This window comes from Bacillus nakamurai, from assembly GCF_001584325.1.
GTDB classification, from domain to species: Bacteria; Bacillota; Bacilli; order Bacillales; family Bacillaceae; genus Bacillus; species Bacillus nakamurai.
The window spans coordinates 1-57,168 of record NZ_LSAZ01000018.1 but is presented as its reverse complement, the minus strand read 5'-3'; the positions used below and the strand labels follow the sequence as shown (position 1 = coordinate 57,168).

General features: G+C 46.5%; 49 protein-coding genes and 2 pseudogenes. 39 read left to right on the top strand and 12 right to left on the bottom strand.

Annotation, left to right across the window (positions count from 1 at the left end; translation table 11 throughout):
- Positions 1-492 precede the first annotated feature (492 nt).
- The 3 genes from AXI59_RS10185 to AXI59_RS10175 are packed head-to-tail and all read left to right on the top strand — an operon-like array spanning position 493 to position 2,997.
- Complete coding sequence (locus AXI59_RS10185; protein ID WP_061528101.1) at positions 493-1,449, top strand: metal ABC transporter substrate-binding protein; 957 nt, start codon at positions 493-495, stop codon at positions 1,447-1,449.
- Positions 1,450-1,504: 55 nt separating this feature from the next.
- On the top strand, positions 1,505-2,200 hold the full coding sequence (locus AXI59_RS10180) for a metal ABC transporter ATP-binding protein (protein WP_061519995.1): 696 nt from the start codon (positions 1,505-1,507) through the stop codon (positions 2,198-2,200).
- Positions 2,158-2,997: a metal ABC transporter permease gene (locus tag AXI59_RS10175; RefSeq protein ID WP_061528100.1), complete on the top strand. Its 840-nt coding sequence runs from the start codon at positions 2,158-2,160 to the stop codon at positions 2,995-2,997. Before AXI59_RS10180 ends, AXI59_RS10175 begins: the two co-directional genes overlap by 43 nt.
- 55 nt (positions 2,998-3,052) lie before the next feature.
- Here AXI59_RS10175 and AXI59_RS10170 read toward each other — a convergent pair whose 3' ends face one another.
- Positions 3,053-4,048 (bottom strand): LLM class flavin-dependent oxidoreductase, encoded by a 996-nt coding sequence (locus AXI59_RS10170; protein WP_061528099.1) that lies wholly within the window; start codon positions 4,046-4,048, stop codon positions 3,053-3,055.
- Between the two features lie 278 nt (positions 4,049-4,326).
- On the opposite strand from AXI59_RS10170, the gene AXI59_RS10160 reads away from it, so the two are divergent.
- From AXI59_RS10160 to AXI59_RS10115, 10 genes are all read left to right on the top strand, one after another.
- Positions 4,327-4,926 carry a TerD family protein gene (locus AXI59_RS10160; protein ID WP_061528098.1) on the top strand — a complete coding sequence of 200 codons (600 nt, stop codon included), beginning with the start codon at positions 4,327-4,329 and terminating at the stop codon, positions 4,924-4,926.
- Between the two features lie 22 nt (positions 4,927-4,948).
- Positions 4,949-5,530 (top strand): TerD family protein, encoded by a 582-nt coding sequence (locus tag AXI59_RS10155; protein WP_061519990.1) that lies wholly within the window; start codon positions 4,949-4,951, stop codon positions 5,528-5,530.
- A gap of 32 nt (positions 5,531-5,562) precedes the next feature.
- On the top strand, positions 5,563-6,141 hold the full coding sequence (locus AXI59_RS10150; RefSeq protein WP_061519989.1) for a TerD family protein: 579 nt from the start codon (positions 5,563-5,565) through the stop codon (positions 6,139-6,141).
- A gap of 38 nt (positions 6,142-6,179) precedes the next feature.
- A complete protein-coding gene (locus AXI59_RS10145; protein WP_061519988.1) occupies positions 6,180-6,953 on the top strand; it encodes a TerC family protein in 774 nt (257 codons plus the stop codon).
- A gap of 73 nt (positions 6,954-7,026) precedes the next feature.
- A complete protein-coding gene (locus AXI59_RS10140; protein WP_061519987.1) occupies positions 7,027-8,649 on the top strand; it encodes a YceG family protein in 1,623 nt (540 codons plus the stop codon).
- Between the two features lie 6 nt (positions 8,650-8,655).
- Positions 8,656-9,747 carry a toxic anion resistance protein gene (locus AXI59_RS10135; protein ID WP_061519986.1) on the top strand — a complete coding sequence of 364 codons (1,092 nt, stop codon included), beginning with the start codon at positions 8,656-8,658 and terminating at the stop codon, positions 9,745-9,747.
- A gap of 116 nt (positions 9,748-9,863) precedes the next feature.
- Positions 9,864-11,069, top strand: a complete 1,206-nt coding sequence (locus AXI59_RS10130; RefSeq protein WP_061528097.1) for an MFS transporter — start codon at positions 9,864-9,866, stop codon at positions 11,067-11,069.
- Positions 11,070-11,544: 475 nt separating this feature from the next.
- Entirely contained in the window at positions 11,545-12,801 is a 1,257-nt protein-coding gene (opuAA, locus tag AXI59_RS10125; RefSeq protein WP_061519984.1) for a glycine/proline betaine ABC transporter ATP-binding protein OpuAA, read from the top strand.
- Positions 12,802-13,650: a glycine/proline betaine ABC transporter permease subunit OpuAB gene (gene opuAB, locus AXI59_RS10120; RefSeq protein WP_061528096.1), complete on the top strand. Its 849-nt coding sequence runs from the start codon at positions 12,802-12,804 to the stop codon at positions 13,648-13,650. It begins immediately after the preceding gene.
- Entirely contained in the window at positions 13,650-14,531 is an 882-nt protein-coding gene (locus AXI59_RS10115) for a glycine betaine ABC transporter substrate-binding protein (protein WP_061528095.1), read from the top strand. Before opuAB ends, AXI59_RS10115 begins: the two co-directional genes overlap by 1 nt.
- 33 nt (positions 14,532-14,564) lie before the next feature.
- Here the strand turns inward: AXI59_RS10115 and AXI59_RS10110 are convergent, their stop codons facing one another.
- Positions 14,565-15,650: a M20 peptidase aminoacylase family protein gene (locus tag AXI59_RS10110; protein WP_420806846.1), complete on the bottom strand. Its 1,086-nt coding sequence runs from the start codon at positions 15,648-15,650 to the stop codon at positions 14,565-14,567.
- Between the two features lie 172 nt (positions 15,651-15,822).
- Here AXI59_RS10110 and AXI59_RS10105 point away from each other — a divergent pair, with 172 nt between their 5' ends.
- Both AXI59_RS10105 and AXI59_RS10100 read left to right on the top strand, forming a co-directional pair.
- A complete protein-coding gene (locus AXI59_RS10105; RefSeq protein ID WP_061528093.1) occupies positions 15,823-17,256 on the top strand; it encodes a YfcC family protein in 1,434 nt (477 codons plus the stop codon).
- A gap of 92 nt (positions 17,257-17,348) precedes the next feature.
- The gene (locus AXI59_RS10100) at positions 17,349-17,822 is read left to right on the top strand and encodes a DUF6773 family protein (protein WP_061528092.1); all 474 of its coding nucleotides are present in this window, start codon (positions 17,349-17,351) and stop codon (positions 17,820-17,822) included.
- Between the two features lie 36 nt (positions 17,823-17,858).
- Here the strand turns inward: AXI59_RS10100 and AXI59_RS20000 are convergent, their stop codons facing one another.
- Entirely contained in the window at positions 17,859-18,047 is a 189-nt protein-coding gene (locus AXI59_RS20000) for a hypothetical protein (RefSeq protein WP_061519979.1), read from the bottom strand.
- A gap of 198 nt (positions 18,048-18,245) precedes the next feature.
- Here AXI59_RS20000 and AXI59_RS10090 point away from each other — a divergent pair, with 198 nt between their 5' ends.
- Positions 18,246-19,199: an L-lactate dehydrogenase gene (locus tag AXI59_RS10090; protein WP_061519978.1), complete on the top strand. Its 954-nt coding sequence runs from the start codon at positions 18,246-18,248 to the stop codon at positions 19,197-19,199.
- A 40-nt stretch (positions 19,200-19,239) separates the two neighbouring features.
- Here the strand turns inward: AXI59_RS10090 and AXI59_RS10085 are convergent, their stop codons facing one another.
- Positions 19,240-20,772 carry an MDR family MFS transporter gene (locus tag AXI59_RS10085; protein ID WP_061519977.1) on the bottom strand — a complete coding sequence of 511 codons (1,533 nt, stop codon included), beginning with the start codon at positions 20,770-20,772 and terminating at the stop codon, positions 19,240-19,242.
- 114 nt (positions 20,773-20,886) lie between these two features.
- Here AXI59_RS10085 and AXI59_RS10080 point away from each other — a divergent pair, with 114 nt between their 5' ends.
- The 3 genes from AXI59_RS10080 to AXI59_RS10070 all read left to right on the top strand — a co-directional run bounded on the left by AXI59_RS10080 (position 20,887) and on the right by AXI59_RS10070 (position 22,864).
- Positions 20,887-21,348, top strand: a complete 462-nt coding sequence (locus AXI59_RS10080; protein ID WP_061519976.1) for a MarR family transcriptional regulator — start codon at positions 20,887-20,889, stop codon at positions 21,346-21,348.
- Between the two features lie 63 nt (positions 21,349-21,411).
- Complete coding sequence (locus tag AXI59_RS10075) at positions 21,412-22,041, top strand: LysE family translocator (RefSeq protein WP_061519975.1); 630 nt, start codon at positions 21,412-21,414, stop codon at positions 22,039-22,041.
- A gap of 67 nt (positions 22,042-22,108) precedes the next feature.
- A complete protein-coding gene (locus tag AXI59_RS10070; RefSeq protein ID WP_061528091.1) occupies positions 22,109-22,864 on the top strand; it encodes a YqcI/YcgG family protein in 756 nt (251 codons plus the stop codon).
- A 1-nt stretch (position 22,865) separates the two neighbouring features.
- Here AXI59_RS10070 and AXI59_RS10065 read toward each other — a convergent pair whose 3' ends face one another.
- Positions 22,866-24,197, bottom strand: a complete 1,332-nt coding sequence (locus tag AXI59_RS10065) for an amino acid permease (RefSeq protein ID WP_061528090.1) — start codon at positions 24,195-24,197, stop codon at positions 22,866-22,868.
- Between the two features lie 129 nt (positions 24,198-24,326).
- Here AXI59_RS10065 and AXI59_RS10060 point away from each other — a divergent pair, with 129 nt between their 5' ends.
- Both AXI59_RS10060 and nadE read left to right on the top strand, forming a co-directional pair.
- Positions 24,327-24,923: a DUF1989 domain-containing protein gene (locus AXI59_RS10060; RefSeq protein WP_061519972.1), complete on the top strand. Its 597-nt coding sequence runs from the start codon at positions 24,327-24,329 to the stop codon at positions 24,921-24,923.
- Between the two features lie 134 nt (positions 24,924-25,057).
- Positions 25,058-25,876 carry an ammonia-dependent NAD(+) synthetase gene (gene nadE / locus AXI59_RS10055; protein WP_061528089.1) on the top strand — a complete coding sequence of 273 codons (819 nt, stop codon included), beginning with the start codon at positions 25,058-25,060 and terminating at the stop codon, positions 25,874-25,876.
- Between the two features lie 89 nt (positions 25,877-25,965).
- Here the strand turns inward: nadE and AXI59_RS10050 are convergent, their stop codons facing one another.
- Both AXI59_RS10050 and AXI59_RS10045 read right to left on the bottom strand, forming a co-directional pair.
- Entirely contained in the window at positions 25,966-26,250 is a 285-nt protein-coding gene (locus AXI59_RS10050) for an antimicrobial peptide LCI (RefSeq protein ID WP_061528088.1), read from the bottom strand.
- 145 nt (positions 26,251-26,395) lie between these two features.
- Entirely contained in the window at positions 26,396-27,142 is a 747-nt protein-coding gene (locus tag AXI59_RS10045) for a sugar phosphate isomerase/epimerase family protein (RefSeq protein WP_061528087.1), read from the bottom strand.
- 528 nt (positions 27,143-27,670) lie between these two features.
- Between AXI59_RS10045 and AXI59_RS19325 the strand changes: the two are divergent.
- From AXI59_RS19325 to putR, 8 genes and pseudogenes are all read left to right on the top strand, one after another.
- A pseudogene (locus AXI59_RS19325) lies at positions 27,671-27,958 on the top strand (MFS transporter); the annotation flags it as partial.
- A 124-nt stretch (positions 27,959-28,082) separates the two neighbouring features.
- The gene (locus AXI59_RS10030) at positions 28,083-28,643 is read left to right on the top strand and encodes a shikimate kinase (RefSeq protein WP_061528084.1); all 561 of its coding nucleotides are present in this window, start codon (positions 28,083-28,085) and stop codon (positions 28,641-28,643) included.
- A 214-nt stretch (positions 28,644-28,857) separates the two neighbouring features.
- Complete coding sequence (gene cah, locus AXI59_RS10025; RefSeq protein WP_061528083.1) at positions 28,858-29,814, top strand: cephalosporin C deacetylase; 957 nt, start codon at positions 28,858-28,860, stop codon at positions 29,812-29,814.
- Positions 29,815-29,884: 70 nt separating this feature from the next.
- Positions 29,885-30,655, top strand: coding sequence for a nucleotidyltransferase domain-containing protein (locus AXI59_RS10020; protein WP_061528082.1), 771 nt, complete (start codon positions 29,885-29,887; stop codon positions 30,653-30,655).
- A 199-nt stretch (positions 30,656-30,854) separates the two neighbouring features.
- The gene (locus AXI59_RS10015; protein ID WP_156476258.1) at positions 30,855-31,766 is read left to right on the top strand and encodes a proline dehydrogenase family protein; all 912 of its coding nucleotides are present in this window, start codon (positions 30,855-30,857) and stop codon (positions 31,764-31,766) included.
- A gap of 16 nt (positions 31,767-31,782) precedes the next feature.
- Positions 31,783-33,330: an L-glutamate gamma-semialdehyde dehydrogenase gene (gene pruA, locus AXI59_RS10010; protein WP_061528081.1), complete on the top strand. Its 1,548-nt coding sequence runs from the start codon at positions 31,783-31,785 to the stop codon at positions 33,328-33,330.
- 91 nt (positions 33,331-33,421) lie between these two features.
- Positions 33,422-34,876, top strand: coding sequence for a sodium/proline symporter PutP (gene putP, locus AXI59_RS10005; protein WP_082791756.1), 1,455 nt, complete (start codon positions 33,422-33,424; stop codon positions 34,874-34,876).
- Positions 34,877-35,033: 157 nt separating this feature from the next.
- Positions 35,034-36,269: a proline utilization transcriptional regulator PutR gene (gene putR, locus AXI59_RS10000; protein ID WP_061519963.1), complete on the top strand. Its 1,236-nt coding sequence runs from the start codon at positions 35,034-35,036 to the stop codon at positions 36,267-36,269.
- A gap of 32 nt (positions 36,270-36,301) precedes the next feature.
- Here putR and AXI59_RS09995 read toward each other — a convergent pair whose 3' ends face one another.
- A complete protein-coding gene (locus tag AXI59_RS09995; RefSeq protein ID WP_061528080.1) occupies positions 36,302-37,159 on the bottom strand; it encodes a TIGR03943 family putative permease subunit in 858 nt (285 codons plus the stop codon).
- Between the two features lie 4 nt (positions 37,160-37,163).
- Positions 37,164-38,051 (bottom strand): permease, encoded by an 888-nt coding sequence (locus AXI59_RS09990; protein ID WP_156476257.1) that lies wholly within the window; start codon positions 38,049-38,051, stop codon positions 37,164-37,166.
- Between the two features lie 169 nt (positions 38,052-38,220).
- On the opposite strand from AXI59_RS09990, the gene AXI59_RS09985 reads away from it, so the two are divergent.
- The 8 genes from AXI59_RS09985 (at position 38,221) to AXI59_RS09950 (ending at position 45,783) form a co-directional block, all read left to right on the top strand.
- Positions 38,221-39,231, top strand: a complete 1,011-nt coding sequence (locus AXI59_RS09985) for an NAD(P)/FAD-dependent oxidoreductase (protein ID WP_061528078.1) — start codon at positions 38,221-38,223, stop codon at positions 39,229-39,231.
- 114 nt (positions 39,232-39,345) lie between these two features.
- Positions 39,346-40,275 (top strand): GTP cyclohydrolase FolE2, encoded by a 930-nt coding sequence (gene folE2 / locus AXI59_RS09980; RefSeq protein ID WP_061528077.1) that lies wholly within the window; start codon positions 39,346-39,348, stop codon positions 40,273-40,275.
- Positions 40,272-40,850, top strand: a complete 579-nt coding sequence (locus tag AXI59_RS09975) for a L,D-transpeptidase (protein WP_420806845.1) — start codon at positions 40,272-40,274, stop codon at positions 40,848-40,850. The genes folE2 and AXI59_RS09975 overlap by 4 nt, the downstream gene beginning before the upstream one ends.
- A gap of 114 nt (positions 40,851-40,964) precedes the next feature.
- Positions 40,965-42,167 carry a GTP-binding protein gene (locus tag AXI59_RS09970; protein ID WP_061528076.1) on the top strand — a complete coding sequence of 401 codons (1,203 nt, stop codon included), beginning with the start codon at positions 40,965-40,967 and terminating at the stop codon, positions 42,165-42,167.
- A 64-nt stretch (positions 42,168-42,231) separates the two neighbouring features.
- Positions 42,232-43,368, top strand: a complete 1,137-nt coding sequence (locus AXI59_RS09965) for a zinc-dependent alcohol dehydrogenase (RefSeq protein WP_061528075.1) — start codon at positions 42,232-42,234, stop codon at positions 43,366-43,368.
- 12 nt (positions 43,369-43,380) lie between these two features.
- Entirely contained in the window at positions 43,381-43,815 is a 435-nt protein-coding gene (locus tag AXI59_RS09960) for an RDD family protein (protein WP_061528074.1), read from the top strand.
- Between the two features lie 76 nt (positions 43,816-43,891).
- Positions 43,892-44,212: a YckD family protein gene (locus tag AXI59_RS09955; protein WP_061519955.1), complete on the top strand. Its 321-nt coding sequence runs from the start codon at positions 43,892-43,894 to the stop codon at positions 44,210-44,212.
- A 146-nt stretch (positions 44,213-44,358) separates the two neighbouring features.
- A complete protein-coding gene (locus AXI59_RS09950; RefSeq protein ID WP_061528073.1) occupies positions 44,359-45,783 on the top strand; it encodes a glycoside hydrolase family 1 protein in 1,425 nt (474 codons plus the stop codon).
- Positions 45,784-45,822: 39 nt separating this feature from the next.
- Here AXI59_RS09950 and AXI59_RS09945 read toward each other — a convergent pair whose 3' ends face one another.
- The 3 genes from AXI59_RS09945 to AXI59_RS09935 all read right to left on the bottom strand — a co-directional run bounded on the left by AXI59_RS09945 (position 45,823) and on the right by AXI59_RS09935 (position 48,581).
- Positions 45,823-46,221, bottom strand: a complete 399-nt coding sequence (locus tag AXI59_RS09945) for a competence protein ComJ (RefSeq protein WP_061519953.1) — start codon at positions 46,219-46,221, stop codon at positions 45,823-45,825.
- Positions 46,222-46,241: 20 nt separating this feature from the next.
- Positions 46,242-46,679, bottom strand: coding sequence for a NucA/NucB deoxyribonuclease domain-containing protein (locus AXI59_RS09940; RefSeq protein WP_061519952.1), 438 nt, complete (start codon positions 46,677-46,679; stop codon positions 46,242-46,244).
- Between the two features lie 207 nt (positions 46,680-46,886).
- A complete protein-coding gene (locus AXI59_RS09935; RefSeq protein WP_061528072.1) occupies positions 46,887-48,581 on the bottom strand; it encodes a methyl-accepting chemotaxis protein in 1,695 nt (564 codons plus the stop codon).
- Between the two features lie 85 nt (positions 48,582-48,666).
- Between AXI59_RS09935 and AXI59_RS09930 the strand changes: the two are divergent.
- Both AXI59_RS09930 and srfAA read left to right on the top strand, forming a co-directional pair.
- Positions 48,667-48,924, top strand: a pseudogene (locus AXI59_RS09930) (winged helix-turn-helix transcriptional regulator).
- Between the two features lie 598 nt (positions 48,925-49,522).
- Positions 49,523-57,168, top strand: a 7,646-nt coding sequence (gene srfAA, locus AXI59_RS09920; RefSeq protein WP_061528071.1) for a surfactin non-ribosomal peptide synthetase SrfAA, incomplete at its 3' end; no start/stop codon positions are given.

Genomic DNA, 57,168 nt, shown 5'->3' with positions numbered 1-57,168 from the left:
TTCGAAGGAGATGATCCTCTTCGACAAGTTGGTCGAGAAGAACAAATTCGGCTGCGTTTTGAGAAGAATTTCTTGTGTGAAACATGAGAAAGACACCGTCCTTTTGAAGTCTTTTCTCTATTATAAAATGGAGGAATGGATATTTTAAGGGAAAAATAAAGGCTGTCGAGATTTTCTCGACAGCCTGAGAGAAGGGAAACCTTCTCTTTTTTTGTTTGGAAAGGGGAACAAAGGAAATAGTCTTTAAAAAAAAGGAGGAACACGTGATGGCGAATGACTGCCTCATTTCTTTTGTAACGGGGCGCTTCCTTTTGCTTTGGCGATGCCGAATTTAAATAAATTGAAGTTCACCCGGCAAATCTTCCCTTTTCAAAAAAATATCTTGCAAAGCGTAATTACTTCGTTTTATTATTGTAAAGGAAAGAAAAACGAACGTCGAATTACACTTTAAAAATCGTCATCATTCTGATTTGCGGAATAGGGGGATACATCATGTTTAAAAAATGGAGCGGCTTTATGATCATTGCGGCATGCTTTTTAGTCGTTGCGGCTTGCGGCAACTCATCGTCTAAAGGGTCATCAGGGTCTTCAGATAAAAAAAGCGGCAAACTGCACGTCGTGACGACATTTTATCCAATGTACGAATTCACGAAACAAATCGTAAAAGACAAAGGCGATGTAGACATGCTCATTCCGTCTTCGGTCGAACCCCATGATTGGGAGCCGACCCCGAAGGATATCGCGAGCATTCAAAACGCCGATCTCTTTGTTTATAACAGCACGTATATGGAAACGTGGGTTCCGTCAGCGGAAAAAAGCATGGGCACCGATCACGCGGCGTTTGTAAAGGCGTCAAAAGGCATTGATTTAATAGAAGGATCGGATGAAGAGGAAGAGGGGCACGGCCACGACCATAGCCATAGCATGGACCCTCACGTATGGCTCAGTCCGGTTCTGGCACAAAAAGAAGTCAAAAACATTACGGCGCAAATCGTCAAACAAGATCCGAAGAACAAGGCATACTATGAGAAAAATAGTGAAGAATATATTGCAAAACTGAAAGATCTTGATAAACTATACCGTACAACACTAAATAAAGCGGCGAAAAAAGAATTGATCACACAGCACGCGGCATTCGGCTACCTTGCCAAGGAATACGGTTTAAAACAGGTTGCGATTGCAGGCCTGTCTCCTGAAGAAGAACCGAGCGCAGCCAAATTAGCCGAGCTTAAAACGTTTGCGAAAAAGCATGATGTGAAGATCATTTATTTTGAAGAAGTCGCCTCGCCTAAAGTTGCAAATACACTTGCCGGTGAAATTGGCGCGAAAACGGAAGTGCTCAATACACTGGAAGGTTTAAGCCAAAAAGAACGGGATAAAGGCATAGGTTACATCGACATTATGGAGAAAAACCTTGATGCACTGAAAGATTCGCTATTGGTTAAATAAACATAGTGTGCGCCGCAGGGCGCACACTATTTCTATGCGGGAAAGGAAGGTCAGCATGAATCTCGTCTCATTAAAGGATATCGTTTTTGGTTATTCTCATACACCTGTACTGGACGGCGTGTCGCTGGACATCGAAAGCGGCGAATTCGTCGGCATTACAGGCCCGAACGGCGCGTCAAAATCGACGCTGATGAAAGTGATGCTCGGCATGCTGAGACCGTGGGAAGGCACGGCCGTGATCAGCAAAAAAAATGAAGCGGGCAAACGCCTGACAATCGGCTATGTTCCCCAGCAGATTTCTTCATTTAACGCGGGATTCCCGAGTACGGTCCTCGAGCTTGTGCAGTCAGGCCGCTATACGAAAGGAAAATGGTTTAAGCGTTTGAATGAAACGGATCATCATGAAGTAGAAAATGCGCTGAAAATGGTGGAAATGTGGGAGCTTCGCCACCGGAAAATCGGAGATCTCTCAGGAGGGCAGAAACAAAAGATCTGCATTGCGAGAATGCTTGCGAGCAATCCTGATCTGCTGATGCTTGATGAACCGACAACTGCGGTGGATTACGAAAGCAGACAGGGCTTCTACGAATTTATGCACCATCAGGTGAAAAACCACAATCGCACCGTCGTGATGGTGACACATGAACAAAATGAAGTACAGCAATACTTGGATAAAGTAATAAGACTTGAGAGGGGGGAAAAAGGCGGATGGAAATGTTTGACTTGGAATTCATGCGACGAGCTTTTCTAGCCGGAAGCATGATCGGCATTATCGCGCCGATATTAGGCGTATATCTCGTATTGAGAAGACAGGCGCTGATGGCGGATACGCTGTCACACATTTCATTGTCGGGGGTTGCCATCGGTTTTTTTCTCAGTACAAATATTACGGCGGCAAGTATCGTCATCGTCACCATCGGGGCGATTGGTATTGAATACATGCGGCGGGCATACCGTACATATTCAGAAGTGTCTATCGCAATCTTAATGGCGGCCGGCCTGTCATTTGCGATGTTTCTGATCAGCCTGTCAAAAGGCGGGTCGGCGATGAGCATAGACCAGTACTTATTCGGCTCGCTTGTGACGGTCAGCCAGCAGCAAGTGTATATCATCGGCGGCATTACCCTGTTGATTTTGCTCTATTTCATTATTTTAAACAGGCCGCTGTATCTGCTCACCTTTGATGAAGCGACCGCTAAGACGTCCGGCATTAATACGAACCTGCTTTCGATGTCATTCAGCATCGTGACGGGGCTTGCGATCTCGGTTATTATCCCGATTATTGGCGTCTTGCTTGTTTCTGCGCTGCTCGTATTGCCGGCAGCCTTTGCCATTCGTATCGCCAAAGGCTTTAAATGGGTGTTTGCGGCAGCGATTATCATTTCTCTGTTCAGTGTGTTCACGGGGCTGACCTCTTCCTACCAGCTCGGAACGCCTCCGGGACCTTCAATCACATTGCTGTTAATCATTCTGCTCTTGCTCGGATTTATGCTTCAAGGGATTTGGAATGTGATAAAAAAAGAAAAAGAACGAAAAAATCGCCGTTAATGCGGTGCAGCAGTTTGTCTGTCTCTGGAAACTGCTGCGCCGTTTTAACGGTTTTTTATAGAAATAACTTGGCAAGCCGTTTATACGTTTCTTTTTTCGCTTCAATATCAAAAACGTTGCACAGCACCATGATGTCTTCTGTGCCATATCGTTCGGCAAGCTCAAGCAGACGGCGTTTTACTGTCGCCGGCGAGCCGATCACCATCCGCTTCCTGTTTTCTTCTATTTGCTTACGGTCAGCCTGCGAATACGGATATGCTTTGGCTTCTTCAATATCCGGCACGCGGCTGTCCGTCCCCTTCCCGACGCGAAGCAGCCACAAATCCTGGCTTAATGCAAGCTCCTCGGCTTCCTCATCCGTGGCTGCGCAGATGACAAAAACGGCAAACAGCAAAGCGGGAGCGGCGAAATGGGCGGAGGCTCGAAAGCTGTCCCGATAGACCTGGCAGGCTTTCTCTCCGCGTTCCGGATTGATGAAATGGCCGAATACATAGCCCGCCCCCTGCTGAGCCGCGCGTCTGGCGCTGTTTTCTCCGAGGCCGAGCACCCACAGCTCCGGCGCCGTTTCAATAAGCGGCGCTGTTTTAATTCCTGAATAAGCGTGATCTGCCGGGATCGAATCTGTCAGAAAGTAAGACAAATCCTGAAGCTGCCTGTTGAACTCAGTCATGCTTTTCTTGACCCCGTCAGTCAGGGCAAGCCGGGTTTTTGTCGTGCCGCCCGGTGAGCGTCCGACTCCGAGATCAATCCGGTTCGGATACAGCGCCTCTAGCTGCCGGAACGTTTCCGCAACTTTATATGGGCTGTACTGCGGCAGAAGAACTCCTCCTGAGCCGACGCGGATTGATTTCGTGCAAGCCGCAATATGAGCCATCATAATTTCCGGCGCAACACTCGCCAGCCCTCTTGTGCTGTGATGTTCAGCAAACCAGTACCGCTTATAGCCCAAGCCTTCACTAAGGCGGGCGAGGTCTGCCGAATGCCGGAGCGTATCAGCAGGCCCGTTTCCTTTGGATACAGGCGCCTGATCAAGTATGCTTAATTCAATCACTTGACTGCCCCTTTCTCAAATTGTATTGATACAAGGATAGGAAAAATCATTCGCTGCCGTCAATTTCTTTGTCTGCCGTTTATTTTTTCCAGAACCAAGGCAAATATGGGTCGGTTTTTTTCGCGGTTTTTCGTCAAAATTTCTTTTGTTTTATGAAACTTTGCTATAATAAAAGACGTATATATAATTAAACTCCGGGATGCTTGTCCCGGAAAATCGTAATAAATGCGTACACGTAACGTGCTTATAGGCACCCTTATAGAATAGGAGTGGATCATATGGCGATCTCTTTAGAAAAAGGACAGCGGATTGATTTAACAAAAGGAAAAGCCGGCCTGTCAAAACTGTTGGTGGGACTTGGCTGGGACCCGGTCTCATCAGGCGGCGGTTTCTTTGGAAAGCTGTTCGGCGGAGGCGGTGCTGATATCGACTGTGACGCTTCAGTACTTATGCTTGAACATGATAAAATGACAGACAGTAAAAACGTCATCTATTTCGGCAACCTGAAAAGCCGCTGCGGCGGTGTCGTACATACCGGTGATAACCTGACGGGAGACGGTGACGGCGATGATGAACAAATTCTCGTAGATTTGGCGAAAGTGCCTGCACACATTAATAAGCTTGTCTTTGTCGTCAATATTTACGACTGTGTCAGAAGAAAACAGGACTTCGGAATGATTCAAAACGCGTTCATCCGCGTCGTTGACCAGGCCAACAGCGAAGAACTGGTCACTTATAATTTAAGAGATAACTATTCCGGGAGAACGAGCCTGATCGCGGCTGAAATCTACCGCCAGGACGGCGAATGGAAATTCGCAGCTGTAGGCGAAGGCACAAACGATACAAAAATAGGCGATATCGTCAACCGATACGCATAAACCAAATAAGGAGAGTGTGAACATGGCAATTTCATTGGCAAAAGGACAAAAAGTAGATTTGACAAAAACAAACCCGGGCCTTTCTAAAGTCGTTGTCGGCCTTGGCTGGGATACGAATAAATACGACGGCGGACACGATTTTGATTTAGATTCAAGCGTTTTTCTTTTAAATGCGGCAGGAAAATGCGCGTCGCCTGATGATTTTATTTTCTATAATCAGCTTGAAGGCGGAAACGGCTCTGTCGCACATTCAGGCGACAACCTGACAGGACAGGGCGAGGGCGATGATGAAAGCGTGAAAGTCAACTTGAGCGCGGTGCCGGCCGGCATTGACAGAATCTCATTCGTCATCACGATTCATGAAGCGGAGACGCGCGGCCAAAACTTCGGACAAGTGTCCAACGCGTTTGTGCGTATTGTAAATGAAGAAACAAATGAGGAGCTGATCCGCTACGATCTTGCTGAAGATTTTTCAATTGAAACTGCTATTATCGCAGGTGAGCTTTACAGACATAACGGCGAGTGGAAATTTTCAGCGATCGGCTCAGGCTACCAAGGCGGACTGGCCCGTATTGCGACAGACTACGGCCTGCAAATCGGTTAAAAGATACAAAACACAGAAGGGAGAGATGCAGCATGGCTATTCAATTGGCGAAAGGACAGCGTGTTGATCTGACAAAAACGAATCCGGGACTTACAAAAGCGGTGATCGGCTTAGGCTGGGATACGAATAAGTACTCCGGAGGGCATGATTTTGACCTTGACGCGTCGGCCTTTTTGGTCGATGCCAATGACAACTGTGTAAACGATCTTGATTTTGTTTTCTACAATAATCTGGAGCACCCGAGCGGCGGCGTCATCCATACGGGTGACAACCGGACGGGGGAAGGTGAAGGAGACGACGAGCAGATTATCGTTGACTTCTCTAAAGTACCCGCAAACATTGAAAAAATCGGCATCACCGTTACGATTCATGACGCGGAAGCGCGAAGCCAAAATTTTGGACAAGTCTCTAACGCGTTCGTACGCGTCGTTGATGAGGCCAATCAAAATGAACTGCTTCGTTTTGATTTAGGGGAGGACTTTTCCATCGAAACGGCTGTTGTCGTTTGTGAGCTGTACCGCCACGGCGCCGAGTGGAAGTTTAACGCCATCGGCAGCGGATTTTCCGGCGGTCTTGCATCGCTTTGCCGGAATTACGGCTTGCAGGTGTAATAAAGAAATTACCGTTTTTCTAAATAGGAGGAAAAAACTTGGATTTTCTACATCATATTATGTCGACCTACGCTTCCTTTTTTGATTGGAAGATGTGGGGTGAGGTGCTGACTGACCCTGTATCGTGGGGCTTGATCGGTTCCTTGGTTCTTTTAGAAGGCCTGCTGTCGGCCGACAACGCGTTAGTGCTTGCGGTTATGGTAAGGCATCTGCCTGAAAAACAGCGGAAAAAAGCATTAACGTACGGATTGTTCGGGGCATATCTTTTCCGTTTCATCTTTATCGGGATCGGCATGCTGCTCATTAAGTTCTGGTGGATTAAAGTGCTTGGCGCGCTGTACCTGGCTTGGCTCGTCATTAAGCATTTCTGGATCGGAGAAGGGGACGACAATACGGAAGGCATGAAGAAGAATTCATGGATGGTCCGCACGTTCGGGATTTTCTGGGCCACTGTCATTTCAGTGGAATTAATGGATCTTGCTTTCTCTGTAGACAGCATTTTGGCCGCGTTTGCGGTATCGGAAAAAGTATGGGTGCTCTTGATCGGCGGTATGCTCGGCATTCTCATGATGCGTACAGTCGCAAAAGTATTCCTCGTCTTAATTGATAAGATTCCTGAGCTTGAGAACACGGCTTTTGTGTTAATCGGGATTATTGCCGTAAAAATGGCGGGGAGCGCCTTTGGTTATGAAATGCCGCACGCTTTGTTCTTCCTGATTATTATCGCTGCGTTTGTGGTGACTTTTATTATTCACTATTTCAACAAACAAAAGCAGGTTCAGGAGCAAACGGCTGCATCCAAAGAAGAATAAAACAAAAAAGGAGGGAGAGTTCATTTCCTTCCTTTTTTGTACCGGTAATGACAGAGCGGAAAGGAGGAAGATGATGAAGCAAGAAGAATTGGCGATCTATAAGGCCGAGCTGGAAAACGATGACTGGGAAAGCATCCTGTTTCAAACGCTGCCGGAGCGCCCCGCGTATGAACGGGAAAACGGACTCGCCTTTACACGGCTCGCCGGCCGGATTTTGGGCACCCCTTTTGATGAGACGGAGTATTACAATAAGCTTTACGAGCTGTCGGCTCATGAAAACATCCATATTTTAAGCGAAACGCTTGATAAAACGATCGCGCCGGAAACGTTTCAGGCGCTTCAAAACATCCATATGATCAATCAAAAAGAAAAAGGGCTTTCCGTATCCCGGTTTGTTGCGTTTCTTGACGGGGCCCGGCTGCTGGCGAAACATACCCATCCCCTTATGCACCGCCGCCTGAGAACTGCATTCATGACACTTTTAGAAACCTTTGCAAGCCGGCATGAAAAGGGCCTGAACGATCCCGATTTCCGCCGGGTGCTTTTAGATGTGTCAAAGTTTTCGCTGAACCACCTGAATCCTTGGCTCGAACAGGCCGATATAGAGCGTGAGATGCCGAAGGTGGTGTGGTATGGAGACGCGACGAAAAGCCAGCTCTATTTTCTCTATTATGTCATGCTGATCGGCTGTGATGTGCTTTTGTTTCATCCGGCGGCAGAGGATCAGTTCAGCATCATTGACCCTGATCATGAGCTCACCTTCACGATCAGGCTTCCCGCTGTAAACGGCCTCCAGCCTTTTCCGAAAGAAAAGCCGGACAGGACATCCACGGTTGCCTATCGGTCGACGAAAGAAATTGAGCATGTGCTGAATCATGAAGAATCCATGATGTATAAGCCGTGGCAGTTCAGAGAACACACTCCGCAGTCGGTGACATTAAAAACAACATATGATGAATTATTTCTCATCGCGAAGGAGCGGGCGTTCATCCGTCCCCAATTTAAGGCGGACAGAGATAAGGTAGTGATTCCGAACCTTTTTGCCAAAGTGATGGGTGTCTCAAAAGATACGAAAGAATACTGGAGCCGGCTTCATACCGTCGCGGATTATCAGGAAACTCACATGATCCGCCGGTTTCCGTTTACAGAAGAACTCAAATCCAATTATCAATATCATTACAGCCAGGTTCTGAATCAAGAAGGAGCCATTGACGCGGACAAGCTTAAAAACAGCAACATCTGGCAGTATAAGCATCTGCCGTCAGGCGTGCAGACCGCCATCGCCAATGTGATGTCTGACATGTGCAGAAATCCCGGGCTGAAGGCGCTGCCGCAGGAGCAGAAAAAGGATGTCAGCATTTATTTGTTCCGCCAAGCGGCAAACCTTCCCGCTTCATTGCTGCAATTGATCCAAACGTTTGATTACGCGCAGACCGTCCCGAAGCTGCTTCTGTATCATACGGAACACGGCGGTGAATTGACGCGTTCGGACGCGGCCGCTCTTTTGTTTTTAAATGAATTCGGCGTTGACATCATCCTGTATAATCCGCCCGGTCATCAAGACATTGAGCATTTTATAGAAGAGAGCCAATATGACATCCACTGGCTGGAGGACATGGTGTTTCAGCAGGAATATAAGGAGCCGTCACTTGTAAGGAAGCTGTTTAGAACCATTACGCAAAAGCAGGGAGAGTAAATAAACATGACGACAGATAACCAAAATCCGCTTGTTCTTGATAAAACGGAAGAGATTTCTGAACAAAAAGCTGACGATATCAGACTGCAGCTGCGCCAAGATCCAGAGGTGCAGCGCATAGCGCAGCAAATTGACGTGAAAAACCAAATGGAGCTGCTCGAGTACGGGAAAGAACCCGCTGTTGAAATCTCGAAGTTTTCCGACCGCATCTTAAATATGATGAAAACCACAAGCGTCACGGATTCTGGCACAATGCTGACGCAGCTTGGAAAAATCATGGACCGTTTTGACAAAAATGATTTCGACGAGCCGAAAGGATTTTTGGCTAAGATGTTCAAACGCGGAAACAGCATGATTGAAAAAATCTTTCAAAAATACCGCACCCTTGGCGGAGAAATTGAAAAGATCCACGTTGAAATTTCGAAATACAAAGATGAAATGGCAAAAACGAATCAGACGCTTGATGAGATGTATGAAAACAACATTAACTATTACATGGCGCTTGAAAAGTATGTCGTTGCCGGCCAAATGAAGCTTGAGGAAATGCAGGCGCTCATCCCTTCCTATGAAGAAAAAGCGGCGGGAGGCAACCAGCTTGCGCAAATGCAGCTCGATACGCTGCGCAACGGGCTTCAGGCGCTTGAAGAACGCGTATATGATTTAGACATGGCGCGGATGGTGGCGCTGCAAACCGCCCCGCAAATCCGTCTGCTTCAGCGCGGGAATACGAAGCTGATCGGGAAAATTAACTCCGCTTTCGTCATCACGATTCCGATCTTTAAAAACGGCATTATTCAAGCCGTCACCGTAAAACGCCAAAAGCTTGTGGCTGATTCAATGAGCGAGCTGGACCGCCGGACGAATGAAATGCTGAAACGCAATGCGGAAAATATCTCCAGCCAAAGCGTTGAGATTGCCCGGATGGCCGGCCGCCCGAGCATTGATATTGAAACGATTGAATCTTCATGGAATACAATCGTCAGCGGCATGCAGGAAACAAAACAAATTGAGGAAGAAAACAAACGCCTCAGAGAAGACGGCGCGAAACGGATTCTCCAGCTTCAGGATAATATTAAAAACGCCGTATTAAAGAATTAAACGGCACCCCGCTCGCCTTGCGCAAGCGGGTTTTTTTGCGTGAAAAAATATAATGACAATGTGTAAAGACAGGTGTAAACTTAGACGGTAATCATTTTCGATTTGAGGTGTTGAATATGAAAAAACAACCTCCTGTTTCTCCGCGCAAGCTTCTTGCGATTGCCGGAATGGGCTGGCTGTTTGACGCTATGGATGTCGGAATTTTATCGTTTATTATCGCGGCGCTTCACGCCGATTGGAATTTATCGCCGGAACAAATGAAATGGATCGGCAGCGTCAATTCCATCGGGATGGCGGCGGGCGCCTTTTTATTCGGAATACTGGCCGACAGGATCGGCCGGAAAAAAGTGTTCATGATCACGCTGTTATTGTTTTCTGTCGGGAGCGGCATTTCCGCATTTGCGACGGGGTTAACGGCCTTTCTCATCCTGCGCTTTCTGATCGGCATGGGCCTTGGCGGAGAGCTTCCGGTAGCTTCGACGCTTGTGTCGGAAGCGTCTGCTCCTGAGAAACGGGGAAGGATCATCGTGCTGCTTGAAAGCTTTTGGGCGGCCGGCTGGCTGCTTGCCGCTCTCATTTCTTACTTCGTAATCCCGGCGTTCGGCTGGCAGACCGCGCTTCTTATTACGGCGCTTGCGGCATTTTACGCGCTTTATTTGCGGAAAAGCCTCCCGGAATCGCCGGCGAATCAGCCATTATCGGCGCAAAAGAAAAGCGTGAGGGCACAAGTCAAAAGTGTCTGGGCGAAACAATATGTGCGGCCGACGGCGATGCTGTCTATCGTGTGGTTTTGCGTCGTGTTCTCTTATTACGGCATGTTTTTGTGGCTTCCGAGCGTCATGCTGATGAAAGGCTTCAGCATGATTGAAAGCTTCGAATATGTGCTGCTGATGACACTCGCCCAGCTTCCGGGGTATTTCTCAGCTGCGTGGCTGATTGAAAAAGCGGGGCGGAAAAGCATTTTAATTATTTATTTGCTGGGAACGGCAGGCAGCGCTTATTTCTTCGGCGCGGCGGACTCATTGGGAATGCTGCTGGCGGCCGGCATGCTGTTGTCCTTCTTTAACCTCGGCGCGTGGGGTGTGCTCTATGCCTACACACCTGAGCAATATCCGGCGCCGATCCGGGCGACCGGTTCGGGCACAACGGCGGCCGTCGGCAGAATCGGCGGCATCTTCGGTCCGCTTCTCGTCGGATCGCTTGCAGCCCGGAACGTCTCGTTTACTGCCATTTTCACCGTCTTTTGCGCGGCGATTCTGATCGCAGTCATCTGCATTCTCGTCCTTGGAAAAGAAACGAAACAGACAGAGCTTGCGGACTGAGCACCCTTTTTGGGTGCTTTTTTTATGTGGCTTCTCTTTCTTCTTCCCCATCAGAGATGCTGAGCATATTAATATGAAAGAATTTGTTGAATGAAGATGGTTCTATTTGGAAACAAAAGTCGCGAATGATGCCCGGCTTTTGTTGTTTGTCCTAATCTTTTCTAATACATTCCTTTTTTTCTGAGGCCCTTATAGGACAATATCGCGAAAAAATTCTTTTATTTGTAAAAAAAGGCTGGGGATTCAGTTGCCGGCACATTCGGAGAAAGCGTTCTCAAGACTGATAAAAGCTCAATTTTCCCCATAATTTATATTAATTAAGGAGGATTAGAGAGTATTTAGAAGCATGCCAGAGGAAAATAAGTCACAGGGATGTTTTTAAAGTAATGATACAAAATAGAAGGGATTATGCTGTTTGTTTGACTTGTTACAAACATGTTACGGTATTAAAGATTGCTTATTATGGAGGGAAAATATGAATTCGGATGAGAAACCAATTAAGATAAAAGTCGAAAATGTATCTAAGGTATTTGGGAAACAGACAAAAAAAGCCATTCAGATGCTGTCCAACGGAAAGAATAAAAAAGAGATCCTGAAAGCAACCGGATCAACCGTTGGTGTCAATCAAGCAAACTTTGATGTTTATGATGGGGAGATATTTGTCATCATGGGTCTATCGGGGAGCGGTAAATCAACTTTAGTGCGGCTGTTAAACCGGCTTATTGAACCGACTGCCGGGAATATCTATATTGATGGTGACATGATAACAAATATGTCAAAAGACCAGCTCCGGGAAGTGCGCCGGAAAAAAATCAGCATGGTCTTTCAAAAATTTGCGCTGTTTCCGCACAGAACGATTCTTGAAAATACGGAATACGGCCTGGAGCTTCAAGGCGTTGACAAAAAAGAGCGTGAGCAAAAAGCCCTTGACTCGCTTAAGCTTGTCGGCCTTGAAGGATTTGAACATCAATATCCGGATCAGCTCAGCGGAGGAATGCAGCAGCGTGTCGGCCTTGCACGTGCGCTGACGAACGATCCTGACATTCTTCTGATGGATGAAGCCTTCAGTGCGCTTGATCCGCTGATCCGTAAAGATATGCAGGATGAGCTGCTCGATCTTCATGACTCTGTCGGCAAAACGATCATCTTCATCACGCATGACCTCGATGAAGCATTGCGGATCGGTGACAGAATCGTGCTGATGAAAGACGGTAACATCGTTCAGATCGGGACACCGGAAGAAATTCTGATGAGCCCGTCCAATGAATATGTTGAAAAATTCGTTGAAGACGTTGATTTATCGAAAGTCCTGACAGCGGGCCATATCATGAAGCGCGCTGAAACCGTGCGGATTGACAAAGGGCCTCGCGTAGCGCTCCAGCTCATGAAGAACTTGGGTATTTCTTCTATTTACGCCGTTGATAAGCAAAAGCAGCTTCTCGGCGTCATTCATGCGGCGGATGCGAAAAAAGCGGTCGAATCCGATTTATCGCTGCAGGATATTTTAAACACAGAATTCACGACAGTGCACGAAAGCACATACTTGACGGAGATTTTCGACGTTGTGTCTGACGCGAACATTCCGATCGCCGTTACGGACGATAAAGAGCGCATGAAAGGCATTGTCGTAAAAGGTGCATTAATCGGCGCGCTTTCAGGCAATAACGATTATATCAATGTTGAAGATTCTGCTGAACAAGCACAGGATTCTTCTGTTCAGGGGGTGAAGTAAATGGACAGATTGCCTAGAATTCCTTTAGCAGATATCGTTGACCGGTTTGTTGACTGGCTTACCATGACGTTCGGAGGTTTCTTTGACGGAATCTCAAACGGCTTAGCCGCTTTTGTAAACGCGATTGTGAGCGGTTTGGGTTATATCCCGTCTATTTTATTAACTGTTATTTTTGCAGCTCTCGCTTGGTGGATCAGTACGAGAGGAATTGCACTCTTTACATTAATCGGATTCCTTGTCATTGATTATTTAGGGTACTGGTCACCGATGCTGCAAACATTGGCGCTTGTTGTGACCTCCGTTTTGATTTCAATTATTATCGGGGTTCCGATCGGGGTGTGGGCGTCTCAAAAAGAAACGGTCCGCCGAATTGTCACACCGATTTTAGACTTAATGCAGACCATGCCTGCTTTCGTATACCTATTGCCTGCGATTTTCTTCTTTAATATCGGGGTTGTGCCCGGAGTCGTAGCATCTGTTATTTTCGCGATGCCTCCGACAATCCGCATGACTGTGCTCGGTATTAAACAGGTTCCGGCTGATCTGATTGAAGCGACGGAAGCGTTCGGTTCAACGACGTCCCAGCGTTTGTTTAAAGTTCAGCTGCCGCTTGCTACAAAAACGATTCTTGCCGGAATTAACCAAAGCATCATGCTGGCGTTATCAATGGTTGTTATCGCGGCCATGGTCGGTGCGCCGGGGCTCGGTTCTGAAGTATACAGCGCCGTGACACAATTGAAAACCGGTGTCGGAGTAGAAGCGGGTATCGCGATCGTTATCGTCGCGATTACGCTTGACCGTATTACGCAAAACATTAAAGTGAAGAAAAAGAGCAGGGGGAATGCCTGATGCTTAAGAAAATCATCGGTGTCGGCGTTACCGCTGCCCTGGCTCTTTCCCTGGCTGCCTGCGGTTCGCAGACTGATGGTCAAGCAACGGCTGCGGCCCAGGTCAACAAGACCATTATCGGTATTGATCCGGGTTCAGGCATCATGGCTTTGACAGATGAAGCTGTGAAGGACTACGGATTAAAAGACTGGAATGTCATCTCAGCGTCAAGTGCCGCAATGACGGCGACATTAAAAAAATCATATGACCGGAAAAAACCGATCATCGTGACGGGCTGGACGCCGCACTGGATGTTCTCCAGATACAAGCTGAAATTCCTCGATGACCCGAAAAAAACGTACGGTACTGCCGAACAGATTCATACGATTACAAGAACGGGCTTCAGCAAGGAACAGCCGAACGCGGCAAAAGTTCTGAGCCAGTTTAATTGGACGCAGGACGATATGGGAGAAGTCATGATCGCCGTTGAAGAAGGCGAAAAACCGGCTAAAGCGGCCGCTGATTTTGTGAAAAAACATAAGGATCAAGTGGCTCAATGGACAAAAGGCGCTCATAAGGTGAAGGGCGATAAAATCAACCTTGCCTATGTGGCTTGGGACAGTGAGATCGCGAGTACGAATGTAGTCGGAAAAGTGTTTCAAGACCTTGGCTATGACGTGAAGCTGACCCAAGTTGAAGCAGGCCCGATGTGGACTGCGATCGCTACGGGCAGTGCGGATGCATCCCTATCTGCATGGCTTCCGAATACCCATAAAGCCTATGCAGCCAAATACAAAGGGAAATTTGATGATGTAGGAACAAGTTTGACAGGCGTGAAGATGGGCCTGGTCGTTCCTCAATATATGAAAAACGTCAATTCAATAGAAGATCTGAAGAAGTAAGAAAAAAGCAGCCCTGATGACGGGCTGCTTTTTTTATGTATCAAACGATGTAAGCACAGCGGCCGTTAAAATCTCAACGCCGGTATATATGGCGCTTCGATCAAACGTCATGTGCGGGTGATGAAGACCGGGCTGAAGCCCGCAGCCCAGGCCAAGCATAGTGGTTTTGAGATTTGGGACCTTGACGCCGTAGAAGTGGAAATCCTCGCCTCCGGTTGTCACGAGCGGTTCATCCAGATTTTCTTCACCGAGAATGTCACGGATCGCTGAGGCCATGACGGCTTCCGCTTGCTTGTTTCGTGAAGCCGCCGGGAGGCTGTGCTCTTTTTGCAGTTCAATTTTCGCCCCAAAAGCGGCGGCCGCGGCCTCGCAGGCTCTTTCTGTTTCTTCGGTCAGCTTTTCCATTGCGGCATTTGTCTGGGCGCGCAGGTCAAGGCTGAAGGATGCTTTTCCGGGAATGATGTTGGAGCTGTCCCCCCCGGCTTGGAGCTTTGTCATCTTGACGGAATGGGGGATAGCCGGATCAATATGAATGAAGCTGAGCTTTTGGACCAAAAGCGCTGCAATTTCAATACTATTAATGCCGAGATGCGGTCTCGCGCCGTGTGCTTCCTCTCCTATAATCAGCCCTTCGATATGCTGGCTGGAACCGTGCAGAATGGAAGGGGCGCAGCGGCCGTTCGCCGTTTCCTGTATGGGGCGCACGTGCACGCCGTATAAGAAATCAACGTCATCAAGCACGCCTTCTTCGATCATTTTCAGCGCGCCGCCGCCTTTTTCTTCGGCCGGCTGAAAAATAAAGCGGATTGTGCCCTTCGGAAGCTGCGGCTGTTTTTGCAAAAGCATCAGCGTGCCGAGCGCCATCGTCATATGTGAATCATGCCCGCAGGAATGGTTTGCCTGAAAGGTGCCGTCCACCTCCTGCCAAAGCGCGTCGATATCCGCCCGAACCGCCACGACGGGGGAGCCTTCTCCAATTTCGCCGACGACCCCTGTGCAATCAGAAAAAGTGCGAATCCGGCAGCCAGCCTTTTTCAATCTTTCTGCCAGAAACTCAGTTGTTTTATACTCCTTCCAGCTCACTTCAGGATGGGCGTGCAGATGATCGAAAATATCCATAATTGTCTGTTTCTCATTGTCTGTGAGTCTGTCCAAGCCATTTGTCCTCCTTCAAAAGCTGTTTCATTTCTTTATTTTTTTATATTGAAACAAGATATAGGTCTGTTTATAATATAGCACATATCTGTATTTTCTGAATAGTTTATAAATTTAAAACAGGATGGTGATACATATGACTGTGCCGAAGGCTGAACCTGTATTGAAAAAGAGAAAAACATTTACCATGCCGGATGCCTATGTTTTGCTGTTTATTGTCGCTTTGTTATGCGCGGTTGCGTCGTATGTCGTTCCGGCGGGGGAATTTGACAGGGTGACAAAGGCCGGCGTGACGTCCGCGGTGCTGGGAAGCTATCATTCGCTTGACCAATCTCCGGTCAGCCCGATCGGTTTTTTTACCGCTATTCAAGAAGGAATGACAAGCTCGGCGCCCATTATCTTTTTAATTCTGTTTACCGGAGGCACCATTGCGATTTTAGAAAAAACGGGGGCCATTAATGGCTTGATCAATAATGTCATCAGTACGTTCCGCACAAAACAGCTGTTATTTATCGCTATCGTCGGCGCCTTATTTTCAATTCTCGGCACGACAGGAATCGTTGTGAATTCGGTGATCGGCTTTATTCCAATCGGTCTGATTGTCGCCCGTTCGCTGAAATGGGACGCCATGGCCGGCGCGGCCGTCATTTATATCGGCTGCTATGCTGGATTTAATGCTACGATTTTATCTCCTTCGCCGCTTGGTTTGTCACAAAGTATTGCCGAGCTGCCGCTATTTTCAGGCATCGGATTGCGTGTGGCGATCTACATATGTTTTTTGCTTTCCTCTATTTTATATATTTATCGGTATACTGGAAAATTGAAGAAATCAAAGGATGCCAGTTTATTGGGAAGCAATTGGTTTCCGGCATCGGCCCCCGCTCCGCAGGCTTCTGAATCGGAGGACAAGCCTGTCCTGTTTACTGTTCGCCATAAGCTCATTTTGGCTGTTTCCGCCCTGTCGCTTGCCGGATTTTTATACGGCGCCCTTACATTCGGCTGGTCTGATTCGGAGATGGCCGCCGTGTTTATTTTTATGTCTATCGCTTCGGGGCTGATAGGGGGAATGGCGGCAAACGATATAGCAAAAACGTTTATCACGGGCTGTCAGGGCCTGGTATACGGGGCGCTGATCGTCGGAATGGCGAGAAGCATTTCCGTTATTTTGGAAAGCGGAAAACTGCTTGATACGGTTGTCAATGGGCTTGCGTCTCTTTTACACGGCTTCAGCCCGATGGCCGGCGCGATCGGAATGTATGTCGCCAGCGCCCTGCTTCATTTTCTCATTTCATCTGGGTCGGGAGAGGCTGTTGTGTTTATTCCGATATTGGCTCCGCTCGCTGATTTGATGGGAATTACTAGACAGGTCGCGGTTGAAGCGGTGATGCTAGGGGAAGGAGTTGTGAACTGTGTGAACCCGACATCGGGCGTCCTGATGGCGGTGCTGGCGGCAAGCGGCATTCCATACGTGAAGTGGCTCCGCTTCATGGTACCGCTCGCGCTGATTTGGTTTGTCATCGGCCTTGTGTTCATCTGCATAGGCGTTTTGATCAAATGGGGGCCTTATTAAAGAACATTTTGCTGAGGATATCAGTTTATCATTATGAACTGGCGAGATATAATGAGAGGTGTAAGCCATTCCTAAAAGTACGGGAGGAAGTCATGAATAATCAGCGTAACAGACTTTCAAGCGTGAATGGAAAGAGTGAGAGTGTGAAAGAGAAAGAACGAATTATCTGGTCAGAAGTCGGAATGCTTATAGGCACCCTGTCTTTGCTCGACATCATCGTACGCGGACTTGTGTTAGATTGTCCGTTTAGAGAATGGGCCGGAAGCTTGGCGGTTTTCTTCATTATCATCGTTTATTATTGCATCAGAGCAGCTGCATCGGGGATTTTGCTGCCGGTTATTCATTCTGAAGAAACATTTAAAAAACAAATCAGACGGCAAATGGGGGAAACGCTGGCCGTTTCCGTGATCATTACGCTGATTACTATGTATGACCAAGGAATCCCGCATCACTTTACAGGATGGCTGAAATTGATCGCTTTGTTTCTCGTATGCAGCATCTTTATTTTCCTGCTCCGTTATGTTGCAGTAAGGCTGATTTATAGAAGATCTCGCAAAAAAAGCTGAAAAAACCCTGCTTGCTTTCAAGCAGGGACTGGCTTTTTACCCCTGCACTTCGTAGGCGGCATCAAAATATGGCAGAGCACAAGCAAGCTGATGAAGATGAAAAAACAAAGTAATCAGCGGCCTTCCGGCATATAACGTGAGAGGCACGAAAAGAATGAGAAGGTACATGATCAGAAGATTAACCAGAAAAGCCGCCATCTGTTCACCAATATTTTCATCATACATCAGCCTTTATTCTCCCTTCGTATTGAAAAAGGACAACAGTCTGCATGTCATAGTCTTATTTCCTTATTTTCCTTCCAGCCGATTATCTTAAAAAATAAAACTTTTCTCTTGCAATATTTTGTGAAATACTGCACAATATAAATGTGAAATACTTCACAAACAAAACAAACACCACGAAACACTGGAGGATGAGCATACATGATGAACGAACGAGTGAACAAGGTAGCATTAATCGGAGCAGGTTTTGTTGGAAGCAGTTATGCGTTTGCGTTAATAAACCAAGGGATCACGGATGAACTCGTGATCATTGATGTAAATAAAGAAAAAGCCATGGGAGATGTGATGGATTTAAATCACGGGAAGGCATTTGCGCCTCATCCGGTTAAAACATCTTACGGCACATATGAAGATTGTAAGGATGCCGATATTGTGTGCATCTGTGCCGGGGCAAACCAGAAACCGGGCGAAACAAGGCTTGAACTGGTTGAAAAGAATCTGGCTATTTTTAAAGGCATTGTCAGTGAAGTGATGGCAAGCGGGTTTGACGGCATTTTCCTTGTCGCAACAAATCCGGTTGATATTCTGACATATGCGACTTGGAAATTCAGCGGCCTGCCGAAGGAACGTGTCATCGGCAGCGGCACAACACTGGATTCTGCAAGATTCCGGTATATGCTGAGTGAATACTTCGGCGCGGCGCCGAAAAACGTACATGCCCACATTATCGGCGAGCACGGTGATACAGAGCTTCCGGTTTGGAGCCATGCGAATGTCGGCGGAGTGCCCGTCCAGCAATTGTTAGAGAAAAATGAAGCGTACAAGCAGGAAGAGCTTGATCAAATTGTCGATGATGTGAAAAACGCGGCTTATCATATGATTGAGAAAAAAGGCGCGACGTATTACGGAGTGGCGATGAGCCTGGCCCGTATTACGAAAGCGATTTTGCGTAATGAAAACAGCATATTAACCGTCAGCACGTATATAGACGGCCAATACGGTGCTGATGACGTATATATCGGCGTCCCGGCTGTCGTGAATCGGAACGGCATTGCCGGCGTGACAGAGCTTGCGCTGAATGAAAAGGAACAAGCGCAATTCACTCACAGCGCAAATGTGCTGAAGGATATTCTTGCCCCGCATTTTGCTGAGTAAACGAAAAAGCAGCACATGACAAATGCCATGTACTGCTTTTTTAGTTCGCTTTTTTCGCCATTTCCTGAGAGGTTTTCACTCTCGCTTTTCCCATAAACAAAATGGTAATAGCTGCAATGACAATCGGTGCCAAAGCAAGCATAAAGACGTATGTGATGCTTTGGGACATCGCGTCAATAATCTTATCTAAGATTTGCGGCGGAATATGAGAGCGCGTGCCGGCTTGGAAAATCTCCTGGGGACTGCCTATATTTTGCATCGCGCCGCCCGCTCCTTTCATGCCGCTGAAGGCATCTGACAGCTTATTCGAAAACACATTCGTCTGAATGGTTCCGAAAATGGTAACGCCGAGAGTCATGCCGAATGATCTCAAAAAGGAGTTTGTTGAATTGGCGCTTCCGCGAAAACGCGGCTCAAGGTCGTTCATAGACGCTGCCGGAAGCAGTGAGAAGTTAAAGCCGACGCCGAATCCGGTAATCAGCATGAATACTGTCAGCATCGCCCGTGCGGTATCCGGTGTCATATTGGAAAGCAGCAGCATTCCGATAAAGAAAGCGACAACCGAAATCAGCATTAAATTTCGGAAACTCGCTTTCGTTTGAAAGATTCCGCCGATCATACTGCCGATGACCGAACCGATCATCATCGGCGTCAAAATAAAGCCCGCGCTTGTCGCAGAGCTTCCGTACACAGCTTGAACAAAAATCGGAATGAACACGGCTAAAATAATAAACGTGGCTCCGTAAAGGAAAGCCAAAATCTGCGCCGTGGCAAACAAACGGTTTTTAAACATCCAAAACGATATAATCGGTTCCTGCGCTTTTCTTTCTACAATAAAGAAGGCAATAAAGAAAACTGCAAATACGGCAAACAGGCCGATGATCTGAACGGAATTCCAGTCATACGTTTTGCCTCCGAGCTCAAGCGCAAACATAAGGCATACAATAGACACCACTAAAGTAATAGCGCCGGCCCAGTCAATTTTTTGCTTTTTGTGCTCAAGAGATTCCTTATAATAACGAAGAATGAAGAACAGGGATAAAATGCCGATCGGCACATTGATATAAAACACCCAGTGCCAGCTGATAGAGTCGGTGATGAGTGCTCCTAAAAGCGGTCCGAGAACACTGGACAGGCCGAAAACGGCGCCGAACATGCCCGACATTTTTCCGCGCTGCTCAGGCGGAAATAAATCAAAAATGATGGTAAAGGCGATTGGCATCAGCGCGCCCCCGCCGATTCCCTGAATGACACGGTAAATAATGAGCTGATCCATCGTTTGGGCGATTCCGCATAATGCAGACCCGATTAAGAAAAGAATAAGTCCGAATAAAAAGAAACGCTTTCGCCCATACATATCAGACAGCTTGCCGTAAATCGGCATACCGGCCATGACGGCAACCATATAAGACGCGGTGACCCATGCGAACTTATCAAAGCTTCCGAGATCAGCCACAATATTTCCCATCGCAGTGGCCACGATTGTATTATCCATAGCCGACATTAAAATGCCCAGCAGCAGCCCGAGGACGACAAACTTCGTCGAGGCGTCCTTTGCGGCTTTTGGTTCCATACTTTTTTCCTCCTATACTTACTTTTTATGATCAGATTTGCTATGATCATATTACTTTGGTCGTTAATTATCTTGATCGTCAAGATAAATTGATTTTATAGGGAGGACTGTCAGTTGTCAACAAGAAATGCCAGAAGTGAGAGGGAGGAAACTGCTATACAGCTTTTTCGAAAGATGGCTACCCGGACGATCCTGTTTCATCAGGCCGCCGCTCAATCTCTCGGTCTGTTTCCCACCGATTTAAAATCGGCTGATATTTTAAATGAATTAGGGCCGATGACCGCAGGGGAGCTCGGAAAGAAAACAGGACTCAGCACGGGTTCGGTTACGGCTCTTATCGACAGGCTTGAAAAAGCGGGATATGCGATGAGAAAAAAAGACCCCGAAGACAGAAGGCGGGTTATCATTGTGCCGTTAACAGCCGGGAAGACCCATGTGAAGCAGCTGTTCAGCTCCTTATCCCAGTCCACGATCAGCCTTTGCCGGCAATATAAAGATGAAGAGCTTGAACTGATATTTGATTTTTTAGGAAAAGCAACGGATATTATGGAGCAAGAGCTTGAGAAATTAAAATAATGTATCATAGCCCGGCCGATTCCCGAATAACTTGTACAAGTTGCATGAATGAGGGGGAAGCCAATGAACATTTTTTTAAGCTACATCGTTCTCGGGCTGTCATTGTCCGCACCTGTCGGACCGGTCAATGCAGCGCAAATTGACAAAGGCATCAAAAACGGCTTTTGGCATGCGTGGGTTTTCGGCCTCGGCGCCATGCTGGCGGATGCGCTGTATATGATCCTGATTTATTTCGGGCTGTCCCATTTTTTGACTGCTCCGCTGGTGAAAACATTTTTGTGGCTATTCGGTTTTTTTGTGTTGACCTATACGGGAATTGAGACGTTAAAAAATATAAGGGAAGCCATGAATGTACGGAGCGGGAGAGGAAAGCCGGCATTTTACAAAACGTTTGGATCAGGATTTTTTATTTCTCTTTCTAATCCGCTGAGCATTTTATTTTGGCTTGGCATTTACGGCAGCATCCTCGCCAAAACCGCCGAATCCTTCAACGCGAACCAGCTTCTGATCTACAGCTCCGGCATTCTTCTCGGCATTTTAATCTGGGATTTTTGCATGGCCATTGCAGCGAGTACATTCAGAAGTCTGCTTCATGAAAAAGCGCTGAGGGGGCTGACAGTTGCTGCGGGTTTATCACTCATTGCGTTTGGTTTATATTTCGGATGGCAGGGCATTCAATTGCTCATTTCGTAAAGAGAAAGACTGTCACCCATCGCCTATCTCCTTCATATCGTATCTTGACGATACTGGAGGTGGGTCGATGGCAAGCATACTATACACAAAAAGTTGCCTCGAGCAAAAATTATTGGATCTGACAAATTGGCAGAGAATCGCCTTTGAGCTCTTTTCTGAGAAAGTGGGGGCAGATATGTTTCCGTGCATACCCGGCCGTCAGGGCTTTTTGACAGATCAGCTCCGTATTTCCTTTGCGGGTGATCCCCGAAAGCAGACGACGGCTGAGGAGCTGGGGCTCTTATTGTCGGAATACGGAAAGATATCAAGGCATACCGGAAAATATGCGTCGTTGCTTGTGCTCTTTGATACGCCCGAAGATTTGGCGGAGCATTACTCAATTGAGGAATATGAGGAGCTGTTCTGGTCATTTTTAAACCGGCTGAGTGAGCACGACCCGAAAGATTGGCCTGAAGACTTTCCGAAAGATCCGGAACATTATAAGTGGGAATTTTGTTTTGACGGCGAGCCGTATTTTATCTTGTGTGCGACGCCTGCACATGAAGCGAGACAAAGCAGGAGCTTCCCGTTTTTTATGCTGGCGTTTCAGCCCAGATGGGTATTCGAGGAGCTGAATGATTCAACCGAGTTCGGACGGAACATGAGCCGGCTGATCAGAAAACGTTTAGAGGCATATGACGAAGCCCCGCTTCATCCTCATTTAGGATGGTACGGAGGACAAGACAATTTAGAATGGAAGCAATATTTCCTCCGTGATGATGAAAAGCAGGTGTCAAAATGCCCCTTTTCTTATTTGAAAGGATTATTTAAACAGACAAAATAACTTATGAATCGGCAGGGCGCTGTCCCTGCTTTTTTTGCACAATCCACGTGACAACGGCAATGATGGCGAGAAAACATAAGCTGACAAAGAAACCGGGCCTGCTTGATTTCTCAAACAGCGTGCCGGATACAGCCGCGATAATGAGCACCATAGCGGCAAAAATCTGCGTGTTCCCCATCATTGTCGGTTCGGTAAGCTTCTTGCTGGAGAAGAGAATAAACATCCACGTAAAAAGAAGCATCAGCCCCGCCGCAGTTGTCATGTGTTCATAAATATTTTTCGGCAGCACCAATGACAAAATGATCGAAACGATCAGCCCGGCAAACGTCAGTCCGAGCGCCGGCCAGCATACCTTTTTTCCTTCTTTTAATGTAAAGCATTTTGGCGCATCCCCGTCATCAGCCATTGTACATAGCAATGTCGTGACCGCAAACAGAGAAGCGACGAGCGTAGAAAAACCCGCAATAATAAAAATGCCGTTAAAAATATCAAGGACGACATCCAAATGAAAGCCTTTAAGAGATGTAATAAACGGGCTGTCCTGCTCGGTAAATTTGTGTAAAGGCACTAAAAGCAGCGCAAGTCCGATGGATATGACGTAAATGACCGCCAAAACGGCGAGCATCAGTTTACCCGACTTTGCCGCTTCTTCAGGCTTTTTCAAATGAACCGTCATGAGCCCCATGACTTCAATTCCCCCAAATGCATAAAATGCGTAAATCAGCCCCGTCCATAATCCCATTGCTCCGTAAGGAAACAAATGTTTTGATTGACTCGGAACGTGCATGTCCGGTTTGTGAGATGAAAAAATGCCGCACAGCGCTAAAACGGCGATGATGATAAACATAAAAATCGCCGCCGTCTTCACAACGGCGAGAACATGCTCTGTTTTTTCAAAAACGGACAGGCCCGTAAAAATAATCAACAGACCGAGAACCGCATAGATCGAGGCGAATACCCAAAGCGGCACATTCGGAAACCAATGTTTCGTAAACAGCGAGATGGCTGTCAGCTGGCTCCCGGTGATCAGCATTTCTGACGACCAGTATACCCATCCGTTGCTGAAACCGGCCCATGTGCCGAAAGCTTTTCTCGCATAAGCACAAAAAGACCCTTTCTCGGGCTGCTTTGCCGAAAGCTTTGCGAGCTGTTCAAAGACAAAGTACGTGCCGAGCCCGGCGATGAGAAACGAGATAAGCACGGAAAATCCGCTTTTGACAATGGCGATGCTGGAACCAAGAAAGAAGCCGGTTCCGATTGTGCAGCCGATGCCGATTAAGGACAGCTGCCACCAGGCCAGATTTCCCTTAGGCTGGTCCTGTGATTTACCCATGAAAGTTCAACCCCTTTATCAAAGATTAGAGTGCTGCCCAGAGACGGGGAATATACATCCAATAATTTGCTGAACGTTACATGAAACAAACGGCCGCCGCTCATAATAGAAGAAAAAAGGAGCAGGCTGATGACACAGCAATTTATCGTTCCGCCGAAAAAAGGACTTGGGCTGAAGGTGCATAAAGGGCAAATCATTAAAGTGGTTGATGTGGAAGGACAGCAGGTGGCTGACTTTACGGCGTACCATGCCAAGGATTTTTATGAGCACCTTGATCAGGGCGCGACGATTGATGCCAACCAGTCCATCAATGTAAAAGTCGGCGATCATATTTATTCGAATTTGTATAAGCCGATGCTGACGTTAATTGAAGATACGGTGGGCAAGCACGATCTTCTTCTTCCGGCATGCCGCCCGGATATGAACAGGCTCTTGTACGGAAAGCATAAAGACGAGCTGCAGGATACGTGTTATGACAATATGAGCGGGGCTCTTGAACAGTTTGGTGTGCCGCGGCCGCATATGCATTATCCGTTCGCGATCTTTATGAATACGGTGCTTGATGAAAAGGGGAATTTGTCTGTCGAGACGCCGCTGTCTGACGCCGGCGATTATGTGCGGCTTCGGGCGGAGATGGATCTCGTCGTTGCTTTTTCGTCATGCCCGATTGAAAAAGGCAAATGCAATGGAGAAAGCGTCACGGCGCTGCGGGTGGAAATCAGCTGATCCCGGCGTGTATGGTTCACTTAAAAACGGCACCTGTGCTATATTTAGTAGAGTCAAATTACATAGTGGCATGATTCATTTTCATCATGAGAGGGAAATGAATGAGAAAGAACAGTGCAGGAGGAGTGATTGGGATGAGCATGCAGCAGCATATTATGAACGATCTACATGTAAAGCCCTCAATTGATCCGAAACAAGAAATTGAGGACAGAGTGAATTTTCTTAAACAATATGTGAAAAAAACGGGTGCGAAAGGCTTTGTGTTAGGCATCAGCGGCGGCCAGGATTCAACGCTTGCGGGCCGTCTCGCTCAAATGGCCGTTGAAAGCATCAGAGAAGAAGGCGGAAACGCGGAATTCATCGCCGTCCGTCTGCCGCACGGCACACAGCAGGACGAGGATGACGCCCAAATGGCGCTCAAATTTATCAAACCTGACAAATCTTGGACATTTGACATTAAAACCACAGTCAGCGCATTTGCTGATCAATACAAAAAAGAAACCGGAGATCAGCTGTCTGACTTTAACAAAGGAAATGTAAAGGCCAGAACGAGAATGATCGCCCAATATGCTATCGGCGGACAAGAAGGTTTGCTCGTCATTGGAACCGATCATGCTGCGGAAGCGGTGACTGGTTTCTTTACGAAGTACGGAGACGGCGGTGCCGATGTATTGCCGCTGACAGGCTTAACCAAGCGTCAGGGGAGACGTTTATTAGAGGAGCTGGGTGCGCCGGAACGCCTGTACCTGAAATTACCGACAGCCGACCTGCTGGATGACAAACCGCAGCAAACGGACGAAACCGAACTCGGCATCACATACAATGACATCGATGACTATTTAGAAGGCAAAAAGGTCTCAGCCGAAGTATCTGAGGCGCTCGAGAAACGCTATATGAGCACGGAGCATAAACGACAGGTGCCGGCCTCTATGTTTGATGATTGGTGGAAATAGGCCTAAAAAACCTCCCTTTTTGAAAGGGAGGTTTTTGATTTTCCTCTGCAAGGCTTGCGGGCTTTTCCCGGCAGCCTGAAGAAGTTTAATTACTTATCTACACTTTCATAGATCCCTACCCAATAGCCTTTACTGCTATCATAATATTTGCTTTTGAAAATCCATGTTGTTCCATCTAACACGAAAGAGGCAGCGAAATTCCCATTAGGGCTTTGAACAAGTTTAATGGCGTTAATGCTGACATCGTCTTTGGATGAGATTGTGCTTTTTTCAACAGAAGCTGATTCTGTTGGCGAGGCGGCAAAGGCAGGAGCAGCAGACAAAAGTAAACCAAGAGACAAGGCAGAACCGGTTAATACTTTTTTCAATTTCATTTCGAACACTCCCTTTTCCAATTAATTTGTTACAATTCTAATATTTAGATTATAATCCAATAAATTCTTTCTTTTTGAAAAATTTTTTATAAAAAATGTGTTTTTCTACACATCGACATTCCTTCTGAAAAGGGGTGTTCTTTTGTTACTTATTAAAAAAATGCTCAATTTCTGTGAGTGATTCTTTAATGTGCGCCGCAGCCTGATCGCCGAAGTATTCAAGCGACACAAACCCTTCATATTGCCTGTTCATTAATTCTTTCAAAAAATGTTCCTGATCTAAATCCCCCTGACAGACAGGTGTCGGCTTACTTACATACCAATTGTCAAAATTCCAGTGATAGCTTTTTAAATGAACATGGCTGACGGTATGAAACAGCTTTTCTAAAGCCGCCAATTGGTCAATGTGATTGACGTGGAGATTGGAACCGTCAAAAATCGTGCGGAGCCGGGGGTGCCCGACATCCTCTAAAAACGCCAGCGCTGCTTCCGGCGTATCTGCATACGTATCGTAATGAATCTCAAGTCCGATATTGACCTCATAGTCATCCGCCAGCCAGGCTGCCTTCTGAAATTGGCCGACGGCGCTCTGCCACTTTTCCGGTGATGTCCGGTGCGAAGGAAGATTCCCCGCAAATACTCTGATCAGGGGGCTGTGCAGCTGTCTCGCGGCGTTTAATGCTTTGAGGACGTTTTGTTCAGACTGCCGCTCATCCTGAGAGACGAAATCAGTGTACAAGCTGACGGCCGGCACTTCTATTCCTTTTTCCTGAAGCTGCTTGTGAAGCCTGTCAAGGGGGCCGATTTGCTGTTCATATTGTTCAGCATGGCCGTACCACAAATCTATTCCGTCAAACGAATGCTCCTTTGCGAAGGAAATGACATCAAGAATATGCTGTTTTTTAAACCCTGCAGTGCAAAAAGCTCAGTTTCATCAATGATCCTCCCGTACATTCGAAGTAGTGTGTTTACTAATTCCCTAGTGAAGTCATAGGTAAACAGGTATAAAATTCTGATACAGTTTCTTCTGAAAAATCAATTGGCAAACAAATATCCTGCCTCTGAAATGAAAATTACATTCCATACAATAAATTTAATGTCCGTCAAACGAAATAATATCGATGGGGTATGCAGCGTTAAACATTACGAAGCAAATGGGGAATGATATGAAGGGTAAAAAACCGAAGTGCCTCAGAGCCTATTAGAGGCCGGCGCCTGGTGGAAAACGGGCATCAGTGAGATGAAGAAAAATTCCATGCGATTGAACAATTGATCGGCCGGGTCTTTTTCTCAAATGCTGTATTTATTGCCTGTGCCGCGAGCTGCTTGATAAAAACAAAGCGAAATTGTTTGAGTGTGATAGTCACCGGCCCTTCCATCGCGGCTGTATACCTGACAACATATTTTTGAGAGCGCATACAAAATTGTGACGATATTATCAATTGCTTCTTTTGCCCAGGGGATGTCCAACATTTCGTGGACGATGCTGAGTGAGGTGGCTCCGAGCGAAACCATCGGGCTGGCGGGTGGCGTATTTAACTTTTTCGCCAATATGGCCGGCATCCTCACGCCGCTCATCATCGGTTTTATCGTCGCTGCGACAAGCTCATATAACGGAGCGATTCTATTTGTCGGAGCCGTGGCCTTTATCGGGGCATTTTCTTATATTTTCATTGTCGGAAAGATTGAACGCATTACACTGAGATAAAAAAGAAAAACTCATCCCTTATGTAAAGGATGGGTTTTCTTCATTACATTATCTATATATTTCAATATTGAATTATCATATAATAAACATAACTTTTTCATTCCTTAGGAGGATTTCGCCGAAGATGAACGCAAAACGTGCCATTCCCGTAAGAGAAAGAAATATCGTACTAATTGGATTTATGGGTGTCGGAAAGACAACAATCGGCCAGTTGGTCGCTAAAAAATTATATAGAGACTTTATTGATATTGATTTGCAGATTGAAAAGAATTTTAAGATGACGATTCCCGAAATGTTTGAGAAAAAGGGCGAAGCCTTTTTCCGTCAAACAGAGAAAGAATACATTTTGGATATTTGCCGCAATACGAAATTCAAAATTGTTTCCCTTGGCGGCGGCTCCTTTAAGCAGGAGGAAATCAGGCAGTGCTGCCTGGAAAACTGTCTTGTGATCCATCTTGATTTATCATGGGAGAACTGGAAGCAGCGGGCTGACCTGCTGATTGAAAGCCGTCCCGTCCTGCATAACCGCTCGATGGATGAAATGGAACTGCTCTTTAATGAACGCCAAAGCATCTATGAGAAACATAACTCAAAAGTGGCAACTGATAATCTTGAACCCGAAGAAATTGCCGATTATATCGTTGAAACGTTAAAAATCGGCTGGGATCTGTATCAGCCGATGTAAAAAGGGCCGTGACGCTGTGAGCGCACGGCTTTTATTGTTTTGCCCCCTTAATGAAAACGGCTTTTAAACAACATGCACATGCTGACCGTCAGAGGGACGGACGGCCATTAAACAAACGTTTGATAAAATAAAAAAATTTTAGAAAACCGGAACTGATCCGTGATAATATAGAGTCAGAAAATTAAATCTTATAAAACAAAGGAGTTTACTCGGAATGCAATTATACGATATGCCGCTCGACCAACTGCAAACCTATAAACCAAATAAAACGGCTCCTCATGACTTTACGGATTTCTGGGCATCATCATTAGAAGAGCTTGCGAAGATAAAGGCGAATCCTGAATTAACGCCTGCAAGCTATCCTGCCGATGGCGTCAAAGTGTACCGCCTGATATACCAAAGCTTCGGCGGCGCAGCGATCGAGGGCTGGTATGCCGTTCCAGACCGCAAAGGGCCGCATCCCGCAATCGTTAAATATCACGGCTACAATGCGAGCTATGACGGAGATATTCATGACATCGTCAATTGGGCGCTTCACGGATATGCAGCGTTCGGCATGCTCGTCCGCGGCCAGCACAGCAGCGAAGACACAATCATCTCGCCGCACGGGCATGTACCCGGCTGGATGACGAAAGGAATTTTAAACAAAGATACATACTATTACCGCGGTGTTTACTTAGATGCCGTCCGCGCCCTTGAAGTCATCAGCGGTTTTGAAGAAGTGGACGAAACGAGAATCGGCGTAACCGGAGGCAGCCAGGGAGGCGGACTCTCAATAGCGGCAGCGGGATTATCAGACATTCCGAAGGCGCTGGCTGCGGACTATCCATACTTAAGCAACTTTGAGCGGGCGATTGATGCAGCTCTTGACCAGCCGTATCTTGAGATTAATTCCTTTTTCAGAAAAAACGGCAGCCCTGATACAGAAAAAGCTGCGATGAACACCCTTTCCTATTTTGACATCATCAATCTCGCAGACCGGGTGAAGGCGCCCGTTCTCATGTCCATCGGCCTGATCGACCGCGTAACGCCGCCGTCGACGGTATTTGCCGCATACAATCATTTAGAAACGGAAAAAGAGCTGAAGGTATACCGTTATTTCGGCCATGAATACATTCCTTCCTTCCACACGGAAAAGCTCGCATTTTTCAAAACGCATTTGAAAGGCTGACAGCCGGTGGAAAGCCCAAGTTTCATTTGGGCTTTTTTTAAGGAATGATTTACGGAAAGGAATGGATCAGATGAAACAAAGGATCATTGAAGAACTAAAACGCATTGAAACACATTATGGCGTCAAAGTGCTGTACGCCGTGGAATCAGGCAGCCGCGCGTGGGGGTTTCCATCAAGGGACAGCGACTACGATGTCCGGTTTCTCTATGTACCGAAAAAAGAATGGTATTTTTCCATTGAGACGCAGAGGGACGTCATCGAAGAGCCGATCCATGATTTGCTTGACATCAGCGGCTGGGAGCTGAGGAAAGCGCTGCGGCTGTTTAAAAAATCGAACCCGCCCCTATTGGAATGGCTCTCCTCAGATACAGTCTATTACGAAGCCTTTTCGGCTGCCGATCAGCTGCGGAAGCTGAAAAACAGGGCGTTTTCACCTGAAGCAAGCGTCTATCACTATCTCAATATGGCGAAACGGAATGTAAAGAATGAATTGCAGGGCAGTGAGGTGAAGATTAAAAAGTATTTTTATGTCCTCCGTCCGATTCTCGCCTGCCGATGGATTGAAAAGTTCTGCTCCGTTCCGCCGATGGCATTTTCTGTTTTGGCAGACGAGCTGCTGGCGGACGAAAAGCTGATGTCAGAAATCAATACGCTGCTGGCACGAAAAAAAAGCGGTGATGAACTGGCGGCAGAACAAAGAAATGCCGTCATTCATACGTTTATTGAAGAGGAGATTGAGCGCCTCAGCCAATATGCCAAAACGGTAAAAACAGCGAAAAAGGATATTACGCCGGAACTGAATCAGCTGCTTATGCAAACCGTTGAAGAGGCTTGGAGGTAAAAACGGGAATTGACGAATGCTGTCATTCCCGCCCGCCTTTTTTCGGCATCATTCGCTTGCTCTCTAAGAAGCTGATTGTGGGAAAACCACAAAAATAATCAGAATCTTTGTATTTTGAGAATATTGTGAGCGGAGGTTTTGTCCATTTACAATATACTCATACAAATACTTCTTAGATTGCGGGGTGTTAAGGTTGGAAGTGATTACAAGAGATTTTTTCTTATTTTTATCCAAGAGCAACTTTCTCAATAAAATGGCGAGAAACTGGGGAAGCCGCGTGGCAGCCGGCAAAATCATCGGAGGAATGGATTTTCGCAGTTCGGTCCCGACGATTCGACATTTGAACGGCAAAGGGCTGTCTGTTACTGTCGATCATTTAGGGGAATTTGTCAACAGCAGTGATGTTGCGAGAGAACGCACCGAGGAGTGCATGCAAACAATCGCTTTAATTGCTCACGAGCAGCTGAATTCCCAAGTGTCACTGAAAATGACATCTTTAGGTCTTGATATAGATCTCGATCTCGTCTATGAAAATATGACGAAAATCCTTCAGACGGCAGAACAGTATAAAGTCATGGTGACGATTGACATGGAGGATGAAACGAGATGCCAGAAAACGCTGGATATCTTTAAAGATTTCCGAAGCCGGTATGAATACGTAAGCACCGTGGTGCAGGCCTATTTATACAGAACGGAGAAGGATCTTGATGATCTCGATCCGCTGAATCCGTTTCTGCGCCTTGTCAAAGGAGCTTATAAAGAATCGGAGAAGGTTGCCTACCCTGAAAAAAGCGATGTAGATGAAAATTATAAAAAACTCATCCGCAAACAGCTGTTAAAGGGCCACTATACGGCTGTTGCAACGCATGACGACAAGATGCTTGATTTTACAAAGCAGCTGGCCAAAGAGCACGGTATTCCAAACGATCGGTTTGAGTTTCAAATGCTGTACGGCATGCGCTCGCAAACCCAGCTCAGCCTGATCGAGGAAGGATACAACATGAGAGTCTACCTGCCTTACGGAGATGATTGGTACGGTTACTTTATGAGACGACTCGCAGAACGCCCCTCAAACATCGCATTCGCTTTTAAAGGCATGACAAAGAAGTAAAAAGGGAGAGATGACAATGACTACACCTTACAAACACGAACCATTCACTAATTTCCAAGAACAATCTAACGTTGAAGAATTTAAGAAAGCGCTTGCAACGGTAAATGAATATTTAGGAAAAGAGTATCCGCTCGTGATCAACGGTGAAAAAGTAGAGACGGAAGCAAAAATCGTATCTATTAACCCAGCAAACAAAGAAGAAGTCGTCGGCAGAGTGTCCAAAGCGTCTCAGGAGCATGCGGAGCAGGCGATCGAAGCGGCCGCCAAAGCGTTTGAGGAATGGAGATACACTTCTCCTGAAGAAAGAGCAGCTGTTCTATTCCGTGCTGCGGCCAAAGTCCGCCGCAGAAAACACGAATTCTCCGCCCTTCTTGTGAAAGAAGCCGGAAAGCCTTGGAATGAAGCTGATGCTGATACCGCGGAAGCCATCGACTTTATGGAATACTATGCGCGCCAAATGGTTGAATTGGCAAAAGGAAAGCCGGTCAACAGCCGCGAAGGCGAGAAAAACCAATACGTCTACACACCGACCGGCGTAACGGTTGTCATTCCGCCATGGAACTTCTTATTTGCGATCATGGCGGGAACGACAGTGGCGCCGATCGTAACGGGAAACACGGTCGTTCTCAAGCCTGCAAGCGCGACGCCTGTCATCGCCGCAAAGTTCGTAGAAGTGCTTGAAGAATCGGGCCTTCCGAAAGGCGTTGTGAACTTTGTGCCGGGCAGCGGCGCCGAAGTGGGCGACTACCTTGTCGATCATCCGAAAACAAGCATCATCACGTTTACGGGATCACGTGAAGTCGGAACGAGAATCTTCGAACGTGCGGCGAAAGTACAGCCTAGACAGCAGCACTTAAAGCGCGTCATCGCTGAAATGGGCGGTAAAGACACTGTTGTCGTTGACGAGGATGCGGATATTGAATTGGCCGCTCAATCAATCTTTACATCAGCATTCGGATTTGCGGGCCAAAAATGTTCTGCGGGTTCACGTGCCGTTGTCCATGAAAAAGTGTATGATCAAGTATTAGAGCGCGTAATCGAAATCACGGAATCAAAAGTAACGGCAAGCCCTGACAGTGCTGATGTGTATATGGGACCTGTCATTGACCAAGGCTCTTATGATAAAATTATGAACTATATTGAAATCGGTAAAGAGGAAGGCCGTTTAGTGAGCGGCGGAACCGGCGATGATTCAAAAGGCTACTTCATCAAGCCGACAATCTTCGCGGATCTTGATCCGAAAGCGAGATTAATGCAGGAAGAAATCTTCGGGCCTGTCGTCGCTTTCTCGAAAGTCTCTGATTTTGACGAGGCGTTAGAGGTAGCCAACAATACCGAATACGGTCTGACAGGAGCGGTAATCACAAACAACCGCAAACATATTGAACGTGCGAAACAGGAGTTCCATGTGGGCAACCTGTACTTCAACCGCAACTGTACGGGAGCGATTGTCGGCTACCATCCGTTTGGCGGCTTCAAAATGTCCGGCACGGACTCAAAAGCAGGCGGACCGGATTACTTGGCCCTTCATATGCAGGCGAAAACAATCAGCGAAATGTTTTAAGCGGGACTGAATGGGCATCCTCCTCGCGGGGGTGTCCATTTTATCCATAAACACCAAAAACGGAGGAGGAAATGCCATAGCAAACACACAGTTGATCATTTCGGTTTGTATCTATATGGCGGGCATGCTGTTTATCGGGTATTACGCCTATAAACGGACGTCGAATCTGACGGATTACATGCTCGGAGGACGTTCTTTAGGACCTGCCGTCACAGCGCTCAGCGCGGGAGCGGCGGATATGAGCGGCTGGCTCTTAATGGGGCTGCCGGGAGCTATGTTCTCCACAGGTTTAAGCGGCGCTTGGATTGCAATCGGGCTTGTGCTCGGCGCTTGGGCGAATTGGCTTTATGTGGCTCCGCGGTTAAGGACGTATACCGAAAAAGCGGGAAATTCCATTACAATTCCGGGATTTCTTGAGAATCGTTTCGGGGATCATACGAAGCTTCTCAGACTGTTTTCGGGTCTTGTGATTCTCATCTTTTTCACATTTTATGTGTCATCCGGCATGGTATCCGGAGGCGTCTTATTCAACAGCATTTTAGGGATGAAATACCATACGGGCCTATGGGTGGTAACGGGCGTAGTTGTCGCGTACACTTTGTTTGGAGGCTTTCTGGCGGTAAGCTGGACGGACTTTGTCCAAGGCATTATTATGTTTGCGGCACTTATTCTCGTACCGATTGTGACGATTTTTCACACGGGCGGTCCGGGAGAAACAGTGACCGACATCCGTTCCGTCAATCCGGAGCTGTTTAATATATTCAAAGGAACAAGCGTATTAGGCATTATTTCTTTATTTGCGTGGGGGCTTGGCTACTTTGGACAGCCGCATATCATTGTGCGATTTATGGCGATCACGTCTGTTAAAGAAATCAAACGCGCCAGACGAATCGGAATGGGATGGATGATTCTGTCTGCAATCGGCGCGCTGCTTACGGGTCTTGCGGGAATCGCGTATTATCACCAGCACGGTATGAAGCTGAATGACCCGGAAACGATTTTTATTCAGCTCGGCAATATTCTGTTCCACCCAATCATTACGGGATTTCTCATTTCCGCGATTTTAGCGGCCATTATGAGTACGATTTCGTCCCAGCTGCTCGTCACATCCAGCTCTTTAGTAGAGGACTTGTATAAGTCGATGTTCAGACGTTCAGCATCTGATAAGGAACTGGTATTTCTGGGGCGTATGGCAGTGCTTGCGGTGTCAATCATCGCCTTAGTGCTCGCTTGGGAGAAAAACAATACGATACTCGGGCTTGTCAGCTATGCTTGGGCAGGTTTCGGCGCTTCATTCGGGCCGGTTGTACTGCTCAGTTTATTTTGGAAACGGATGACTAAATGGGGGGCACTCGCCGGCATGATTGCGGGAGCGATTACCGTAATCATTTGGGCGAATGCCGGTCTTTCGGACTTTCTGTATGAAATCATTCCGGGCTTTGCTGCAAGCCTCGCTGCTGTATTTGTCGTCAGCTTATTGACACAGGCTCCGTCAAAAGATGTCACAGATCAGTTTCATGAGTACCGTGATACACTTTCACAATAACAGCAAGTAACGAGAGGAAGAAGGGACAGCCCCTTTTTCCTCTTTTCACAATGGAGGCGGCCCGATTTTTTTGTTTTGGGAATATATGAATTTTTTTCTATACAAAAAGTCGCCGCACAGAGTATGATTAAAGAAAAAAAGCATAGGAGAAATAAGTATGGAAGAGCTTTTAGAGAGAGTTTTTTCATTTACGGACATTGATAAATTAATTGATTTCATCAGTTATGAATTGCAGAAGCCTGTGATTCTGGAAAGTGCGGATTTCTTTTTGCTTGCCTATAATTCTTATTATATTAACCATTTTGACTCCGCCAACCAGCAAACTATTTTTTCGAAAAAATGTCCGGTGCAGATTTTTGAAAGATTTCTGAAGGACGGGGTGATCGAAAAACTTAAAACGGTTCCTGAACCGTTCCGTGTCGACAAAATAGACAGTATCGGACTAAACCAAAGGGTAGTTGTAAGCGCTAAGCATAAAGGGGAAGTGATGGGCTACATCTGGATTCAGGAGCTTGACCGGAATCTGACGGATGAAGAGCTCGACTTTTTATACGAGACTTCTTTCCATGTCGGAAAAATTATTTATAAAACGAAACGGCTGAAACAGGAAAAGGAAGAAAAAACGGAGGATCTGGTCAAACGGGCAATCTTTCAGCAATTCTCCTCTGAAAAGGAGCTAAGACGGGAAGCGGAAATGATCAATACCGTACTGCCTTCGGTTTTTTCAGTTGTCGTTCTGCATGCCGCCAATGGGGATGGGGAAGCAGTCGAAGATTTAAAGGAAAATATCAGATCGTACTTGAATTTGCGTGATAAAGTCAGCCACGTATTAACGATCGAATCTAATATTGTCATTGTCGTTGCAAGCTTTTCGCAAAAAAGCTCCGACGCTTCGGCAGCGTCAGAATTCATTCACAAGCTGTTAACTCATTTTCATTTTCAGAAGATTCCCACCCCCATCTATATCGGAATCGGCAACGAGTATAACAGCATCCTGAAGCTCGGTAAAAGCTATATAGAAGCGCTTGAAGTGATAAAAGCCGCTGAGATTACCGGTAACCAGGAAAATATCCCGTACGAATACAGCAAACTCGGGATTTATCGCTATCTTGAAAGCATCGAAGAAAAAAACGCCTCCCTTGAGTATGTAAACAATGATTTGGCTTTATTAAAAGCAAAGGACCGAGAGAGCAGCACTGAACTGCTGAAAACATTGGAAATCTATCTCCTCAATAACTGCAAAACAAAACCAGCCGCAGAACAGCTTTTTATTCATCAAAATACACTGAATTACCGTATCAAACAGATTCTTGACATGACATCGATTAATTTAAGCGATTTCAGAACAAGGTGCCAGCTGTACCTTGATATCATGCTTATGAAAAAGCAATAAAAAAGAAACCAGTACTCGTACTGGTTTCAGCTTTAATATCCCCGGTATACGTAAGGGTCATCAGGTTTCTTAATGGTATGCCAGTCCGTCACTTTCACAATCGGCAGCGTCGATTTGAACGGCTGGTAGTACTCAGAGGATAGTGTCCCCTTCATATGAACCCATTCGTCATCCTTGATGTCCATGTCCTTCGGAAATTCCGCGAGCATCCCGTACACGCCGGAATCAGCGATACAGTGGATGATGCCGAACCTCAGTACAAAGAGCTGCCGCTTATTAATGGCGTTCCCTTTATATGCAAATCCGTTAAAGTCAATCGTGCGTCCGAGAAATTCACCCGGATAGTTATAGATGGTTTCCATTCCCTTTAAGAAATCCTCATCCTTCAGAGAAATCTCCTTCTGGCCGGAATACTTGTCATACAGCTTTTTCATGAGTTTGTCGTAACTGTCTTGCGTATAATACAAGCTCGAATCCGGCCGCAAATATTGTGTTTGCGAGTAATGGTCACCGGTTTCCATCGCTTTAAACGAAAAGCCCTTTGTCTTCACGATGGACGAGTCAAGCGTGGCGATCGGGAAGAATATCCCTGATATGAGCGGAAATAGAAACACGAGATAAATAAAATAGCGTTTATAAAAGGGTTTATTTTGCTCATGTCCGTGCTCGTGATCATGATCATGCCCGCAGCCGCAATCATGATCGTGTCCGTTTTTTTCAGGCGATTTGATAAACACATACGCTTGAACGGCGGTTAAAACGGCCAGCAGAAAAATCGCCGTAAAGGACAGATAGGAATATTTCATATTAATATATTTTGTCAGATTCCCTGAAGCATGCAGATGATAGAAGAAAAACGTAAAACCCATCAGCACTAAAAGACGAAACATCCGATCACCCCTTTACAAGCAGTGATCCCGCTAACACAATTACGGTGATATATGTAATCAGCAGGAAAACAAATCGTTTTTTAAAGGCAGCAAGCATCATTAACAGGTTTTTTACGTCAACCATCGCTCCGAAAACAAGAAAGGCGATTAAAGATCCTAAAGAAAATGTGCTGCTGAATGAAGATGCGATAAAGGCATCCACTTCTGAACAAAGAGACAAGACGAATGACAGCCCCATCATCACAAGCGAGGAAGATACATCATTTTGCCCGATAGAAAGCAATGTCGATGTTTTGACATACGTCTGCATGGCAGCGGCGATAAAGGCGCCGATGATTAAGTATTTTCCGACTGAAAAGAATTCTTCAATCGCATGGCGAAGCGTACCGCCCAGTTTTTGAAGCAGGGTCTGCCGATCGGTGTGATGGTGATGCCCCGTTTCGGCAGGCGCCAAAAGCTGATTGTCCTTATATTGATAAGATAAAATCACCCCGATGATCAGCGACACGGCCAGCGCCAGCCCGCCCCGGTAAAAGACAACGCTCCACTTATTCCCGAATGCAATGTATGTTGAAAACAGCACAATCGGATTAATAATCGGCGCGGTCAGCATAAACGCAACACCCGCATGCAAGGGGACGCCTTTGAGAAGCAGCCGTCTCGTAATCGGAATAATGCCGCATTCACAGGCGGGAAACAAAATCCCCGCAAGAGCGCCGGATAAAACAGCGAGAAAACGGTTTTTCGGTATGATTTTGGCAATCATTTCTTCTGACACAAACATTTGAATGATCCCCGACAAAATCACGCCGATTAAGATAAACGGGATTGCTTCTATTAATATACTGATAAAAATAGAGTTAAGCTGAAGAAAAGAAGATTGTGAACTCACAAAGTAACCCCCGCTATTCATAAAGCTGATAATGGAATAAGTCTATCATGAAATGGTTTCATTTTCTCCGGCTTTAAAGATTCTATTAAACTGTGATATACTGTGAATGATACTCATTATCAATTAGGTGATATACATAACATAAATAAAATGTACGGGAGGCGGGAAGATGGCTGACAAACAAGAGATATATGATGTTACGATTATCGGCGGAGGGCCGGTAGGCTTGTTTACGGCATTTTACTGCGGGCTGCGGGAATTAAAAACGAAAGTGGTTGAATTTTTACCGAAGCCGGGCGGCAAAGTGTCTATGTTCTTTCCTGAGAAAATCATTCGGGATATCGGCGGTATACCGGGAATTGCCGGCGCGCAGCTGATTGAGCAGCTGAAAGAGCAGGCTGCAACATTTGATCCTGATTTTGTCTTTAACCAACGAATAACTGGTTTCAAACGCTTGGACAACGGCGCAATTGAATTGACCGCTGCAACCGGAGAAACTCACTATACACGCACCGTCATTTTAGCCTGCGGCATGGGTACGCTTGAGGTAAATGAATTGAATCATCATGACGCAAGTGCATATGCGGGGAAAAATCTCCGCTACACAGCCGAGAAGCTCGCCGAATTTCAAGGAAAACATGTCGTGATTTCAGGCGGAGGCGATTCAGCAGTAGATTGGGCCAATGAACTGGAACCGCTCGCAGCCTCTGTCACGATTCTTCACAGAAGAGAAGAGTTTGGCGGACTGGAAAGCGCAGTAACCAAAATGAAGCAGTCCTCTGTACGCGTACTTACCCCGTATTCATTACAGCACATCAGCGGGAATGGGGATATCATCGAAAGCATAACGGCCGTCCATACAGAAACGGGAGCGCAAGAGGTCATAGAAATAGATGAATTAATTATCAATCACGGATTCACCATTGATCTCGGTCCCATCAAAGAATGGGGTCTGGACACGGAAGACGGCCGGATAAAGGCGGACAGACATATGCGGACGAACCTGCCCGGTGTGTTCGTCGCAGGCGATGCGGCCAGTTACGAAAGCAAACTCAAGCTCATCGCCGGAGGATTTACAGAAGGTCCGACAGCGGTAAACAGCGCCAAGGCTTATCTCGATCCTCACGCTGAAAAAATGGCGATGTACTCGACCCATCATAAGAAATTAGTGGTGCAGTAATGCTCAGCACGCCCTATACATAGTATAGGGCGTATTTTTTTTCTTGATTTTCACTCGAAAAATAGGCAAAATAAACAGTAATAATTACGATTTATATGAGAGGAGTTTTATCAGTTGAACCAACATATTCTGCTGCCCTCCAAGGCAGAACGGCACCGGCATTTTGGGTCTGTTGATCCGAAAAATGGGAAAAAGCCGATAGAAAAAGAGAAAATGAAGGATCTTCAAAATACGGAGAAAGAGTATTTCTTTGCAATCGAACAAGTAGGGGTCACCAACGTATCACATCCGGTTTCGATTACGTCCTACCTTGCGCCTTATGAACAGACTGCGTCCGGACAATTTACATTGACCGCTCATTTGCGGAGGCATCAAAAGGGCATCAACATGAGCCGGCTTACAGAACAGCTTCAGGATTATTATGAATCCGGATGGGTTCTTTCCTTAGAGTCTCTCAAGCCGTTTACGAGAGAGCTTGCAGAAAAGATGAATCAAACCTCCGCCATATCAGAAGTGAAATTTCCGTGGTATTTTGAAAGAAAAAGCCCGATGCTTCACAAAACCGGGCTGATGCACGCTGAAGCTGTGATTCATACCGAATATAAAGCGGGCCTGCCGTATAAACAGCGGGTCGGCATATCAGCAAAGGTGACGACGCTTTGCCCTTGTTCAAAGGAAATCAGCGAGTACAGCGCCCATAACCAAAGAGGTATCGTCACCATCATGGCGGATGTAGACCCGCAGGCACAGCTTCCTGACGATTTCAAAACCGATTTGCTGGAGGCCGCCGAGACAAACGCAAGCGCGAAACTCCACCCTGTCCTAAAACGGCCTGATGAAAAAGCGGTGACGGAAACAGCATACGAGAATCCGAGATTTGTTGAGGATCTGATACGTCTTATAGCCGCTGATTTGTACGAGCTTCCATGGGTGTCTGCCTTTGAAATCGAGTGCCGGAATGAGGAGTCCATTCATTTGCATGACGCCTATGCGAAGCTGAAGTACGCCAAGCAGAATGGAAAAACGGGAGGATCTGTTTCATGAAGAAATCACGGAGCATGTTATTATTGCTGTTTATATTACTGCTGCCGGTCAGTATTATGGCGGGCTGCGCACAGTCAGGCAGCGGGACCGCACAGGCAAGCGCTGAACCGAAATCGGCTCAAGTTGAAACAAAAGAAACAGACTGGACAAAGCCGAGCGGAGGGCCATACCCCGATATCAAAAAGAAATCAGTATGGATTGATGTCTCAACTGAAAAACAGCGGGCATACATAAAAGAGGGCAGCAAAACGCTTTATACCATGGTGATTTCCTCAGGACTTGACCGATCAGATGATGATTCAACGCCGAAGGGAACTTTTTATATACAGCACGAGCGCGGAAAGTGGTTCTTTTCTCTAGGATACAAGGAAGGCGCAGAATACTGGGTATCATGGAAAAACCACGGTGAATTTCTGTTCCACAGCGTGCCGATGAAAGAGAATAAAAAAGTAATAGAAAAAGAAGCAAAAAAGCTCGGCACAAAAGCATCCCACGGCTGCATCCGGCTTGCAATCCCTGATGCCAAGTGGATCTATGAAAACATCCCAGTCAAAACGAAGGTTGTAATCAGCTGAATGACATTATCAATTGACAATCAGAAAGAAAGAACGTAGGATTAAATCGTAATCTTTACGTTCTAATAAAATATAAATCGTAATAATTTTGATTTATGCAGGAGGGAACTTAAAATGAAAAAAATTCCGGTTACAGTATTGAGCGGCTATCTTGGCGCTGGAAAGACGACCATACTTAATCATATTTTGCAAAATCGCGACGGCTTAAATATCGCAGTCATCGTTAATGATATGAGCGAAGTGAATATAGACGCTGGCTTGGTAAAGCAGGGAGGCGGCTTATCCCGAACGGATGAAAAACTCGTAGAATTATCCAACGGCTGCATCTGCTGCACGCTGCGTGAGGATTTACTGATAGAAGTTGAAAAACTGGCAAAGGACGGACGATTTGATTATATCGTGATTGAATCCACGGGAATCAGCGAACCGATCCCTGTCGCCCAAACATTTTCTTACATAGATGAAGAAATGGGCATTGATCTTACGAAATTTTGTGAATTAGACACAATGGTAACAGTGGTTGATGCAAATCGTTTCTGGCATGATTTCCAATCCGGCGACAGCCTCTTGGACCGCAAAGAAGCAGCCGGGGAGGAGGATGAACGGGAGATTGCGGACTTATTGATTGACCAAATAGAGTTTTGCGATGTGCTCATTTTAAATAAATGCGATATGGTGGGCGAAAAAGAGCTTGACCAGCTTGAAACCGTTCTTCGTGCATTACAGCCCCGGGCAAAGCTGATTCGCTCCGTCCGAGGGGAGGTTGCAGCTGCCGACATTTTGAATACCGGTTTATTTCAGTTTGAGGAAGCGAGCTCATCCGCCGGATGGATCAAGGAGCTGCCGGCAGGCCATGCAGAACACACTCCGGAAACCGAAGAATACGGCATCACTTCGTTTGTGTATTCACGGCGGCTGCCGTTTCATACCGTGCGTTTTGACAACTGGATTCACCAATCGATGCCTGAAAACATAGTGCGGGCCAAGGGGATTGCCTGGTGCGCCACGCACAACAGCCTGGCGCTCCTTATGTCTCAGGCGGGCCCGGCGGTCTCTGTTGAACCTGTTTCCTACTGGGTTGCAGCTATGCCGAAACTTGAGCAGGAGCAGATCAAACAGCAAGAACCGCAGATCATGGAGGACTGGGACCCTCAATTCGGCGACCGCCATACCAATCTGGTCTTTATCGGAACTGATTTAGATCAAGAAGCCATCACAAAGGAATTGGATCAATGCCTGTTAACGGAATCTGAGTTCGATTCAGACTGGACGCAGCTCGAAGATCCGTTTCAATGGGAAATCCAGCGGGCGGAATAACATAGTGGCCGTGTTTAAATGAAAGTGAAGAGGGAAGGAGTGATAAAAAAAGGAGCTGAACGAAATGAAAGCACTGACATATCAAGGGAAAGAGCATATGGAAGTGAAAGAAGTAGCAGCGCCCGAAATTGAAGATGAAAGAGATGTCATCGTCCGCATCACCGCAACGGGGATCTGCGGATCAGACCTTCACTTGTATAAAAACGGAATACCTGCGGAACCGGGGTATATCGTCGGCCACGAGCCCATGGGAATTGTGGAAGAAACGGGAAGCCAGGTGCAAAAACTGAAAAAAGGCGACCGGGTCGTGATTCCTTTTAACATAGGCTGTGGGGAATGTTTTTATTGCAGGCACCAAATGGAAAGCCAATGTGATGAGTCAAACCCCAATCCCCACACTGATGCCGGCGGCTTATTCGGCTTTTCTGAGTTTAATGGGAATTTCCCCGGCGGTCAGGCTGAATATTTACGTGTGCCTTACGCCGATTTTTCTTCCTTTCTTGTACCGGCAGAAAGCGAGCTTGAAGATGAACAGGTGCTTTTTTTGTCAGATGTTATGCCGACAGCCTTTTGGAGTGTTCAGCACGGCGGGGTGAAAAAAGAAGATACGGTGATTATTCTTGGCTCAGGGCCGATTGGTTTAATGGCGCAAAAATTCGCCTGGAAAAAGGGAGCAAAGCGGGTGATCGCTGTCGATCAAGTCCCTCATCGTCTTGAACATGCAAAACGCACAAACGGAGTGGAGACATACAATTTCACAGAACACGATGAAATCGGAAAGCTGCTTCTTGAACAAACATCAGGCGGCGCCGATGTCGTTATTGATTGTGTCGGAATGGACGGCACGCCGCTTGCAAAAGAAAAAGCAGATCAAAAACCGAATCAGTTCGGAACCATCAGCCCGATTCTCACAGCGTCAGAAGCCGTAAAGACGTTTGGCACTGTTCAACTCACCGGAGCTTACATCTCTGAAGCAGACGGCTTTCCAATCGGCGATTTTTTCACACGCAACGTCTCTTTAAAAATGGGACAGGCACCCGTCATACACCTGATGCCGATGCTGTATCAAATGATTGAACAAAAAGAAATCGATCCGACAGATATCATTACACACAAAATGAGTCTTGCCGAAGCCCCTGCTGCATATGATATATTTGACAGAAAAGAAGATGGCAATATTAAAGTGATTTTGAAGCCATAGTGAGGGGAAACAATGAATATTTACAAACCGGCGGGATTTTGGATCAGACTAGGAGCTGTATTACTGGATTATTTAATTATTTCTTTGCCTTTGGCGATCATTTTTATGCTGATAACAGGAAAAGACCCGAATGACAGCACATTCATCAGTGTCATTTTGACCGTTTACTCTATTGTGCTGCCTGTATACTGGAATGGATATGTCATCGGCAAAAAGATTTGCGGAATCCGCATTGTCAAAAAAGACGGTTCTCAGGTGAGCTTTCTCACCATGATTTTAAGAGTGCTTGTCGGCGGCCTTATATACGGTGTTACATTTGGCATAGCCGCAATCGTGAGCGCATTCATGGTCGGAATAAGAGAAGATAAACGGTCAATTCACGATTTTGTGGCCGGAACGTACGTCACTTACGCAAGACCTGAAGATGGGATGGAAAAGAGCGAATAAATTTTTCGCTCTTTTTTTGTATAAAAAATGGATGAAAGCACAACATATGACAAACAGCTGAAGGAGGAAACAGTTAATGAAAAAAGCTGCATTACAATTGATTGCGGTTTTTATTGCCGCAATGGTTTTTTCAATACCTGCGCACGCCGCTGAAACGAAAATGCCTTCAACCATGTCACTTACAGAACAGCAGAAAAAAGAAATAGAGACGCTGGAAAAAGAAATATTGGAAAAACGCAAACATGTGATTTCCAAGTATGTAGAGTACGGTGTATTGCCGAAAGAAAAAGCTGAGCATATCAAACAGCATATGGACAGACACTTTAACATGATGAAACAAAACGGCTTTATACCGAAACCTCCCCCTCATAAGCTTGAAAAACGTCACCATTCTTGAGCATCCAATTTTTTTGTTGGATGTTTTTGTTTGTCTCTTGATTGATGAAACGCTGACAGGCCCCTTTCGAATATATGAGGATTGCTCTGAAACGCGTTTCATAACGTATGATATGGTTATCAAACGCATCGAGAGGGTGAAAACATATGATTCACGAAAAACCAGGCTCTTTCCCTGATACATTTTTATGGGGATCAGCTTCTGCGGCCTATCAAGTTGAGGGAGCATGGAATACAGACGGAAAAGGCCCTTCTGTATGGGATCTTTTCACAAAAATACCGGGTAAAACGTTTAAAGGTTCAAACGGAGATACAGCAGTCGGCCATTATGACCGTTATAAAGAAGATGTGGCATTAATGGCAGAAATGGGACTGAAAGCTTATCGGTTTTCTGTCAGCTGGCCGCGGATCTTTCCGAACGGAAGAGGAGAAATCAACGAGGCCGGAATAGCATTTTACGAGAACCTGATAGATGAATTGATTTCTAAAAATATTGAACCGGTCCTGACGCTTTATCATTGGGACTTGCCTCAGGTGCTTATGGATGAATACGGCGGATTTGAATCGAGAAACATAATCGACGATTTTAATGAATACTGCATTACCTTATACAAAAGATTTGCCGGCAAGGTGAAGTACTGGGTCACGTTAAACGAGCAGAATTACAATTTTCATAACGGGTTTATCACCGCAACGCATCCGCCGGGAGTAAAAGACAGAAAGCGGTTTTATGATGCGAATCATATTGCATTTTTAGCTAATGCCAAAGCCATTGAATCGTTTCGAAAATATGTGCCAGGCGGCAAAATCGGACCGAGCTTTGCTTATTCACCGGCTTATCCGTTTACCAGCCGCCCGGAGGATATAACTGCTTTTGAAAACGCCGAGGAATTTATGAATCATTGGTGGCTCGACATGTACTCTTGGGGAACATACCCTCAAATTCCTTTCCGTTATTTAGAGGAAAAAGGCTGGGCGCCGACAGTGGAACCTGGTGATATGGAGCTCTTGGCAAAAGGCAAGCCGGATTTTATCGGCGTTAATTATTATCAGACGATTACGTATGAAAGAAATTCACTTGACGGTGTATCAGAAGGAAAAATGAACACAACAGGTCAAAAAGGCACGAACCAGGATACTGGTATACCGGGTCTGTTTAAAACGAAGAAGAACCCGAATCTTGTAACAAGCAATTGGGATTGGACCATTGACCCGATCGGCCTGCGTCGCATAACGAGCCGTTATCAGCTGCCTGTTTTTATAACGGAAAACGGTTTAGGTGAATTTGATAAAATAGAAGAAGACGGCTCAATTCAGGATGATTACAGAATTGACTATTTACATTCGCATCTTGAACAGTGCAAACAGGCCATAAGCGATGGGGTTGATCTGATCGGTTACTGCAGCTGGTCATTTACCGATTTATTAAGCTGGCTGAACGGCTATCAAAAACGGTACGGCTTTGTATATATTAACCGAGATGAAGAAAATGAGAAGGATTTGAAGCGTATCAAGAAAAAAAGCTTTCATTGGTATCAGCATGTGATTGAAACAAACGGTGAAAGTTTATAAACAGTGCCCTGAGAGAAGAGTTCTTCTCTCAGGGATTTTTTATTTTGAGGCTGCATCAATAATATACGTATCTGCATGAAGGTCGGATGATTCAGCCGGAACTGAATAACAGGTAAGAATGTATTGCCCTTTTGGAAGGTCAAAGAAAATCCGTTTTGACATGATACTCTCAATCTCAATTCCTTCTTTTACGGCCTCAAATGGAACAGTCACTTTTTTCTCATAGGAATGGACCGGCTCGCTGCAGTTAAGCCGCAGCACAATAAACACTTTTGTATTTCTCTGGGCTTCAAACGAGACAGCCCCGTCTGCTTCCGCATATCCTTTTTCAATTGCTTCATCAGTCCAGTCAATAACAGGCGGTTCTGAATCTCTTTGGAAGATTGTAAATTGATGATAAGAAATGGTAAGTTCTTGCGGTTTCCATGATTTAATCAATGTGCTGTTCCTCCTGCCTTTTATTTAATCTTAAATAAAACCCTCGTTCCGTCGGGATCATTAGTAAGCTGGTGCCCCACCCAAGATCCGGCTCCCCGGTTGTCTGCGGGAGAAATATACTCCACGGAGGCGTTTGTTCCGCCTTGCTTACAAACCGCCATCGGCCATTCATCTCGATCATATCCCGTTTTGACCGGTATATCTTTAAGAGATTGCTCGCGCCGCTTATGTACTCCGTCTCTGTCAATGGTGCATATGCTGGAATACCCTTTTTTTATCGCGTCCTTAATATGCTTTGCTGTTTCCGGATATCGGTCGGACGGAAAATTGATGATTTTATCGTAATCATTTTGCTGAACGGCCTGCTCGTTATCTGAGAAAATATCACCTTTTATCAGGGCCGTGACTGCTCCGGCAATGATGATGAGAACAAACAGCAGTGCTTTCAATGCTTTCAAAAGAAAGAATCACCTCCGATCTTCAATTGCTGTATAGCTGGTCCAAGAATAAAGCAGAATCGGCCGGCTGTAAAGAAGTGAAAAAATATTTTTCGGCTGCAAATTCGTTTGATATCTGCTAATCTGGCCGGGGAAATCATTTTTTTCTATGTGAAAACCGATTCGAAAATGATTTTTTCCGCGGCTGTGTGCGGACAGTACCGATTGCTACCGAATGTTAAATTGACTTATTATAGCGTTAAGCTCACCCGCAAGATGAGATAGAGTATCTGATGCAGCCGTGATTTCTTCCATAGCTGCAAATTGTTCTTCGGCCAATGAAGCCGCTTGCTTCGTATTCGAATTAGATTCTTTAATGTCGGCTGTATTAGCCGTAAAGGAGGCCGTTATTTCCTGTGCGCTTGCCGAGATATTTTGTACAGAAGCTGAAAGACTGTTGACCCCAAAGCTGATCTCTTCCATGGCGTTTACGATGTCACTGAAAACGAGTCCGATGCGCTGCATCATATTGACTCCTTCCGCAGCTTCTGTTTTTACGGATTCAATAGAAAGCGAGGATTGTTTCATATCAGACTGTATTTCTGCAATTACTTCAGAAATTTGGCCGGTTGATTTTTGAGATTCCTCCGCAAGCTTCCTGACCTCTTCTGCGACAACCGCAAAGCCTTTTCCGTGCTCTCCGGCTCTGGCCGCCTCAATAGATGCATTTAGTGCAAGCAGGTTTGTTTGGTCCGCAATCTGCGTAATGGCCGAGACAATTTGGTCAATTTGTTTCGAGCGGCCATCAAGGAGCTGAAGCATTTCTTCGCTTTTTTGGATGGATTGATGAATTGTATTCATTTGCTGCTGAGCGTTTGCCATCTCTTTACCGCCCATTTTTGCTTTCTGCTCTGCATAATGCCCTTTGTCAGCGATATCTGATGCATATACTGACATTTGCTGAATGTCGCCCGCTGTTTGCTCCATTGCCTCCTCACTGCTTGAAATTCTAGTCATTTGCTGATCAGAACGGTTTGCGATTTGCTGAACGGCTTCCGTAATTTTTTCTGAAGCCTGGTTTGTTTCTTCTGCGCCTGCCGACAATTGCTCCGATGATGAGGCAAGCTGTTCCGCCGAGCGCTGGACGGTTTGAATGGTGCTGCTTAACTTCAATCTCATTTTATTGTAGGAGACACTCAGATCAGCCAATTCATCGCTGGATGAATCTGATATATCTTTTGTCATGTCGCCGTTTCCGGCGCTTTCAAACGCGAGATTTAAACGGTTCAGACGTTTATTGATTCTTCTGGTGAAAAGTGTGACCAAAACAGCAGACAATATAATAACTGCAGCTAAAACAGCAGAAACCTGCGTAAAGATAGATTTAGTGAGCGATGTTAATATACTTTGGCTTGCGCCTGTGTACAGCATTCCGATAATGGTGCCGTTTTTATCTTTTAAAGGCAGGTATGCCGTTTGATAGGAAGACCCTGCAACGTCAGCTTCGCCGTAAAATGTTTCTCCGTTTTTGAGTACGGTTTCGGTGACATCGGCAGCTGCGTCTGTACCAACAGCCCTTTGTCCGTCTTTCATGACGTTAGTTGCGACGCGGGTGCTGCCCTGAAAAATGGTAACGGTGTCGCCTGTTTCTTTACCAAGCAAATCAACGAGTTCTTCATTTTGATTAATTAACGTGTCCCCTTTGTAAAGCTTATCTTGCTTAATGACCCAATCGCCTTTGATTGTATCGTCTATATAGCGGCTGCTTAGTGAAAGGTCGCCCTTTGCTTTTTCGGTGGCCATTTTTTTCAGCCCGTCCGTCATATCCTTGAAAAAAACAATTCCTGCTGCTATTGCGAATAACAGTATGATGGAAAGAACCATACATAATATTTTGGTTCCCAGTTTCAATCTGATTTTCATCGTAATTCCCCTTGCTTTATTAATTTGCCATCTTATTTTATATCGGTTTTTTTTATAAAAAGTTGATGAGGAAGGGGATTGGAAGATGCTGATATGCGGCATCTAGGGAAAGAAGGCATGAAGCGGTTTAATGAAATAAAAGCTTTAATTCCGGATATAACATAAAAAATTCTTGTAAATCAGCTCAGGGAGCTGGAACATGATCTGATTGTTCACAGGGAAGTATATAGGTCGTCCCCCCGAAAAAGCGGAATATTCCTTAACGGTTCAAGGGGTGAGGTTTTTGCTGATTCTGGACGCCATGTATGAGCAGGGAAAAGCATATATGGAAATAAAAAAGTGATTAAGGAATCTTATTAAAGCGCTCTGTTTCATAGCAGGCTTTTTTGCGGTCTTTTGAGATCATATTGCGAACGGCTGTATGTGCTTTTTCGGTTCTTGCGCTATCATGCAGACAATCAGTAAAGTTTGTAAAGATTGTGAGTTGTGGAATAGCTGGAGATTCATCTGAAAAAAGTTATGTTTTAAAAATTTTTATTTTTTTGTAAATAATATTTTTGGAAATATGTTGCGGGATGCCGCAAAAAACCCTCTGTTTTTGTCGGAAATTTTTTCGGTGTGCCGCATGAAACTTTTCACCCATTTTTCGGTGATAAAAACAAATTTTTCATATAAAGTGAACTAAGTAGATATATAGAAATACATGAAGAAATAGGTAAACCTTTCATGCTTACAATCAATGGCTTTTGTCTTGATTTCTCATATTTTTTTACCGGAATGCGTACTGGCAGGCCTGCGGACGCGGCATTTTGGCGGACACTGGACCGGGATCTTTTTTGCGGAAGTGGTTCTTTTGGCTTGAGAATGCGTTAGAGACATAGTGGGAGGCTGTTTCTAAGGGAGAATTGACAACTGATTCATAAAAAGGGAGGCGCAAACATATGGAAATAACTTTTTATCCTTTAACAAATGCTCAAAAACGTATTTGGTATACAGAGAAATTCTATCCGAATACGAGTATTTCAAATCTCGCCGGTTTCGGAAAACTGATCTCGGAGGACGGGGTTCATGCGGCGCTTGTTGAGAGTGCCATTCAAGAATTTGTCCGGCGGCATGAGTCAATGAGAATCAAGCTTCGTCTTGATGAGGACGGGGAGCCTGTTCAATATGTGAGCGGATACCATCCCTTGTCTATTGAACATACGGATATCAGGCAAGCCGGTTTATCAGCGGACGAGCTGTCAAAGTGGGGGCGTGAGGAGGCAAACCGCCCTCTGCCGTTATATGATCAGGATTTATTCCGCTTTTCCTTGTATACGATTAGTGAAAACGAGGTCTGGTTCTATGCAAATGTTCATCATATTATTTCAGACGGGATTTCAATGACGATTTTAGGAAATACGATTACTGATATTTATTTAGAACTAACCGGCGGCATAGGTGAAGATAAAGGCGAATCACATTCCTTTATCGAGCATGTCCTGTCAGAGCAGGAGTATGTTGATTCCAAAAGGTTCAAGAAGGACCGTGATTTTTGGAACGGTCAGTTTGATACCATTCCGGAGCTTGTGTCCCTTAAAAGAAGCCGGGGTGACGCCGGCCTTGATGCGAAAAGGTTTACTCAAGAAATTCCTCACGATCTATACGCCCATATTCAGACATTTTGCGAAGACCATAAAGTCAGTGTCCTCTCGCTGTTCCAGTCAGCTCTTATCGCATACCTGTACAGAGTGACCGGGAGGGATGATGTCGTTACGGGCACGTTTATGGGAAACCGGACGAATGCGAAAGAGAAGCAGATGCTCGGGATGTTTGTTTCGACGGTGCCTGTGCGGACAAGCGTCGACGGAGGCCAAACGTTTTTGGAATTTGTAAAAGGGCGGATGAAGGACCTGATGAAAATTCTCCGTCATCAAAAGTATCCGTATAACTTGCTTGTGAACGATTTGCGCGAGTCGAAAAGCACGCTGAGCAAATTGTTTACCGTGTCTCTGGAGTACCAGGTGATGCAGTGGCAGAAAAAAGAGAATCTTTCATTTTTAACTGATCCTATCTTCAGCGGGAGCGGGACAAATGATATTTCGATTCATGTGAAGGAACGATGGGACACTGGAAAACTGACGATTGACTTTGACTATCGCAGTGACGTATTCACCGAAGAAGAGATTGCATCCGTTTCTGAACGCCTGATCACATTGCTTGAAGATGCGCTTCTCTCTCCTGATCGCGCGATTGATGAGCTTGCTCTTATTCCTGATTCGGAAAAAGAGCGTCTTCTGAAACGGGCCGGCGGCAATCCGGTGGCATACCGCAAGGAGATGTCGATACCGGCTCTTTTTCAAGAGAAAGCGGAGGCTCTTGCCGGCAAACCTGCGGTTGTATATGAAGGCCGCACATTGTCCTATAGTACATTACATGAACAGTCCGGCCGCATTGCGGGACGCCTTCTGCAGCATGGTATATCAGCCGATTCTCCAGTTGCGGTGCTGCTCGGCCGTTCGGAGCGGGTGATTACGGCGATTATGGGGATTTTGAAAGCCGGAGGCGCTTATGTCCCGATAGATCCCGACTTTCCGGCTGAGCGGATTCAGTACATTTTGGAAGACAGCGGAGCGAAAGCGGTTCTGACGGAAGCGGGTGTAAAAGCGCCGGTAACGGAAGCTGAGCTGATTGATTTTGATGAAGCGGTTCACTATGAGACGCCGTCTGTCGGCGTAAACTCAGAATCAGACCGATTGGCTTACATCATCTATACATCCGGTACGACGGGGCGGCCGAAAGGCGTCATGATTGAGCATCGCCAAGTTCACCATCTGGTTCAGTCTCTTCAGCAAGAGATTTATCAATGCGGTGAACAGACGTTAAGGATGGCGCTCTTGGCTCCGTTCCATTTTGATGCTTCGGTTAAACAGATTTTTGCATCGCTTCTCTTGGGGCAGACTCTTTATATCGTGCCGAAAACAATCGTAACAAACGGTTCGGCTCTGCTTGATTATTACCGAGAAAACCGGATTGAAGCCACTGACGGAACGCCTGCCCATCTGCAAATGATCGCCGCGGCCGGGGACGTCAGCGGAATTGAACTGCGCCACCTGCTTATCGGGGGAGAAGGCTTGTCTGCCGCCGTCGCCGATCAGCTGATGACGCTCTTTAAAGAAGCGGGCGCAGCACCGCGTCTGACAAATGTATACGGGCCGACGGAGACGTGTGTGGATGCGTCTGTGCACCCTGTCTTACCAAATGAAGGAATCGGCAATCAAGCTGCGTACGTTCCGATCGGAAAAGCGCTCGGAAATGCCAGGCTGTATGTACTGGATAAACATAAACAGCTTCAGCCCGACGGCACGGTCGGAGAGCTTTATATCGCCGGAGACGGCGTGGGGCGCGGTTATTTAAATATGCCGGAGGTGACCGCTGAGAAGTTTTCGCTTGACCCGTTCACAAGAAGCGGGAACATGTACCGCACCGGTGATATGGTGCGCTGGCTGCCTGATGGAGCGATGGAATACATCGGCCGGGAAGATGATCAGGTGAAAGTCCGCGGATACCGCATCGAGCTTGGAGAAATTGAAACGGTGCTCAGAAAAGCGCCGGGCGCGGCTGAAGCCGTCGTACTGGCAAGACCGGATCAGCAGGGGAATTTAGACGTATGCGCATATATCGTGCAGGAGAATGGAACAGAGTTTCAGCCTGCCGAGTACAGGGAGTATGTGTCAAAACACCTTCCTGACTACATGGTGCCGGCTTACTTTACAAATGTAGAAGAAATTCCGCTCACGCCGAGCGGGAAGGCAGACCGAAGCAAGCTGTTTGCGCTTGATGTGCAAGCCGTCAGCTCGTCAGTGTATACCGCGCCGAGAAATGAAACGGAGGAAACGCTCGCTGCCATCTGGCAGGAAGTCCTCGGGATGGACAAGGCGGGAATTTATGATCATTTCTTCGAATCAGGCGGACATTCGTTAAAAGCGATGACACTATTGACGAAAATTCATAAGCAAATGGGCGTTGAGATCCCGCTGCAGTACTTGTTCGAGCATCCGACAATCGCCGCGCTGGCTGATTATGCGGCCAGCCGCAAACAAGGAACAGCCTTCCGTACGATTGAGCCTGCCGAAAAACAAGCGCATTATCCGCTTTCGCTCGCCCAGCAGCGGACGTATATCGCCAGCCAGTTTGAGGATGCGGGCGTCGGCTATAACATGCCTGCTGCCGCTATTGTTGAAGGGCCATTAAATATTGAGAAGCTGGAACATGCCTTTTCTGTCTTAATCGGAAGGCATGAAGCGCTGAGAACGTCATTTCGATTAGAGGACGGCACGCCGCGGCAAGTGATTCATGAGCATGTTCCGTTTCACATTCAAATGATAGAGGCAGACGGCAGACCGAATGAACAGGTCATGAAGGATTTTGTGCGCCGTTTTGATTTGTCAAAAGCGCCGCTGTTCAGAATCGGTTTGAAAAAGTTCGACGAACGCCGCCATATGCTGATGTTTGATATGCATCACCTCATTTCTGACGGGGTGTCCATCGCCATCATGCTGAAGGAGCTGGCCGTCATTTACAGCGGGGTACAGCTTCCTGAATTGCGCATTCAATATAAGGATTATGCCGTATGGCAAACAGAACGAGCCGAAGAAGGCTACCAGAAGGAGCGGGCATATTGGAAGGATGTCTTTGCGGGTGAATTGCCTGTGCTTCAGCTGCTCCCTGACTATCCGAGACCGCAGGTGCAGAGCTTTGAGGGCGACCGTGTATCTGTCAAGCTGAGCAAAGCGCTTCAAGAACGGCTGCATAAGATAGCCGAGAAAAACGGAGCGACTCTTTATATGGTGCTCTTGTCTGCATACTATGCACTGCTTTCTAAATATTCTGGACAGGAAGATATTATCGTGGGCACGCCGTCAGCGGGGAGAAATCATTCTGACACCGAGGGGCTTGTCGGCATGTTTGTCAACACGCTTGCGCTGCGAAGCTCGGTCAAGCAGGATCAATCCTTTATCAGCCTGTTGGGGCATGTACGGCGGCAGGTGCTGAACGCATTTTCTCATCAGGATTACCCGTTTGAATGGCTGACCGAGGAGCTGAATGTTCCCCGGGATATGAGCAGGCATCCGATATTCGATACAATGTTCAGTCTGCAAAATGCAGCGGACGGCATTCCGGAAATCGGTGATCTTACGCTATCCGTTCATGAAACAAATTTCAACATCGCCAAATTTGATTTGACGATGCAGGCGCGGGAATCGGCGGACGGCATGATGCTCGATCTGGATTATTGCACGAAGCTTTATAAACAGTCGACCGCAGACCGTATGCTGGCGCATTATGTTTACCTGCTGGAAAGCGCAGCCGCTGCGCCGGAAGCGAAGATCAGCGACTATGATCTGCTTTCTGAACAGGAGGCAATGGATCAATTACAGCAATTCAATCCAAAACGAACGGCTTATCCGAAAGATAAAACAATCGTACAGATTTTTGAGGAGCAGGCTGAAAAGACGCCAAACCGTACAGCGCTTCAGTTTGAAAGAGAAGAGCTGACGTATCAGGAGCTGAACGAGCGGGCCAACAGGCTTGCACGGCATATTCTTTCTGTCGGAGGCGGCGGAAAAACGGCGGCTGTTTTATGTGAACGGTCAACGGACATGATTGTTTCGATCATGGCTGTATTAAAAGCGGGCTCCGCTTATGTGCCGATTGATCCCGAACATCCGGTTCAGCGGATTCAGCATTTCTTCCGTGACAGCGGGGCGAATGTGCTGCTGACGCAGGATAGCTTAAAGCCGATCGCGGAAAAGGCCGAGTTTCAAGGAGTGGTTGTGCTTGCTGACGATGAGGCGAGCTATGACAAGGAATCTCATAATCTCGCATTGCCGTTTGACTCAAAAACGATTGCCAATCTCACTTATACATCCGGTACGACGGGGACGCCGAAAGGGAACATTGTCACACATGCCAACATCTTGCGGACGGTGAAAGATACGAACTATTTGACCGTTTCTGAAGAAGACACGGTGCTCGGGCTTTCCAATTATGTGTTTGACGCTTTTATGTTTGATTTGTTCGGTTCTCTTTTAAACGGCGCAAAGCTTGTAATCGTTCCGAAAGAAACCGTGCTGGACATGTCCCGCTTATCTCATGTGATCAAACGGGAAAATGTCAGCATTCTCATGATTACGACGGCGCTGTTCCATCTGCTTGTGGATGTGGAAACTTCCTGCCTGTCAACACTCCGGAAAATCATGTTCGGAGGAGAACGGGCCTCGGTTGAGCATGTCAAAAAGGCGCTTTCAACAGTCGGCAAAGGCAAACTGCTTCATATGTACGGACCGTCAGAAAGCACGGTGTTTGCGACATATCATCCGGTGGATGTCATTGAAGAGGACACGCTTTCCATTCCGATCGGAAAACCGGTCAGCAACACGGAAGTCTTCATCCTGAATCCGGACGGACGCGTTCAGCCGGCAGGAGTCGCAGGTGAGATGTGCGTCAGCGGAGAGGGGCTTGTGCAAGGTTACTTCAACCGTCCTGAGCTGACGGAAGAAAAGTTTGTGCCTCATCCGTTCAAAGACGGTGAGCGCATGTATAAAACAGGAGACTTGGCCAGATGGCTTCCGAATGGCGATATCGAATTTATAGGCCGTATCGACCATCAAGTGAAAATTCGCGGACAGCGGATTGAACTTGGAGAAATCGAGCATCAGCTGCAAAGCCATGACCGTGTTCAAGAAAGTGTCGTTCTCGCGGTGGATCAAGGCGCGGGTGACAAGCTCCTTTGTGCTTATTTTGTCGGCCTTGGAGAAATTTCTTCCCAGGAGCTGAGGGAGCATACGGCGAAGGATTTGCCGGCGTATATGATTCCGGCCGTCTTTATCCAAATGGATGAGCTGCCGCTTACAGGAAACGGAAAAATCGACCGCCGGGCACTGCCGCTTCCTGACGTGACCGCAGCGAACGCCGTGTCATATAAGGCTCCGCGCAATGAAACAGAACAGAAACTGGCTGATATCTGGGCTGAGGTGCTGCAAACGGAGCAGGTTGGCATCAATGACCAGTTCTTTGAAATCGGAGGCCATTCTTTAGCAGGAATGAAGCTTCTCGCTTTGATTCATCAGGCGTTCGGCGTACAGCTTACATTAAAGGAGCTTTTCACTTCGCCGACGGTGGCCGGATTGGCACAGCTTATTGCCGGCGCTGATCAGCAGGCGGCTAAAAGCATTACACCGGCGGCAGTGCAGGAAACATATCCGGTTTCCTCTCCGCAAAAGAGAATGTTTGTGCTTCAGCAGCTGGAAGGCGCTGAAACAAGCTATAACATGCCGTCCGTGCTGCGCTTGAAAGGAAAGCTCGATGCTGAAAAGCTGAATGCTGTCATGAAACAGCTGACGGATCGCCATGAAGCATTCAGAACAACCTTTGAAATCAAGGATGGAGAAACGGTTCAGCGGATATGGGCGGAAGCTGATTTGAATGTTGAATATCATGAGTCCTCTGAGGAGGATGCTGAACGCATCATTCACGGCTTTATCCGGCCTTTCCGCTTGGACCAGCTCCCTCTTGTCAGAATGGGATTGGTTAAGATTGCTGAAGATGACCACCTCATGCTGTTTGATATGCATCATATTATTTCAGATGGCGCCTCGGTCGGCGTGCTGATAGATGAATTGTCGCGTCTGTATGGCGGAGAAACGCTTGAGCCGCTTCGGATTCAATATAAAGACTACGCTGTATGGCAGCGGGAGTTTATCCAATCAGAGAAATACCGCAAGCAGGAGGAACATTGGCTGCAGGAGCTTGCCGGCGAATTGCCGGTATTGACATTGCCGACGGATTACAGCCGTCCTGCCGTTCAAACCTTCGAAGGTGACCGGCTGATCTTTTCTCTGACTGAGGGGCAGACTTTGGCTCTCCGCAGTCTGGCGAAAGAAACGGATTCCACCATGTACATGGTGCTGCTGGCTTCGTACAGCGCATTTTTATCAAAACTGAGCGGCCAGCACGATATCATTGTCGGTTCTCCGGTTGCGGGGCGGTCACATGCCGATCTTGCAAGCGTCATCGGTGTATTTGTGAATACACTCGCGATGCGTACGTATCCGGAAGCAGACAAGGCCTTCACGGACTATCTTGATGAAGTGAAACAAACCGCCTTAGGGGCGTTTGATGCGCAGGATTATCCGCTTGAAGACCTTTTGCAAAAGGTCGAAGTGCAGCGCGATACGAGCAGGAATCCATTGTTTGATGCCGTATTCTCGATGCAAAACGCAAATGCGGAAGATTTGATGATGGAAGGAATAGAGCTCAAACACCATCCGTTTGAGAGAAAAACGGCCAAGTTTGATCTGACGCTGACGGCGGACGAAACAAACGGCGGCTTAACGTTTGTGCTTGAATATAACACCGCGCTGTTTAAACCGGAAACGGCAGAAACATGGAAGCGTTATTGGCTTCACTTGTTAGATTCCGTAGCGGAAAAACCGAATGCACAGCTTTCACAGCTTTCACTCATTAATGAAACAGAAAAACAAGTCCATCTTGACGCATGGAAAGGCAAATCCCTTCCCGTGCCGCGGGACAAAACGGTTCACCG

Bases quoted from the DNA above. Each gene is read 5' to 3' on its own strand.
- AXI59_RS10160 (WP_061528098.1), top strand. From the start codon at position 4,327: ATGGCGATCTCTTTAGAAAAAGGACAGCGGATTGATTTAACAAAAGGA.
- AXI59_RS09935 (WP_061528072.1), bottom strand. From the start codon at position 48,581: ATGAAAATCAGATTGAAACTGGGAACCAAAATATTATGTATGGTTCTT.
- AXI59_RS10140 (WP_061519987.1), top strand. From the start codon at position 7,027: ATGAAGCAAGAAGAATTGGCGATCTATAAGGCCGAGCTGGAAAACGAT.
- AXI59_RS09950 (WP_061528073.1), top strand. From the start codon at position 44,359: ATGATTCACGAAAAACCAGGCTCTTTCCCTGATACATTTTTATGGGGA.
- AXI59_RS09965 (WP_061528075.1), top strand. From the start codon at position 42,232: ATGAAAGCACTGACATATCAAGGGAAAGAGCATATGGAAGTGAAAGAA.
- AXI59_RS09985 (WP_061528078.1), top strand. From the start codon at position 38,221: ATGGCTGACAAACAAGAGATATATGATGTTACGATTATCGGCGGAGGG.
- AXI59_RS10150 (WP_061519989.1), top strand. From the start codon at position 5,563: ATGGCTATTCAATTGGCGAAAGGACAGCGTGTTGATCTGACAAAAACG.
- AXI59_RS20000 (WP_061519979.1), bottom strand. From the start codon at position 18,047: ATGTATGATGAAAATATTGGTGAACAGATGGCGGCTTTTCTGGTTAAT.
- putR (WP_061519963.1), top strand. From the start codon at position 35,034: ATGGAAGAGCTTTTAGAGAGAGTTTTTTCATTTACGGACATTGATAAA.
- AXI59_RS10110 (WP_420806846.1), bottom strand. From the start codon at position 15,650: ATGGATATTTTCGATCATCTGCACGCCCATCCTGAAGTGAGCTGGAAG.
- AXI59_RS10130 (WP_061528097.1), top strand. From the start codon at position 9,864: ATGAAAAAACAACCTCCTGTTTCTCCGCGCAAGCTTCTTGCGATTGCC.
- AXI59_RS10065 (WP_061528090.1), bottom strand. From the start codon at position 24,197: ATGGGTAAATCACAGGACCAGCCTAAGGGAAATCTGGCCTGGTGGCAG.
- AXI59_RS10180 (WP_061519995.1), top strand. From the start codon at position 1,505: ATGAATCTCGTCTCATTAAAGGATATCGTTTTTGGTTATTCTCATACA.
- AXI59_RS09995 (WP_061528080.1), bottom strand. From the start codon at position 37,159: ATGTTTCGTCTTTTAGTGCTGATGGGTTTTACGTTTTTCTTCTATCAT.
- AXI59_RS10115 (WP_061528095.1), top strand. From the start codon at position 13,650: ATGCTTAAGAAAATCATCGGTGTCGGCGTTACCGCTGCCCTGGCTCTT.
- pruA (WP_061528081.1), top strand. From the start codon at position 31,783: ATGACTACACCTTACAAACACGAACCATTCACTAATTTCCAAGAACAA.
- opuAA (WP_061519984.1), top strand. From the start codon at position 11,545: ATGAATTCGGATGAGAAACCAATTAAGATAAAAGTCGAAAATGTATCT.
- AXI59_RS09960 (WP_061528074.1), top strand. From the start codon at position 43,381: ATGAATATTTACAAACCGGCGGGATTTTGGATCAGACTAGGAGCTGTA.
- AXI59_RS09970 (WP_061528076.1), top strand. From the start codon at position 40,965: ATGAAAAAAATTCCGGTTACAGTATTGAGCGGCTATCTTGGCGCTGGA.
- AXI59_RS10105 (WP_061528093.1), top strand. From the start codon at position 15,823: ATGACTGTGCCGAAGGCTGAACCTGTATTGAAAAAGAGAAAAACATTT.
- AXI59_RS09955 (WP_061519955.1), top strand. From the start codon at position 43,892: ATGAAAAAAGCTGCATTACAATTGATTGCGGTTTTTATTGCCGCAATG.
- cah (WP_061528083.1), top strand. From the start codon at position 28,858: ATGCAATTATACGATATGCCGCTCGACCAACTGCAAACCTATAAACCA.
- AXI59_RS10060 (WP_061519972.1), top strand. From the start codon at position 24,327: ATGACACAGCAATTTATCGTTCCGCCGAAAAAAGGACTTGGGCTGAAG.
- AXI59_RS09975 (WP_420806845.1), top strand. From the start codon at position 40,272: ATGAAGAAATCACGGAGCATGTTATTATTGCTGTTTATATTACTGCTG.
- AXI59_RS10155 (WP_061519990.1), top strand. From the start codon at position 4,949: ATGGCAATTTCATTGGCAAAAGGACAAAAAGTAGATTTGACAAAAACA.
- nadE (WP_061528089.1), top strand. From the start codon at position 25,058: ATGAGCATGCAGCAGCATATTATGAACGATCTACATGTAAAGCCCTCA.
- AXI59_RS10050 (WP_061528088.1), bottom strand. From the start codon at position 26,250: ATGAAATTGAAAAAAGTATTAACCGGTTCTGCCTTGTCTCTTGGTTTA.
- AXI59_RS10075 (WP_061519975.1), top strand. From the start codon at position 21,412: ATGAACATTTTTTTAAGCTACATCGTTCTCGGGCTGTCATTGTCCGCA.
- AXI59_RS10020 (WP_061528082.1), top strand. From the start codon at position 29,885: ATGAAACAAAGGATCATTGAAGAACTAAAACGCATTGAAACACATTAT.
- AXI59_RS10085 (WP_061519977.1), bottom strand. From the start codon at position 20,772: ATGGAACCAAAAGCCGCAAAGGACGCCTCGACGAAGTTTGTCGTCCTC.
- opuAB (WP_061528096.1), top strand. From the start codon at position 12,802: ATGGACAGATTGCCTAGAATTCCTTTAGCAGATATCGTTGACCGGTTT.
- AXI59_RS10090 (WP_061519978.1), top strand. From the start codon at position 18,246: ATGATGAACGAACGAGTGAACAAGGTAGCATTAATCGGAGCAGGTTTT.
- AXI59_RS10135 (WP_061519986.1), top strand. From the start codon at position 8,656: ATGACGACAGATAACCAAAATCCGCTTGTTCTTGATAAAACGGAAGAG.
- AXI59_RS10100 (WP_061528092.1), top strand. From the start codon at position 17,349: ATGAATAATCAGCGTAACAGACTTTCAAGCGTGAATGGAAAGAGTGAG.
- AXI59_RS10175 (WP_061528100.1), top strand. From the start codon at position 2,158: ATGGAAATGTTTGACTTGGAATTCATGCGACGAGCTTTTCTAGCCGGA.
- AXI59_RS10185 (WP_061528101.1), top strand. From the start codon at position 493: ATGTTTAAAAAATGGAGCGGCTTTATGATCATTGCGGCATGCTTTTTA.
- AXI59_RS10070 (WP_061528091.1), top strand. From the start codon at position 22,109: ATGGCAAGCATACTATACACAAAAAGTTGCCTCGAGCAAAAATTATTG.
- AXI59_RS10030 (WP_061528084.1), top strand. From the start codon at position 28,083: ATGAACGCAAAACGTGCCATTCCCGTAAGAGAAAGAAATATCGTACTA.